Annotated in this window: 45 protein-coding genes and 1 pseudogene (2 of these 46 only partly in view); 14 read left to right on the plus strand and 32 right to left on the minus strand. The window is 66.0% G+C overall.

The features are described 5' to 3' along the window. The 25 genes and pseudogenes from PI990_RS30350 to PI990_RS30470 all read right to left on the minus strand — a co-directional run. Positions 1 to 921 carry the 5' portion of a type VI secretion system ImpA family N-terminal domain-containing protein gene (locus PI990_RS30350; protein ID WP_271659377.1) on the minus strand. Its footprint begins 207 nt before the window's first position, so the window shows 921 of its 1,128 coding nt (coding positions 1-921); it begins with the start codon at positions 919 to 921; its stop codon lies beyond the left edge, outside the window. Positions 922 to 948: 27 nt separating this feature from the next. Beyond that, the gene (gene tssE / locus PI990_RS30355) at positions 949 to 1,380 is read right to left on the minus strand and encodes a type VI secretion system baseplate subunit TssE (RefSeq protein ID WP_184492261.1); all 432 of its coding nucleotides are present in this window, start codon (positions 1,378 to 1,380) and stop codon (positions 949 to 951) included. A gap of 3 nt (positions 1,381 to 1,383) precedes the next feature. Then, entirely contained in the window at positions 1,384 to 1,920 is a 537-nt protein-coding gene (gene tssJ, locus PI990_RS30360; RefSeq protein WP_271659378.1) for a type VI secretion system lipoprotein TssJ, read from the minus strand. Further along, on the minus strand, positions 1,901 to 2,992 hold the full coding sequence (gene tssG / locus PI990_RS30365) for a type VI secretion system baseplate subunit TssG (protein WP_271659379.1): 1,092 nt from the start codon (positions 2,990 to 2,992) through the stop codon (positions 1,901 to 1,903). The genes tssJ and tssG overlap by 20 nt, the downstream gene beginning before the upstream one ends. Continuing rightward, entirely contained in the window at positions 2,956 to 4,719 is a 1,764-nt protein-coding gene (gene tssF, locus PI990_RS30370; RefSeq protein WP_442969359.1) for a type VI secretion system baseplate subunit TssF, read from the minus strand. Before tssF ends, tssG begins: the two co-directional genes overlap by 37 nt. Before the next feature lie 33 nt (positions 4,720 to 4,752). After that, positions 4,753 to 6,334: pseudogene (gene tssA / locus PI990_RS30375) on the minus strand (type VI secretion system protein TssA). Further along, positions 6,331 to 9,672, minus strand: coding sequence for an ImcF-related family protein (locus tag PI990_RS30380; protein ID WP_271659380.1), 3,342 nt, complete (start codon positions 9,670 to 9,672; stop codon positions 6,331 to 6,333). The pseudogene tssA and the gene PI990_RS30380 overlap by 4 nt, the downstream one beginning before the upstream one ends. Positions 9,673 to 9,678: 6 nt before the next feature. Then, positions 9,679 to 10,965, minus strand: a complete 1,287-nt coding sequence (locus tag PI990_RS30385) for a hypothetical protein (RefSeq protein WP_271661389.1) — start codon at positions 10,963 to 10,965, stop codon at positions 9,679 to 9,681. Then, complete coding sequence (locus PI990_RS30390; RefSeq protein ID WP_173176919.1) at positions 10,923 to 11,186, minus strand: PAAR domain-containing protein; 264 nt, start codon at positions 11,184 to 11,186, stop codon at positions 10,923 to 10,925. The genes PI990_RS30385 and PI990_RS30390 overlap by 43 nt, the downstream gene beginning before the upstream one ends. A gap of 944 nt (positions 11,187 to 12,130) precedes the next feature. Further along, positions 12,131 to 12,646 carry a hypothetical protein gene (locus tag PI990_RS30395; RefSeq protein WP_271659381.1) on the minus strand — a complete coding sequence of 172 codons (516 nt, stop codon included), beginning with the start codon at positions 12,644 to 12,646 and terminating at the stop codon, positions 12,131 to 12,133. After that, positions 12,630 to 15,371: an N-acetylmuramidase domain-containing protein gene (locus PI990_RS30400; protein WP_271659382.1), complete on the minus strand. Its 2,742-nt coding sequence runs from the start codon at positions 15,369 to 15,371 to the stop codon at positions 12,630 to 12,632. The genes PI990_RS30395 and PI990_RS30400 overlap by 17 nt, the downstream gene beginning before the upstream one ends. Positions 15,372 to 15,396: 25 nt before the next feature. Further along, positions 15,397 to 17,769, minus strand: a complete 2,373-nt coding sequence (locus PI990_RS30405) for a type VI secretion system Vgr family protein (protein WP_271659383.1) — start codon at positions 17,767 to 17,769, stop codon at positions 15,397 to 15,399. A gap of 2 nt (positions 17,770 to 17,771) precedes the next feature. Further along, on the minus strand, positions 17,772 to 20,444 hold the full coding sequence (gene tssH, locus PI990_RS30410; protein WP_271659384.1) for a type VI secretion system ATPase TssH: 2,673 nt from the start codon (positions 20,442 to 20,444) through the stop codon (positions 17,772 to 17,774). Between the two features lie 103 nt (positions 20,445 to 20,547). Then, positions 20,548 to 21,039 carry an Hcp family type VI secretion system effector gene (locus tag PI990_RS30415; RefSeq protein ID WP_271659385.1) on the minus strand — a complete coding sequence of 164 codons (492 nt, stop codon included), beginning with the start codon at positions 21,037 to 21,039 and terminating at the stop codon, positions 20,548 to 20,550. Positions 21,040 to 21,052: 13 nt separating this feature from the next. Continuing rightward, a complete protein-coding gene (locus tag PI990_RS30420) occupies positions 21,053 to 22,774 on the minus strand; it encodes an OmpA family protein (RefSeq protein WP_271659386.1) in 1,722 nt (573 codons plus the stop codon). A 10-nt stretch (positions 22,775 to 22,784) separates the two neighbouring features. Beyond that, positions 22,785 to 23,465, minus strand: coding sequence for a type VI secretion system protein TssL, short form (tssL, locus tag PI990_RS30425; protein ID WP_271659387.1), 681 nt, complete (start codon positions 23,463 to 23,465; stop codon positions 22,785 to 22,787). Further along, on the minus strand, positions 23,462 to 24,805 hold the full coding sequence (tssK, locus tag PI990_RS30430) for a type VI secretion system baseplate subunit TssK (protein ID WP_271659388.1): 1,344 nt from the start codon (positions 24,803 to 24,805) through the stop codon (positions 23,462 to 23,464). Before tssK ends, tssL begins: the two co-directional genes overlap by 4 nt. A gap of 23 nt (positions 24,806 to 24,828) precedes the next feature. Beyond that, a complete protein-coding gene (gene tssC / locus PI990_RS30435; protein WP_271659389.1) occupies positions 24,829 to 26,364 on the minus strand; it encodes a type VI secretion system contractile sheath large subunit in 1,536 nt (511 codons plus the stop codon). A 29-nt stretch (positions 26,365 to 26,393) separates the two neighbouring features. Further along, a complete protein-coding gene (tssB, locus tag PI990_RS30440; RefSeq protein ID WP_271659390.1) occupies positions 26,394 to 26,897 on the minus strand; it encodes a type VI secretion system contractile sheath small subunit in 504 nt (167 codons plus the stop codon). A gap of 495 nt (positions 26,898 to 27,392) precedes the next feature. Further along, the gene (locus PI990_RS30445; protein WP_271659391.1) at positions 27,393 to 27,794 is read right to left on the minus strand and encodes an ExbD/TolR family protein; all 402 of its coding nucleotides are present in this window, start codon (positions 27,792 to 27,794) and stop codon (positions 27,393 to 27,395) included. Position 27,795: 1 nt separating this feature from the next. After that, the gene (locus PI990_RS30450; RefSeq protein WP_021217907.1) at positions 27,796 to 28,512 is read right to left on the minus strand and encodes a MotA/TolQ/ExbB proton channel family protein; all 717 of its coding nucleotides are present in this window, start codon (positions 28,510 to 28,512) and stop codon (positions 27,796 to 27,798) included. A 45-nt stretch (positions 28,513 to 28,557) separates the two neighbouring features. Continuing rightward, the gene (locus PI990_RS30455) at positions 28,558 to 29,367 is read right to left on the minus strand and encodes an energy transducer TonB (RefSeq protein WP_021217908.1); all 810 of its coding nucleotides are present in this window, start codon (positions 29,365 to 29,367) and stop codon (positions 28,558 to 28,560) included. A 422-nt stretch (positions 29,368 to 29,789) separates the two neighbouring features. Then, entirely contained in the window at positions 29,790 to 30,695 is a 906-nt protein-coding gene (locus PI990_RS30460; protein ID WP_271659392.1) for a TauD/TfdA dioxygenase family protein, read from the minus strand. 78 nt (positions 30,696 to 30,773) lie between these two features. Further along, a complete protein-coding gene (locus tag PI990_RS30465) occupies positions 30,774 to 31,679 on the minus strand; it encodes a TauD/TfdA dioxygenase family protein (protein ID WP_271659393.1) in 906 nt (301 codons plus the stop codon). A gap of 37 nt (positions 31,680 to 31,716) precedes the next feature. Next, the gene (locus PI990_RS30470; RefSeq protein WP_271659394.1) at positions 31,717 to 34,077 is read right to left on the minus strand and encodes a TonB-dependent receptor; all 2,361 of its coding nucleotides are present in this window, start codon (positions 34,075 to 34,077) and stop codon (positions 31,717 to 31,719) included. A gap of 367 nt (positions 34,078 to 34,444) precedes the next feature. Between PI990_RS30470 and PI990_RS30475 the strand changes: the two genes are divergently transcribed. Next, positions 34,445 to 35,374: a LysR family transcriptional regulator gene (locus PI990_RS30475; protein WP_271659395.1), complete on the plus strand. Its 930-nt coding sequence runs from the start codon at positions 34,445 to 34,447 to the stop codon at positions 35,372 to 35,374. Between the two features lie 820 nt (positions 35,375 to 36,194). On the opposite strand, the gene PI990_RS30480 is transcribed toward PI990_RS30475, so the two are convergent. Then, entirely contained in the window at positions 36,195 to 37,244 is a 1,050-nt protein-coding gene (locus PI990_RS30480; protein ID WP_271659396.1) for an ABC transporter substrate-binding protein, read from the minus strand. Positions 37,245 to 37,528: 284 nt separating this feature from the next. On the opposite strand from PI990_RS30480, the gene PI990_RS30485 reads away from it, so the two are divergent. Genes PI990_RS30485 through PI990_RS30495 form a run of 3 tightly spaced genes read left to right on the plus strand, consistent with a single transcriptional unit; the run spans position 37,529 to position 41,614 of the window. After that, complete coding sequence (locus PI990_RS30485) at positions 37,529 to 39,127, plus strand: ABC transporter permease (RefSeq protein ID WP_271659397.1); 1,599 nt, start codon at positions 37,529 to 37,531, stop codon at positions 39,125 to 39,127. After that, positions 39,124 to 39,987, plus strand: coding sequence for an ABC transporter ATP-binding protein (locus PI990_RS30490; RefSeq protein ID WP_271659398.1), 864 nt, complete (start codon positions 39,124 to 39,126; stop codon positions 39,985 to 39,987). The genes PI990_RS30485 and PI990_RS30490 overlap by 4 nt, the downstream gene beginning before the upstream one ends. A gap of 19 nt (positions 39,988 to 40,006) precedes the next feature. Further along, entirely contained in the window at positions 40,007 to 41,614 is a 1,608-nt protein-coding gene (locus PI990_RS30495; RefSeq protein WP_271659399.1) for an arylsulfatase, read from the plus strand. 141 nt (positions 41,615 to 41,755) lie between these two features. On the opposite strand, the gene PI990_RS30500 is transcribed toward PI990_RS30495, so the two are convergent. The 3 genes from PI990_RS30500 to PI990_RS30510 all read right to left on the minus strand — a co-directional run bounded on the left by PI990_RS30500 (position 41,756) and on the right by PI990_RS30510 (position 44,886). Then, positions 41,756 to 42,724, minus strand: a complete 969-nt coding sequence (locus PI990_RS30500) for a GGDEF domain-containing protein (RefSeq protein WP_271659400.1) — start codon at positions 42,722 to 42,724, stop codon at positions 41,756 to 41,758. Between the two features lie 75 nt (positions 42,725 to 42,799). Then, positions 42,800 to 43,825: a DUF2955 domain-containing protein gene (locus PI990_RS30505; RefSeq protein ID WP_442969308.1), complete on the minus strand. Its 1,026-nt coding sequence runs from the start codon at positions 43,823 to 43,825 to the stop codon at positions 42,800 to 42,802. After that, the gene (locus PI990_RS30510; protein ID WP_271659401.1) at positions 43,825 to 44,886 is read right to left on the minus strand and encodes an HlyD family secretion protein; all 1,062 of its coding nucleotides are present in this window, start codon (positions 44,884 to 44,886) and stop codon (positions 43,825 to 43,827) included. The genes PI990_RS30505 and PI990_RS30510 overlap by 1 nt, the downstream gene beginning before the upstream one ends. 168 nt (positions 44,887 to 45,054) lie before the next feature. On the opposite strand from PI990_RS30510, the gene PI990_RS30515 reads away from it, so the two are divergent. Then, a complete protein-coding gene (locus tag PI990_RS30515; protein WP_021217920.1) occupies positions 45,055 to 46,011 on the plus strand; it encodes a LysR family transcriptional regulator in 957 nt (318 codons plus the stop codon). A 96-nt stretch (positions 46,012 to 46,107) separates the two neighbouring features. After that, entirely contained in the window at positions 46,108 to 46,305 is a 198-nt protein-coding gene (locus PI990_RS30520) for a hypothetical protein (protein WP_021217921.1), read from the plus strand. 525 nt (positions 46,306 to 46,830) lie between these two features. On the opposite strand, the gene desA is transcribed toward PI990_RS30520, so the two are convergent. Then, positions 46,831 to 48,018: a delta-9 fatty acid desaturase DesA gene (gene desA, locus PI990_RS30525; protein WP_271659402.1), complete on the minus strand. Its 1,188-nt coding sequence runs from the start codon at positions 48,016 to 48,018 to the stop codon at positions 46,831 to 46,833. A 166-nt stretch (positions 48,019 to 48,184) separates the two neighbouring features. Between desA and dibA the strand changes: the two genes are divergently transcribed. From dibA to PI990_RS30555, 6 genes are all read left to right on the plus strand, one after another. Then, a complete protein-coding gene (gene dibA / locus PI990_RS30530; RefSeq protein WP_271659403.1) occupies positions 48,185 to 50,125 on the plus strand; it encodes a phosphodiesterase DibA in 1,941 nt (646 codons plus the stop codon). A gap of 223 nt (positions 50,126 to 50,348) precedes the next feature. After that, positions 50,349 to 50,531 (plus strand): sulfur starvation response protein OscA, encoded by a 183-nt coding sequence (gene oscA, locus PI990_RS30535; protein ID WP_271659404.1) that lies wholly within the window; start codon positions 50,349 to 50,351, stop codon positions 50,529 to 50,531. Positions 50,532 to 50,670: 139 nt separating this feature from the next. Further along, positions 50,671 to 51,681, plus strand: coding sequence for a sulfate ABC transporter substrate-binding protein (locus tag PI990_RS30540; protein WP_184491841.1), 1,011 nt, complete (start codon positions 50,671 to 50,673; stop codon positions 51,679 to 51,681). 164 nt (positions 51,682 to 51,845) lie between these two features. Beyond that, on the plus strand, positions 51,846 to 52,664 hold the full coding sequence (gene cysT / locus PI990_RS30545; RefSeq protein ID WP_021217926.1) for a sulfate ABC transporter permease subunit CysT: 819 nt from the start codon (positions 51,846 to 51,848) through the stop codon (positions 52,662 to 52,664). A 13-nt stretch (positions 52,665 to 52,677) separates the two neighbouring features. Then, positions 52,678 to 53,550 (plus strand): sulfate ABC transporter permease subunit CysW, encoded by an 873-nt coding sequence (gene cysW / locus PI990_RS30550; RefSeq protein WP_271659405.1) that lies wholly within the window; start codon positions 52,678 to 52,680, stop codon positions 53,548 to 53,550. Between the two features lie 3 nt (positions 53,551 to 53,553). After that, on the plus strand, positions 53,554 to 54,543 hold the full coding sequence (locus PI990_RS30555) for a sulfate/molybdate ABC transporter ATP-binding protein (protein WP_043245278.1): 990 nt from the start codon (positions 53,554 to 53,556) through the stop codon (positions 54,541 to 54,543). 233 nt (positions 54,544 to 54,776) lie between these two features. On the opposite strand, the gene PI990_RS30560 is transcribed toward PI990_RS30555, so the two are convergent. Further along, positions 54,777 to 55,181: a hypothetical protein gene (locus PI990_RS30560; RefSeq protein WP_184491843.1), complete on the minus strand. Its 405-nt coding sequence runs from the start codon at positions 55,179 to 55,181 to the stop codon at positions 54,777 to 54,779. 131 nt (positions 55,182 to 55,312) lie between these two features. Here PI990_RS30560 and PI990_RS30565 point away from each other — a divergent pair, with 131 nt between their 5' ends. Continuing rightward, positions 55,313 to 56,101, plus strand: coding sequence for an MmyB family transcriptional regulator (locus PI990_RS30565; RefSeq protein WP_271659406.1), 789 nt, complete (start codon positions 55,313 to 55,315; stop codon positions 56,099 to 56,101). Between the two features lie 141 nt (positions 56,102 to 56,242). Continuing rightward, entirely contained in the window at positions 56,243 to 56,983 is a 741-nt protein-coding gene (locus tag PI990_RS30570) for a hypothetical protein (RefSeq protein WP_263402480.1), read from the plus strand. A gap of 286 nt (positions 56,984 to 57,269) precedes the next feature. On the opposite strand, the gene PI990_RS30575 is transcribed toward PI990_RS30570, so the two are convergent. After that, positions 57,270 to 57,671 carry the 3' portion of an Mpo1 family 2-hydroxy fatty acid dioxygenase gene (locus PI990_RS30575; RefSeq protein WP_271659407.1) on the minus strand. 123 nt of this gene lie beyond the right edge of the window, so 402 of the gene's 525 nt are visible here — the last part of the coding sequence; its start codon lies off the right edge, out of view; it ends in the stop codon at positions 57,270 to 57,272.

Here is a 57,671-nt window from a genome sequence, read left to right on the forward strand (position 1 = left end):
GCGCAGCTCGTCGCCGGTGGCGTCGGTATGCCCGGTGATGACGATCAACCAGCCCGGTTGTGCCCTGACGTTGGCCAGGGCGTTGATCAGCACCTTGGTCGAGTCGGGCTTCAGCTCCGCGCTGCCGGACGCGAACAGCTGGAGGCTGTCCAGCCGAATCGGCTCGGTGGCGGCACGGGCCTCCCCCTGCAGGCGCTGCCAGTGGCCCCAGCCCACCACACCCGCCAACGCGGATGCGACGAGGCCAAGCAGCACGAGGGCGATACGCAGCCCACGCCCGGCCGGGCGCCGATCCAGGTAGACGACCGACGCCGCCTGCCCCTGCTCCGGCATGGAGATGAACAGGCGCATGGGCATTTCGGGTGCCAAGCCCTGGCGCTCGCGGGTCGTGCGGGGCGGTGGAGGCGCGTCGTCCTGCAAACGCCCGGCCAGTGTGGCGACCTGCTGGTTCAGTGCCCGCATCGCCGTCATCGCGGGGAGGCGCTGTCGCCCCAGAACGTCCTGCACCAGGGCCAGGTCCGCCTCAAGGCCGCGGATCAGCGGGGCGTCCTTCCCGCCGATGTCCAGCCCGCGCAACAGCGGCTGCAACTGGGTGAACAGCCAGGCGAGGATGTCCATCCGCTCCGTCGCATTTCGTGGCCACAAGCGATCCCAGGCACCGGCCAGCAGCTGGCTCAGCAAGGCCATGCCTTCGGCCGCGCCCGGCAACCCGTAGCGCTGGGCCAGCGCCAGGGCGAGGAAGGCGGCTATCTGCAGGTCGCTGCCGTTGTCACGGAGCAACTCCCGGCACCATTGCTCGACACTGCGCCAGTCGATATCCGGGCAGGCGGGGTGGTGCAACTTGGCCAGCTCCTCGTAGAGCGCCGCAAGGTCGCCGTGCTCGCGGGGATGCTCCCCCACACGGCCAACGAGTCCGTTCATGGTGTTCACTCCTGCATCGGGTCCTGTCTAGAGATAGTTCTGCCGCCTGAGGTGGCGGACCAGCACCTTGCCCGTCGGCGCCAGCGTGGTGCCGAAGGTGGCCTGCTCGCCGCTCCCGAGCCGTACATCGAGGCTGTATTCCAGGTGCCCCGGCTGCGTCTGGGGCAACAGGCGGACCTGCAGGTCCGCCAGCCGTGGTTCGTACTTGAGCAGGGTGTGGGTGAGTGCGCCGATCAGCCCGTGGGCGGCGGCCGGGAGCCCCTGGAGCACCTGGCCCATGTCCGGCAGGCCGTAGTCCGGCAGGTGGCTGAGCGAGCCGGCACGGCTGGCGAGGATGCGCTGGAGGTTGTCCAGCACCGAGAGGACGAGCTGGTCTTCCTCGCGCACCTGGTGCAGCTCCAGCTCGCCGGTGAAGTTCTGCAGCAAGGTTTCGTAGAGCGATGGGGCGTGCTCGGTCATCCGTCAGCCCTCGGGCAGCGGGCGCAGGGTCAGGCGGTTGTGGCCCAGCTCGATCACCCGCGGCTGGTCCGGGTCCAGTTCGTCGCGGGTGAGCAGCAGGCGCCAACTGTCGACGGCGGCGTCCGGCTGGCGGAACAGGGCGACCACCGCGACGACCTGGGCGGCCTCGTCCAACGGCACGCTGAGCTGCGCCCCCTCGTCGGGGTTGATCACCAGGCTGCGTTCATCCAGCAGGTCGGCGCCGAGCAGGTCGCGACTGTCATCCAGCAGGCGGTCATAGGACGCGCGCTGCAAGGCCTGGCCATCGCGCAGCGCGTAAACGCGCACCAGCGTCGGCACGGACAGTCCGGACATGTCGTTCGGGTCGGTGTTGATCGCGGCGCGGGCGCTGAAGTCCAGATGCAGGGTTTTCACCTGCTTGTAGAAGATCGACCTGGCGAACGCCGTCGAACCGTCGCCGACGCTCTGATACAGGCCACACCCCCCAAGCATCGCGGCCAGCATGGCGGGCAGCAGGGGCCTAGAAACGGTACGCAACATGCTGTGCCTCTCTGTGTTCGGGATTGTTCCGCAGGCCTCGATAGCGCCCCAGCGGAAGGCTGACCGTGCCCTGCTCGCCCACCCGCCCGCTGCTGCCCAGCCCCAGCAGGCCGGTCATGCCGAGCAGCAGCCCGGCCTGGCCCAGCGCCGGTCGTGGCAGGCAGCGGATCGGCAGGGACAGCTGCAGCCGCGCCGTGCAGCGCCAGCCGAGGTAGACCCGCAGGAGCACCAGCAGGTCGCTGTGCAGGCGCGCACCCGGCAACCAGCCCCGCGCCTCGTCCGGGTCGTCGGTGAACAGCGCGAGGTGCAGCTGGCTATTGGCATCACGCCCCAGCGGCCCCAGCGGCGTGCCCTGGGAAAGGCTCACCGGGAAGCGCGCCGACAGCCGTGCGGGCCGCTCCAGCACCACCTGCTGCGGCCAGTGCGGCGTGACGGTGACGCGGGTGTTGGGTGCCAGCAGCGTGACCAGTGCCGCCACGCCCTCGGCATTGCGGGTGGGCAGGCGCATGACGCTGAGCAGGGCGAGAAAGCGCGAGATCGGGGTCGCGACGTGCCCGGCAGTACCGGGAATGCCCAGGCCGATGAGCCCGAACAGGCACTGGGACGTGGCGTCGGCCCCGCCGGGTTCGAAGGTCGCGGGGTAGGAGTACTTGCGCCAGATGCGATAGAGCTGGGTGAAGACCCGGTGATTGAAGATGTCGAGGAAGGCGGCCAGGGCCTCATGCCCTTCGCGGCGCTGGGCGATGTCGTCCAGATAGGCGGTGGGCAGGGGCGAATCGACGCCGTACAGCCCCAGCAGGCGGGTGCGTACCGTGGCCGGCCCGGGCTGTTCCTCGTCGATCTCGATGGCCTTCAGCTCAGCGGCGGGGAAGCCCATGCCGGGGTCGGGGCGGAAGCGCACCGGGTCGTCCGACGGGCGTTCGGTAGCCCCCAGTGGGGGCTGCCCCGGGAGGGCCTGCTCCAGCAGCTGGCAGAAGCGGTAGAGGTTCGCTTCAGCGACGCGCCCCTCCAGGGCCTGCAGCAGGCCGCTGGCGTTCAGCCGGGAATACGCTGGCTGTGATTCTCGTTCCATCGCAGGCATTTTCCAGTGGGTTGCAGGATCAGCGTGAGCTGGTTGAACAGGTGCACATCGGCATAGAGGGCGAAGAAGCGGCTGAGCATCTCGCCGAACAGGCTGATGTCCCCTTCCCCGGAAAAGCCGTTGGCATCCAGCGTGATTTCGATATCGACCCCGCGCAGCAGGAAGCCCTTCTCGAAGCGCTGGATCAGGTGGTGGCGCACATCGACTATGGCTTCCAGGCGGCGACGGTTCAGCTCGCTCGCGGTCCAGTCGTAAAGGGCAAGGGTGCCGCGCAACACCTCGGCATTGCCCAGCATGGGCAGGAAGTTCGACCCCAGGTGGCTGAGCACGCGCCAGTGGAAGCGGTCGCGGCTGGGCGGATAGCAAGGCAAGGTCGGCGCGCACAGGTTGCGCACCCGCAAGCCGGCCTGGGTGGACTGCACCAGGGTGTCGAGCAGGGTGCTCTGCAATGCCTTGCGCGGCAGTTGGCCATTGGTGCCGGTGAGGCGCAGCGACAGGCTCTCGTCGGCGACCAGCCGATCGACGTCGAAGCCCTCGCCACCGAGGATCAGCCAGGTGTCGTGCAGCCCATTCGCGCCACGCTTGAGGCGGGTATGGAAGTAGCGCTCCGGGGCGTCGTCCCGCAGCATCCCGCCCTTGTGGCGGAAACTGGTGAAGGGGACATAGTCCTCGCGCTCGGCATTCTTCGACGCGGTGACCTGGTCCACCGAATAGATTTCCGTGTGCCCGTCCTGCAGGCGCATGGGGCGCAGCAGGTAGTCGCTCTGCAACGGGTCGAGGCGCAGCGGATCGGCTTCCAGCGCGAACAGGTTGATCACCGGCACCGCGTGCAGGCGGATATGCTCGGTGCGCGGCTGGAAATCATGGGGCCAACCCTCGGCCAGCACCACCTCCAGCTCGAACCAGGGCGCGCCCTCCGGCACCTCGAGCCGCTCCAGGCCATGCAAGGTCACGAACATGAACTTCTCGCGGAAGCTGAAGTACTCCAGCAACAACTGGTAGCCGCTGAAGGCACTGTCGCCCTTGGGCCAGAGCCGATCGGCCTCGCTAAAACCGCTGGCGGAGAAATGCCCGTGCAAGGGCATGCGTTCCGGTGTGCCGGGCAGGCGCACATAGAGGGCATGCACCTGACGGGTCAGGGCCAGGTGCAGCGCGCTGGCCACCGACGCTTCAGCGTTGAGGTACAGCGGCAGCCGGCTCAGGTCCACCTGCGGCCACTCGGTCAGCGCGCCACAGGCAAGGCGCAGGCGCAGCACAGGGCGCCCATCCGGCTCATGGGCCAGGCGCAACGAATCCACCGCCAACGGCTGCAGGGTCAGGTCCTGGGTGGTGGTGTAGCGGCAGCGGGTACGCTGCGGCCCCACCGGTTGCGACAACACTTCGAAGCCGCGCTCGACGCGTTCGCTGCGCTTCATCTGCTGCAGGTCGGGAGTGAGCTCGAGAATCGACAGCGACGGAATGGTCCGCAGGTAGTGGGGCCAGAGCAGGCTGACCAGGCCCTCGGTCAACTCGGGCAGGTCATCGTCGAGCTTCTCGCGCAGGCGCCCCATGAGGAAGGCGAAGCCCTCGAACAGGCGCTCGACATAGGGGTCGCGGGCCCCCGGCCGGTCCAGGTTGAGGTGCGCCGCCCGGTCGGGGAAGGCTTCGGCGAACTCCTGCCCGGCTTCGCGCAGGTAGCGCATTTCCGCGTCGAAATAACGCAGCGTCCGGTTCTCCATATCCACAAGCATGTTTCCTGTCTCGATCAAGGCTCAGTTGCACAGCACCGCCGCGCGGACCGGGTCGATGCTGACCAGCTCGGCCAGCAACGCCTCCTTGCGGCGCCCGAGGGCGGGTTTGTCCACGTCGGTGCGCTGGGATTTCAGGCGCAGCAGCTTGAGCAGGCGCGCCTGCACCTCGAAGGCGAGGTCGGGCTCCCACTCGGCCAGGGCCTGGCGTTGCACCGTGGCTGCCAGCTCCGCCAGCAGGTGAATGGCCAGGTCGGTCTTGCCACACTGCTCGGCGACCCGCGCCATCAGCAAGCGCAGCAACCAGCGCTGGCGACCGCTGTGAGGGCCTGGCCGCGCGCCGAGCCAGGCGATCGCGGCTTCGACGCCTTCACTGTCGGCCTGGGCCAAGGCCTTGCCTTCCAGCTCGAGGATGTCGGCGTCCATCGAGGCCGGAGCAGCGGGTGCGGGCAGCCATTGGGGCGACTGGTTGCCGCTGACATGCTGGGCGATCCAGTTGCGGGTGCCCTCGTCGGCGAACGGCGAGCCGTCGCTCCAGCGCAGGGACTCGAGGCCCGGCAAGCGGTCGAGGAGCATGCCCAGGTCGCGCTTGACGATATCGGCCCAGCCATCCTCGGGCGCCGCCTGCCGGCTCAACGCCTGGCAGAGGTACCACTGCAGGTCGAGCCAGAAGTGGTTCACCCCTTCGGCGTAGATGCGCTCGACCTGGTCGAGCAATTCGCTCCAGCTCTGCTGCAGGTGCAGCCGCTTCAGCTGCGCCCGGTATTCGCTGCGCGGGGGCGCGAGCCGGGGTGTTGCCGCTGCCCTCCGCCGGGGGCAGCTGGTGCACCGTGTCCCAGCGCAGGCTTTTCATCAGCCGGTGCGCCGCCAGCCAGCCCTGGGGTTGCTCGCGCAGGTAACCGGCCAGGCTGCGACCGCTGTCGAGCAGGTCGCGCCCGGACCTGATGGTGGCCATCGGCGCGGCAGCCTGCCGGCCCGCCTCGTGAGCCGCGCTGTTCTGCGGCACCAGCGCATCCACCCCGCCGGACTGCGCCAGGCGGCTCGACAGCGCGGCATAGAGCGCGCCCAGTGCCGGTCGCTGCTCCTCCGGCCAGGCCCGGAGCCCGTGGTCCAGCCAGGCCAGCGCGGCGACGGTGCGCTCCGCCTCGACCTTCACCACTTCGGGATAGCGCGCGAGGCCATCCAGCACCTTGGCGCTGGCCAGCCACTCCAGGGCCATGCGCCGGCTGGTGGCGCGGCTCGGCAGGATGTCGTCGGCGAAGCGCTCCAGCAGCGCGGCCAGCAGGTTGAGCCCATCGGCAAGGCCCGCTTCGCCGTCCCGCTGCATACGTGCCCAGAGGTAATAGGTCGCCACGCGCAGGTCCTTGCAGCGCCGCTTGAGCAGCACCTCAGCCAGCTGTACGACCAGTTCGGTGTCGGCCCCCGAGAGTTTGTTGACCTCATCGCGCATGCGTTGGAAGTCATCGTCATAGCCTGGGTCCTTGCCGACCGCCAGGTCCTTGCCGAGGGGCTGCAGCCAGGGCTCCCACTCCGGCGCCTGGCGGCGCGCCAGGACCAGGGCATCGCGCTGCCCCAGGCAATTGGCGATCAGTGCGGACAGGCTCATGGCAGGTCTCCGTAGTGCGCCAGCGGTAACGCGGCGCCACCGCCGTCGAGGAAAATCTGCGCCGGCAGCTTGAAACCACGCAGCTGCAGGAGCGCCAGGGGGCCGGCGCCCAGGTCGGTGCGCAGGTGCCAGGTCAGCCCCAGTCCATCGGGGGTTTCGAGCAGCAGCCGATAGCGGGTTTCGCTGTCGTCCAGCGGGGTGACCCGGGCCTGCTCCAGCAGGCGGATCAGCCCCCAGGTACCGGGGTAGTCACCCAGCAGCCGTTCGCCACTCTTGGCGTGGGTCCAGCTCAGCCGGGCGCCGGGGTGGTCGGCCATGCCGGGCCAGTCGAAACGCTGCCAGCGCTCCCGCTGGTTGAAGTACGCCAGGCGATTGCCGTCGAGGGTCAGGGTGGTCTGCACCAGGTCGCGCACCGGCTTGGCCCGCAACTCGAAACCGATGCCCATGCCGCCGTCGGTGTAGAGCACATCGGCCAGGGCCGTGAGCTGGTTGATCGCCTCCAGGAAGTCGGGATTGAAGCGCAGCCCCTGGCTGTGGGCGCTTTCGGGCACCCAGCGGTTGCCCTCCTTGCGCAGCACGCCGCCCAGTTGCCGGCTGAGAAACTGGTCGATGCGCCCGGTGTCGGAGCGGATCATCTGCCCGAGCATGGGCAGCGAGGCATCGGCTGCGCTCGCGGCGAAGGGGTAGCGGCCGCCGAAGGCGCCATTCCAGGGCCCGACTATGGCTCGCTGCCACTGGCCGTTGAGCCCGGCGGCAGAGGGCTGCAGGATGCGCTGCCACGCCTGTTCCAGCGGCTGGACGAATACCGCGCGGCCAAAGCCGCTCCACTCGCTGCCGAGGCTGGCGGCGATCAGGCTGCCATAGGAGCGGGTGTCGGTGAGGTCGATGCTGCGGCCCTGGAATACGGTCTGCGCCAGGGCCTGGACCCTGGCTTGGGGGTCCGGGGCGGCACTGACCTGCTGCAGCGTAAGGCGTACCCGGGTCACCCGGGTGAGGAAGGCGTGCAGGCTGAGGCTGTCGTCGCTGCCCGGCTGCTCGGCCGCCTTGCCGAGCAAGGCCAGCAACGGGCCGAAGCTTTCGTCCAGCGGGCTTTTCGGCAGCCCGGCCAATTGGTCGATGACCGGCGCCGGGTCCTGGCCGATGAGGTTCTGCGCTGACTGCAGCAGCGAGTCGCCCAGGGCCTTGGTACGGGTGCCGGCCTGGCCCTGGTAGGACAGGGTGTTGACCAGGGCGATGAGCGGCGACTGGCGCACGTCGGTCATCAACGTGAGCTGGTCGACGGCATCGGCAAGGCTGCCGGCTTCGTGCCAGCGCAAGCTGTTGAGAACGTCCAGCCAGGCCCGGCCGTATTCCTGGAAGTAACGCCCGACGAGGCGCTCGCGCAGCACCTCGGGGGTCAGCTCGGCGGCGATCTGGCTGCGGTCATCGCTGAGCACCCAGTCGATCTCCTCCCGACGCGCCGCGGCGATCTCCTCGATGGCCTTGCGCACCCCGCCCTCCCAAGCCTGGCGGGTGAAGACACCGGGCACTTCAGCGGCAGTGGAGAACAGCAGCTGCGCATCGGTATCACCCACCATCTGCTGCAGACCCAGAGCCGGGTACTGGTTGGCCACGGCGTCGAGCACCTGCTGATAGAGGGTCGACTCGCCATTGCGCTGGCCCAGCTGGCTGACCAGGAGCTGACGGGCCCGGGCGACCAGCCCCAGGTCGGGATTGATGCGCCAGCCGGGATGCGCACCCAGGTGCTCGGCATAGAAGCGCCAGAGGTTGGGGGCCACGTCCTGCCAGGTGCCCGCGTCGATCTCGGCCCGCGTCGGCCCAGCGGCGGCCAGCGCCTTGCCGAGGAATGCCGCATCGACATTCTCCGGGCGCGCCATCATCAGATAGGCCTTGAGCGGCTCGTAGGCATCGCGGGCACGGGCGGCGCGCTCCGGGCTGCCCGGCGCCAGGCTGAGCAGCGCGCGCAGCTGGCGCTCGAAGCCCGCCGCAGCGGGGTCACGGACCAGCCGGTTGTTGGCGGCCTCGTAACGTGGCCAGAGGGCCGCGAGTAGGCCATCGTTCCGGCTCAGGCCGAAACGCTGGTGCCAGGGCACGCCATGCCGTGCGCGATGGTCGAGGCGATCGAGTTCATGAACCAGTGCCTCGAGGGCGAGCAGTTGCTCGTCGCCCTCACGGGGTTGGTCCAGGGTGGCCAGGACGGCCTGCATCTCGGCGATCTGCGCGCGGTTGCCGGCGAAGGACACCAGCATCCCCACTCCGCAGATTGCGGCCAGGCCGAGAAGGGCGGTGCTGGCGGTACGCGACCAGGTCCAGCCATGCGGCCGGCCACCCGTACCTGCATCAGCCAAGATGCCGCGCCAGGTCGGGTGTGGCAGCCACTGGTGCTCCACGCTGCTCGCCGTGCCGGGCAGCGCGAGGCTGAACCACAGCCCGCGCGGCATCACCCCGGGGCTGCGTTGCAAGTGTTCCCAGACCCGCCGCCAGCGGGCGATGCCTTCGTTCCGCAGCCCTTGGGCCAGGCGCAGGAGGAAGTCATGGCGGTTGTCGGCCTGCATCCGGGCAAGGCCTTGCTCGCGCAACGGCTGTAGCAACTGGCCCAGATGGCTTTCCACCTGCGCCGGCGCTGCGCGAGAAGACAGCGTGCAACCCACTGCGGCATCGGTGGCCGGCTGCTCCCACTCGCTGCGGTGAACCTCCCAGAGGTGCAGCGGCGCCTGCCAACGCAACCGCCGCGCCATGTCCCGCAGCTGACGCTGGTAGCGGCCCAGGTAGTCAGGGTCGGCGGCTTGCTGCTCGCTGAGCGCCCAGACGATGCCATCCAGGGGACGCTGCGGACGAAGCCGGCGCCACTGCTCCAGCCACGTGGCAGCGGCGGCATCCTGGGCGGCACCGCCCCACAACAGCACCACGCCCTCACCTTCCAGCCACTGCTTTTCGGCCAGGCCGGGGGCGATGGCGACTACCTCATCAGGCTCGCCGATCACCAGTAGCAGGCGAGTACGGCGGCGCCAGAAGAAGCCGAGGTTGTGGCGCAGATATTGACGAGCTTCCTCCCCATTCACACCAAGAACGTCAGATTTTTGAGGCTCCGATAAGGCCTCGCCGGCATGATCCCGGCGATACAACGAATGTCCAAGATGCCAGCCTGCCACGCGATAACTTACCTCGGCGAGAAGCACCAACAAGGTGACAGCGGCTGCACTCCAAAGCCAGATGCTCTGCGCGGCACTACCAGCAATGATCCCCAGGAGGGAGGGCTTCCACCAGAGCAACAAAAGCAATCCAATGCCTGCGAACACGACAACCCAAAGCAACACTTTCATCCACAGCAATTTCATGAACATCTATCCCTGAAGATCGACAGCAATCGGTCGAATCGCCGTACACCACAGTCCTGGTGAACCTGTGCCATCCCCACAAAGGGTCAGCTGCGGACGGCCTTCCAGTTGAATCGCCTGGGCAGCTGCCGCAATCGCTAGCCAAGGTGCCGCCTTGCCACTGCGCCCAAGGATGGTGTCGAGATTGTGTTGGCCCTTTTGGGGCGTGGCTGGAACACCCAATCGCTCCAATGCCGTCCCAACATCAGCCTGGCGTTGATGATCAATACCCGACAGCCAGACTCCGTCGAGAGACCCAGGCCCAATCTGAGCCCAGTTCAGAGCCTGATGGATGGAGCTAACCAACCCATCGGTCGAGGGCTCACGCTCCTGTTCAGGACGATGCAAGTAGACATGAGGATGAGGGGAGACTCGCGATGGGCCACTACCGAACAGCATGCCCACCACTGCCTCGGTCGACTCTTCAACCACCCCGGGCGCTACTTGAAAAGCAATGATCATCAATAGCGCCTGATCGTTGGCGCGATGATCCAACCACTGATCAATCACTGCTAATCCGTTGCCCTCTGTCGCCTGCAATGCTCGCCGAATACCAGCCCCAGCCCACGCCTGCTTCCAAGCCTCCACAATTACCTTGTCCGATAGGCTGGTATTGACGTCCAGATGCAAAGCCAAGGGAAGGTCAGGCGGGAACGATGCCAAAACCTGAGACATGTCAGCGAAGACCTGCGACAAAAGCCGCTGCAGCACATCTACAGAACGCTCCATCTCACCAATCGGCAAACGGCTATGGCGCACCGCGCTCTCGCCTTGCCAAGACGCTTGTGCACGTAGAGCACTGACCTTGCCTTGCAGGGCCTTCAACTGCTGCGCACGTATGTCCTCAACTTGCTCATCGCGTAGAGCGGTATGCAAGCTGACAACCAGGACCTGCTGCGAACGTCGCCCCTGATTAACCTTGCTCAGTCGATCTTCCTCGCGAGCGGCATCCCATCCATCGGCAGCCCCCTTCTGCAAGGTGAACACCAGGGCCCGAAGCGCACCCAGCCCACACCAAGCCAGGAGAGGTAACCCGAGGGAGTGCCACCAAAAATATCCAGGCTCCTCTGTCATTGAGCTTTCAGCCAGCCAAAGAACCAGGCACACCCCCAGCACATCACAGATCAGCAGCAGCCCGAGCCACACCCAGAGGCGCGGTGGCGCAGGTTGCGGAGCTGGAGCGGGAATCTCATCCAGTCTGACCACCATGATCAGATAGCCTTTACATGCGGGAGAGACGACAAGAGAGAGCAACCACAAGCGCACCGGTGCCCATGGAAGGCCACCGGAAGTCCCGAATCACAGAAGTTCGGATTGCCTTCCACAATCACCGTTGGGCCATGGCCTGGAATCGGGCAGCTCACCGGATCGCCGACTCTGGCGACGCCGATACCATTGCAGATCATCTCAGCGGAGCCCGCCAGAACGGCCCCACCACCGGTGTTTTTATCGCCTAAGCGAATGACTCCACTCATTTTAAATCCTACTTAATCTAATACGCGAAAAGCGACTCACTTCATTACATAGCGTTAACAAGACAGTCTTCAGATAATGTAAGAACGACCACAAGAACTTCCACGCAATGGGGAAATACATCCACCCTAAACCACCAACGTAACTTGGGTCATAAATCGACAGCTCTTCCAAACATATGTAACTGCGACCCCACCCGAAAAGTACGCACCACCTATTTATCTAATGGAAGACACTTCACAACACTAGCGACATCTCTATACCCGCAGCCGGCTACTAGGCAAGCTCTCAAATCCACTCCATCGCGGCAACTGCTTAGCAAAGGATAAGGATGACCGCCACAAAATAACCCCAGAGCGTCCAGTGCAAATTAGACACCTCAAGGCAATCCCTTTTATGCGAAAAACTACTGGAGCAGACCTCATTTCTGAGCTCATCTCACCCTCATTAAACATGTCATGACCGGGCACAACACTCGCATGGTCATCGAGGAATATTTACCGCCCACCGAACTTATAATCTTTGCGAAAAACATATACCTCACTACCTACAATGGATTTTTATAGATATGCAAGAGCTACCCAGCTGAGCTGTACAATTTATAACCGAACCACCAATTCAGTCTCGGCCTGACATATATCTATATCCCCAGATCACCAATTACAGCTTCAGGGAAATTAATTATCGGCATATTTCATTAGCGCTACTTAAAGACACCGCCATAACTTAATCACCAACTCCCATACCCACAAGAAATCACAGCCAACTCATGCCCCCCTTGCCCACCACAACCCCAGTATCAGTGGTGGCATTCATCAAGCACTTACTTCTCCCCCTCATACGCCTGATTGCTTGTATGTCCAGAACCATCACAGCCTTAATAAAAATGCGCACACAACTAATTGAAAAATTGCCCAACCCTCTAACTCTCTGCTCAAAAAATCACTTACCACCTATTCTTTAACATAGCCTTCCCATCTAACCTAACAAGGGAGCCGACTTGCTCTTCCTTAGCACCACTTAAAAGTCTCCTCGTCCCTCCAGAGCCAATTACGACTCCAATCTCATACCTACCTTCAACTAGCCTCCAGCCTTGGAAAACAGTGTAACTAACTCCACGCCGATTGAATGACAAGGAGTAGTCCCCCATTGCATCGTTTGCCACACCTCCACCCCGTGAATAGCCTGAGAAATAAAAACCTCTCCAAGACTCACTATTCAGCTGCTCTGGATACTGCTCTTCAATATCCCCAGGCACACCAAGACGATAAACCAAATATCCTTGATTACGTCCTTCGCATAGAGAGACAAATTTTTCCGCATCAGCGACTTTAAATGAAAGCTGTATAACTTCATCACCCAAACACAATGAGGATGCCTTCACCTTATTAAAGGCCCCAAGCCCTACAAACAAAGCCAAAATCACAACCAATTTATAAAAAGCACTACTTATGATATTCATTATAATATCGCTCAATATTACTGGAATAATCAGGATTTATTAGCCGCCACCCAGCTCCATTATGCCCCTCAGCAATCAAATCAAAATTCTTCTCTCTAAGCCCACGAAGTAACGTGGAGTTTTTTTTGGCAAAACTCAGAAAAGCCTTTATATGCTCAGCGTCACCAAGAGACATCGCCATAGTGAAATCCTTGACACTTTCATATCCGGCACTCCTATAGTTGAACCCCATTATCTGAAATTTTCCCCACGAACAGGACTGTAACGCAGCATCCTGATCCAATTCATAGGCGCCAATAAGCCTGCTGTACTGGGCCCTTCCTGATGGCCCATAAACATCCCTATCAGACAGCACCGCCCCCGTGCCCACCTCTATGTACTGGCCATCAATTCTTCTTGCACGCTTATAAGGCGACCCATATATATCTACCCCAGCCATCTCAACAGACACATCTTTGGCAATTCTTTTAAACCAATGCCTTTCGAATAAAATGGACGGGATTATCTCGCCATCCACTACAACAAACGAAGACTTCGAGGACTCCTGCTTGGCGATAGCATAAATTAACCCCGGCTCACAGCCTAAGTCTTCTGCAGCTAATCTTATATCTCCATCGTTAATATCATGCCCCTTGTAAATCCCTAAGAAATCCAACTCAACGCTGCGCCCATTCAAGTTAATAATTGGATGTCTTTTTTCGCTCAAAAGCCCAATGATACTTATAGGATTTAAATGCCAAACCTGCCCATCGGTCGGCAGGGCCAAATTCGGTGCGACCGCGTGCCACCAACTCAAACTCTCAATCCGCTCTTTCTCCGCCAACCAGTTGATATGCGGAGCTAAACTTCGATGACCATAGAGATCATCCAGAACATCCCACTTACCCGGTCTCCAGTACCAGTCGCTTTCGCTATATATCGCCAGACGGGAAACGGATTGCGCTTGTGCCGGCAAGCGCAGGGCCTGCTGCAGCTGTTCGGCACTCATCACTTCACCAGGGTTAGGCCCTCGACCGATTAGATCGAACAGACGGTTTCGAATCGGGCCCCGATCTGAGAGATCGGCCAGTTGTGCGGCACGAGCACGATCTTTCTCACTGGGCAAAATGCCCTGCACTTTCAATGCGTAGGCTTGGCAGCTTTCCAGACTGTCGCCATTGAGAATTGCTGCATAGCCACTCCAATCCCAGGGGCTATGCCACTGAGCATTGTTGTCTTCGACCCGCACCCATCCCTTGAGCAGTAAGCCCTCGACGTCGTGCAGAAGGTCATCGAGACGATACCAAGTGCAACCGTCTTCACCGTTTCGCGCGGGAATGCGAAGGGTCTTCTCGGCCCCCAAACCATCGAGCTGCTGCTTCGGCAAGTGCAGTTCAGCAGCGCTGGTCGGCGTATCTACTCCAACGCTGGGGGGGCCAGCGACACTGAAGTACTCCTGATGCGGGACCACTGAGGTGCCTTGGGGTAGCGTCAGCCAAGTCCTTGAGCTGGCTGGCAGGTGTTTTGCCCAAGCACGACTAACGTCCATGAAGGCTTCTACATCTTCATGACTGAAGACCTCCAGGTGCAGCTGCTGTTGGGGTACTACATCCTCTAGATCCTGATAGTTACCAAGATGACCAATAAGCTCGCCCGCACGAATAGGAACCGGCTTATCCAGAACCAGTATCCGGTCCAGAGCATCAGGCTCACGCTCGCTCATCAGTGATGCGTAATGAAGATACTGGTTTACCCGCTCGAGCTTGCGAAACTGCCCCTCTCCACTGATGGTCACTTCGGTACCTTGCGGCAACTTGAAAAGCACTTCGAAGTTGCCGTTTGGCTCGGCACGAACGTTGAGCGTGCTGTTGTCCTGATTCAGCTGGACTCGATAGCTACCGGATGCATTCGGCCGAAGGTTGCTGAAGGCTACATAGCCACGCAGGCTCCCATCAGGATTCTGCAACGCCACAGGACCTGGGCTATCGATCCATTCGCGGAAATCCCCCTGGCCATTGATGGTCACGGCGGTCCCGTGTGGCAGCAGACCGATCACCTTGCCTCGGGTCGCTTGGTTCCTGACCCGTAGTCCTACAACACCGGGGCTACCCGCATGGGTATCGCGGACATTGGGATTAACCTGATAGCGGGCAGCCAAGGGCCAAAAGCCAGGGCGCGATAACTCCGGCGACTCGGCATACGGCTCCCAGTCCTGCAAGTGCATGTACAGGCTGAAAAATGTCAGGCTGGGCGGGGTATCGTCTACGCCGGAGATTTCCGGAGCCTGTAACCGGTGCCGCACCAAGACGAAGTTTCGCGAGAAAACTCGCTCTACTGGCTCGCCATCGAGATGGTAGGTAGTGCACGGCGACTGGGTATCTATGCGATATGCCACAACTTCGCCGTCGGCAAGGCAGCGCACATATGCCTGGTCCATCGTCCCGGCGGTACCCACATCGAAATGCACACCGAGGTGCCAGTAGCCGTTACGCCCTAATGGGTAATAGCCTCGTTCGGCCTTAGCTTGCTGTATCAGTTGCTGTAGCGCGTTCGCGCGGGAGCCAAAAGGGTGGCACCAATTCTGGACAGACGCCAGGTGAGCGCTGGAGGGGTCGGCCATCCAATGGCCGAGCAATGGCCTACATGTTGCCTGAGGCTCCGACTGGCGCCCGTCAGACCGAAGCTGCTCGTCCAACCATGTACTGGTTGTATCCATGATCTGTTGAACCAAGCTCCTGGTATCCATAGCGACTCCTTAATCAATGAGGGCGTTAACCGGAAAATGCAGCGTCGTCCTGATGCACCATTGCGGGCTCCACCAATGGCGGCATGACCGGCATCGCGGCTGGCTGCGAGGCGCCCCCTTGTCGGTTCACTCGTGCCTTGATAATGAACTCGCCGCTACCCAACTCGACTTCGCCCGGCGCCAGAGTGAGATAGCTACCCCCGCCGTTGAGAACGATCTTCTTCTTGGCGGTAATACGGATTTCATCCTCGGTGCTGGTGATCTCCAGGCCATGGCGTGCCATCAGCTCCAGGCGGTCGTTCTGCGCCTGGATCTGCACCGCGCCCTGGTTGGCGATGAGCTTCAGGCCGAGCTTGCGCACGAACAGGCTGACGCCCTCCCCCACCCCGATGAACAGCCGCCGCACCACACTCAAGGCGGCATCCCTGCCCGCGTTGGCGATGAGGTTCCGTTCCGCGGCCAGTTGCAGGTGGTGACCGCTGCTGAGGGCGATGCCCTTGGGCGCACTGAGCAGCAGGACGGATGACTTGATCTGCTCCAGGTCCTGCCTGAGCAGGTCGAGCTGCGCCTGCACATCGGCCGGCTCGGCATGGGCAAGCTGTGCGTGCTCGGAAAGCGTCTGCATCTCCTCACCGGCGCGTTGCAGCCGGGCGAGTGTGTCCTGCATGGCCAGCACCTGCCCCTGGGCGCGAGCCTGCTCATCGGCACTGATGTACAGCCCCCTACCCGCCCGTACGGCACCCCAGCCGTCGGTGCGCAGCTCGAAGCCTTCGCCGCGTTTCTGTCGCTGCCCGTCCACCAGGTGGCCGAGGTTGAGCTGGCTCTTGCCGCTGTGCTCGGTGCTGAGCTTGATGTGTTCCCGGCCACGGGTGTCGTCCAGGCGCAGCTTGTTGTTGGCAGGGGTGCGCAGGACGTTGCGCTTGTAGTTCTTCAGGGTGACCAGGTCGGGGTGCCGGCTGTCGTGCAGGGCGAAGGCGATGAAGCCACGGTCCGGGTCGCCATGCTCGAAGGCGATGCCGACCTCGGTGCCCTGGACCAGCGGCAGGTGCAGGCCGTAGGTGTCCCCGGCGTAGGGCCGCGCCAGGCGCAGCCACATGCTCTCCTGGCCGGCGGGCCAGGTGTCCTGGTCGAAGAGGAAGTTGACCTTGTAGCGGCCCTCCAGGTCGATGTGACTGTAGAGGTCGTCGGCCTGCGCGCTGGTGACGCGGGCCGGGAGGGTGCCGGCGATCACGGGCCTGGGCAGCAGCGGCGAACGGAAGCAGACGCTGTCGCTGTAGGGGATGGCGTCGAAGCGCGCCTCGAAGCTGCGGTCACGGGCGGCGGCGGTGACCAGGCGGGTGATCACGGCGCCGGGTGCGAAAGCGGCGGGCGCACCGCCCTCGACCTTGAGCACCTGGCCTGGCGCCAGGGCGGCGCTGCTGGTGGTACCGGCAAGGCGGGTCTGGCCGTTGAGGTAGCGCTCGTGGGCGAGGCGCGCATAGAAGTAGCCGCTTTCGCTCTGCAGGTCTTCGTCCTGGGCGTGAGGGTCGTCCAGCTCGATGTAGGGCTCGCCGTAGTGGTAGGCCTCGCCATAGGTGGTCGGGTCGCCGCGGGTCTGGTCGAGCTCGCCATCGAGGTAGGCAGCCGCATCACGCGGGGTGTAGGCCCGGATGCGCAGGCTGCTTTCCACCACGCCGTGGCTCGATTGCAGGTCCCAGGCGGAATCCTGCCCGCTGCTGCTGGTGCCGGATTGCGGGCGATAGGGCAGCTGCACGCCGAACCGGTAGTTGCGCTGGTCGTCGTGGAATTCGACGACGTCGATGTTCAGGCGCTCGTCGGCGGTGAAGCGGTACCAGATGCCCACCTCGGCTAACAGGCGCTGGATGAAGGCCAGGTCGCTTTCGCCGTATTGCATGACCTGTTCGCGCTTGGGGTAGTCGCGCTTGAGGTCGAAGAAGAAGTCCTGCCCGGCCCAGCGGTGGCGGTCGCTGCGCAGGATCTGCTCGACGATCTCGGGCACCGAGAGGTGCTGGTAGATGCGGTACTGCCGGCCACGCCCGAGCAGTGCCAGGCGGGGTTGCAGGGTGAGTTCGTAGCGGGCCTCGTCATTGGAGCCGGAAAGCCTGCGGAACCCCGTGACCACGCCGTGCAGGGTGCGCAGCGGCTGGGCCGGCGGGATGCTCATGCCCGCGAAGGGCACCGTCACGGGCGGCGGCAGGAGGCTGAAGCTGGCGCCCTGCCCCAGGAGTCGCTCGGCGGGCAGGTCAGGTTGGGTGGAGGTGAATTCCACCCGGTAGGCGAAGGGCTCGCTGAGCGCTTCCTCGCCCCGGAAGGCGAGGACGTCGAGCACGGCGTCGAGGTCGCGAACCCGCAGCCGGTGGCGGCTGTGATCGAAGAAGGTGCGGATTTCAGCGAGCATGCTCAAGCCTCCTCAGGTGACGGGTGCGGGTGTTCATGCGGGTCGGTGAAGTGCAGGGTGATGCCCTGCTCCTCGCTGTAGCCGAGGGTGACGCCGTGGCTGTGCTGCCGGGTGGCCTGGCGCTGCAGGAGCTGCTGGCTGAGTACCGGCAGGATCTGCTGGTCGAGGAGGCTGTCGATGTTGCGGGCGCCGGTGTCCGGTAGCAGGCAGGCGGCAGCCAGGGCATCGCTCAAGGCATCGTCGATGCGGCAGTCCAGCCCGTAGTGGCGGTGCAGGCGGCGGGCCACCTGGGCGAGCTTGAGCCCGACGATGCGCTTGAGCGAGTCGGCCAGCAGTGGGCGATAGATCAGGGTCTGGAAGCGCGCCAGCAATGCCGGCTGGAAGTGCTCACGCAGGGTCGGACGCAGCAGTTCCTGGAGCATGCCGTCAGTGGCTTCCGGCTGCTCCTGCAGGTAGGCCTGCAAGAGGTCGCCACCCAGGTTGGAGGTCATGAGGATGACGGTGTTGCGAAAGTCGATTTCGCGCCCTTCGCCATCGCGCATGAAGCCACGGTCGAAGACCTGGTAGAACAGGTTGAGCACGTCGCGATGGGCCTTTTCCACCTCGTCCAGCAGCACCACGCTGTAGGGGCGCTGGCGCACCGCTTCGGTGAGCACGCCCCCCTGGCCGTAGCCGACATAGCCCGGCGGCGAGCCCTTGAGCTGGCTGACGGTGTGGGCCTCCTGGTACTCGGAGAGGTTGAGGGTGATCAGCGACTTCTCACCGCCGAACAGGCTGTCGGCCAGTGCCAGTGCGGTTTCGGTCTTGCCTACGCCACTGCTGCCGACCAGCAGGAACACGCCCTGGGGCGCCTGGTCGCGGGTGAGCCCGGTGCGGGCCGCCCGCAAGCGCTGGGCCAGGGCGCCAAGGGCATGCGGCTGGCCGATGACCCGCTGGCCGAGATTCCGTTCGAGATCCAGCAGGCTGGCCTGTTCGTCCTTGAGCAGGCTGCCGAGGGGCACGCCCGTCCAGTCGGCGACGACCTCGGCGACATTGCGCGCGGTGACATCGAGGGACAGCAGAGGGCGCTCGCCCTGCGCCTCTTCCAGCTGCTGTTGCAGTGCAGCACAACGCCCCGCCTGCAACGGCTCCTCCTGCCGGGCATCGAGAAGCTGCCGGCTGAGTTCGAGTTCACGGCGGTACTGCTGCTCCAGCTCGCGGTGTTGCAGCAGCAGATTCGTGCGCTGTTCGGCGAGGGCGTCGAGCCGCTCGATGGGTGCCTGGGCACCGAGCCGGCCATCGGCCTCCAGCGCCTGGCACTCCAGCTCCAGCGCCGCCTGCCGGGCTTCGAGGCGCACCAGCGCCTGGGGCTCGCAGTCGAGGCTCATCCTGACCCGGGCACTGGCGGTATCCAGCAGGTCGACGGCCTTGTCGGGCAACTGGCGGCCCGAGAGGTAGCGGCGTGACAGGCTGACGGCGGCCTGCACCGCGGCGTCTTCGATGTGCACGCCGTGGTGGCTGGCGTAGCGGGCTTTGAGGCCACGCAGCATGAGGCAGGCGCTGGTGTCGTCCGGCTCATCGATCTTGACCATCTGAAAGCGTCGCTCCAGTGCGGCGTCCCGCTCGAAATACTGCTTGTACTCACTCCAGGTGGTGGCGGCGATTGTGCGCAGCTCGCCACGGGCGAGTGCGGGTTTGAGCAGGTTGGCGGCGTCGGCACCGCCGGCCTGGTTGCCGGCGCCGATGAGGGTGTGGGCTTCGTCGATGAACAGCAGGATCGGATACTCCGCATGCTGGACCGCATCGATGATCTGCTTGAGGCGCTGCTCGAACTCGCCCTTGACCCCCGCACCGGCCTGCAACAGGCCGAGGTCGAGGGTGCGCACGCTGACCGGCTTGAGGCTGTCGGGCACCTTGCCGTTGGCGATGCGCAGGGCCAGGCCTTCGACCAGTGCGGTCTTGCCGACGCCGGGCTCGCCCACGAGGATCGGGTTGTTCTTGCGCCGCCGACTGAGGATGTCGATGACCTGGCGGATCTCATCGTCGCGGCCGAACACAGGGTCGATATGCCCCTGCCTGGCCTGCGCGGTCAGGTCCTGGGTGAACCTGTCGAGCAATGCCTGCCGGGCGTCGCTGCCACCGCGGGTTGCGTGCGGCCCGGCGAGCCTGGCGGCTGCGGCCACCGGCTCGACCGCGTCGAGGTCGCCTTTAGGCTGCGCGTCCGGGCGCTCCTCGGAGTGCTGGTCGAGCAACGGCAGCAAGCGCTGCAACTGCGCTTCACCGAGGCTGAGCAATGGCCAGGCGGCCTCGCAGCCGAGCAAGCGGGGGGTTTCCTGCAGCGCACCGAGCAGGTGCAGCGAGCGCAGCCGATCGTTGTCATCGCCCAGGGATGCGCGCAACCAGGCATCCCTGATCAGCCGCCGAAGCTCTTCGCTGAGCTGCGGCTTGTCACGAACGCTGCGGGGCAGGCCGTCGAGGTGGTCGATCAGCCCCTGCCAGAGCGCATCGAGGTCCCACTCATAGCGCCGCGCGATCAGCGTGAGGTCGCCCTCCCCTTGCTCCAGCAACTTGAGCAGCCAGTGCTCGGGGGTGATCTGCCCGTGGCCGCGGCTCTGGCACAGCGAGGCGGCAGCGCCGAGTGCCCGGGCGCAGTAAGGGTTGAGGCGACGAAGCAGGCTGGCGGAGTTCTGGGCCATGGAGGTGCGTCCTTGTACGAAAGTCGTGGCGCTTGCGCGCCCGGTTTGGGTCGTGCCGGGTCGGGCACCCGCGAACGGCTGCCCGACCCGGCCCTACCCGACGTCAGGCGCTCTGACGTTCGTTCCAGGAGTCGGCATGGATGATGTTGCCGTCCTTGTAGGTCCAGGTGATCTTTTCGTAGCGCAGCTCAACCTGCTCGATGTGGTTGTGCTTCTCCTTGGAGGGGTCCTTCACGTCGTGCATCTTCGGCGCGACCTTCACCACCTTGACGTTCTCCAGCTTGGTGATGAAGTACTCGACTTCCTGGCCGGCGTCGTCGATGCGGTACCACTTGAACTCGGCGCTCTTGAGGGTCTGCCCGGTGGTCACCGCCTTGTACAGGTACGGACTGGAGGCATCGATTTCCTTGGTGAACAGGAACGGGGTGTGGACTCGGGTGCCGGTCAGCTTGCCGGTGTTGTTGTCGGTGGGGATGTAGAGGCTGTGGTCCTGGGCGACCACCTCGATGCTGCCTTCGCGCTTCTGTACGTCCACCGAGCCCTTGATGTCCGCACCACCATCGTCCTGCAGCCAGAGATAAACGGGAATTGCCATGTGAAGCTCCTTCTCAGAGGTTGGCAGCCGCCCGGTGCGGCTGCTCCTGGCCGCCCGATGCGGTGGCGGATAGCGCACAGGCCCCCACCTCCGGCACCAGGCGGATATCGACGCGCCGGTTCAAGGCACGCCCGATTTCGGTGTCATTGCTGGCGATCGGCCGACTGGCGCCGAAGCCCTGCACGGCGAAACAGCTGTCGGGGATATCGCCCATGCGCTGCATCCAGTCGCGCACGGCTGCGGCGCGGGCACTGGACAGCTGCAGGTTCTGCTCGGCGCTGCCGGTGGCGTCGGTGTGCCCGGCGATGACGATCAGCCAGCCGGGCTGGGCCTTGATGCCCACCAGCGCATTGATCAGCAGCCGGGTGGAGTCGGGCTTGAGGGTGGCGCTGCCCACGGCGAACAGTGACAGGCTATCCAGCCTCACGGGCTCGGGTACCTTGAACTCCGCCACGGGCAACTGTTGCGGCAGTCGGTAACCGCGGATCACGGCATGCAGTTCACGCCTCAGGCGCTCGCCCTGGTACAGGCCGAAGCCGAGCCAGATCGGCTCCCCCCTGCGGTAATAGCCATCCAGGCGAGCCGCATCGGCACGCAGTACCGCCATGGCCTCTTCACGCAACGCGAACTCGGGCTGGTTACGGTCCTGGGCAAGGGGAATGGCCAGGTAGCGCTGCAGGTCATCGCCGACCTGGCGCGCCAACCGCTGGTTGTGCCAGGCAGAGCCCATCAGGGCCAGCAGCGCTGCTGCAGTGAACACCCAGAGCGCCACGCTGGCTGCCCGCCAAAGCGGCGTAGTGCGCGCCTGCAACGACAGCAGCGGCAGCAGTGCGTCCGGCAGCGGCAGCAGCAGGCTCTTGGCGGGAGCGGGCTCGCCCGTCTCACGCAAGGCGGTGCGTTCGTGGACCCATTGCTGCCAGAGGTTGTCGGCGACACGACCGGGCAGCTCCGGAACCAGGGTGACCGCGCAGGCCAGGGGGGTGATAGCCGGGTCGTTGGAACCACGCCCGGCAAGGGGCGCAAGCACCTGCTGGCGCAGCCAGCCCGCCACGCTTTCCAGCACCACGGCGGTCTGCAGGCGATGCGCCGCACGCTCGAGGTCGCCAGCAGCCGCCTGCCAGTGGACGAAACGCGAGGATGCCCCCGCGAGCATGACCTCGGGCTGCCCGGCACCGGTCGCCCAGCAGAACCAGGGCTCGCCTTCCTGGCGGCCCTGCAGGTAGGTGACCTGGAGCACCGGCAGGCTGGCGCCATGGCGGCGCGCCTGCATCAACTGGTGGCGGAGGGTTCGCAGCTGCCCGTCCAGTTGCGCGGGGTCGGCGTGCCTGCCCGGGTTGATGACCATGAGGACGCCGAGCTGCGTGCTCCAATGCGGCCGGCGATCGAGGATGCTGCGGACCATCCCCGGCAGCCGCTCCAGGTTATCCACAGGCAGGTAGAAGGCCTGGCGCGTCATGCGTGGCAGCGACCTGCCGGCATCCGCCGGCTCGAACATCCCCGGCAGGCCGTCGCCGCAAACCAGCATGACCGGCTGGCGGAAGCTCGCCGCCGGCAGCCGCAGGTCGCTGCCGCCATCGAGCCGACGCCCGGCCCGGCGCCAGAGGACCAGGAGCACGCCCGCGCCGGCCAGCAGCGCAGCCGCGCGCCACCACCACGACAGGGGAAAGACCCACAGCAATGCCAGTGCCAGCAGGGCGGCCCATGCCTGGAGGCCGCGGGTCAGTGTCACGCCCATCGGCCGCCCCTCATGTCGGCACCGGCAGCAGCGCGGCGACCAGGCCGCCGAGCAATTGGTCCAGCGCCCACCAGGTGCCACCGACCAGCAGGACGGCGACGACGACCTGCACCAGCGGGCTGCGCAGCCAATGCAAGGCCGCTGCCGCGCGCCCTCCCGGAGTGCCGGAAACCAGCGTGTCGCGCATGACCAGCGGCTCGGTGCGTGCCGCCAGCGCCCTGATCAGCGCTTCCCGCTCCGGGTCCTGCAGGTCGCGGTAGCGCCCCTTGAACCCCAGCAGGAGGACACGCTGGTAGACGGTCAGGACCTCGGTAGCCGCCGCGGGATCACGCAGCGCCTCGCGCATGTCCTCGTAGAGGAAGTGGCCCGCCTGATGGCGGTTGAAGAACTTCACCTGCAGGGGATTGCTGGCCCAGTCGGCGTGGTCGTCGTCCCGGGTGCAGCCGAGCACCGTTTCGTCCAGCAGCGCGCACTGGGCGTAGCTGATGCAGTCGATGCTCCGCTGGTTCATGCCGGCGTCTTCCAGCGCCTGGCGCAGGGTCTCCACCTGTTCGGAACAGTGCCGCCACAGGGCCCGCCCGCCTTGTGGCGTCTTGCCCTCGCGCAGGGCCACGACCAGCAGGTAGCTGTCCTGCAGCAGGGCGTCGATATCGGGCGCCGCGGATGACCTTCTCGCGCTGTTCGGCTTCATGTGCGCAGCACCGCGAAGAGTTCGAGCCGCGCGTCGATCAGCGCGGCCGGGACGTAGAAGGCGCACACCCCCGCGGCGAGCATGGCGCGCCCCTTGGGATGGGTGAGGTCCAGCGCGAAGTACTGGTTTTCCAGGCGCAGCGGGATGGCGGCGGGCACGTGGTTGAGCGGCTGCAGCGGTACGCCGTCGAGGGCGGCGTTGACCAGGTGGTCGACGTCGTCCGGGGTGCCGACCTTGCACAGCCGCGGGAACTGGTCCTGCAGTTGCGCGACCGACAGGCGCGAACGTACGGAGAGGTAGAAGTCGGCGCCGTCCGGCTCGCGCAGGCGGGGATCACCGAGCGAGACCTGCCAGCGGTTGGCGGCGGTTTCCTGCAGCTCCAGCGCGATGACCCGCGACGGCAGGCTGGCTTCGAGCAGGGAGGAGATCATGCCGATCAGCGGTGGGAGCACCGCCTCCAGTTGCTCGTGACGGTAGGGCGGCACCCGTTCGATATCGTGCTCCAGCGAGAAGGTCGACAGGCTGCCCGCGAGCTTGGCCAGCTCCAGGTAGACCAGCTCGGGATGACGCGCGGGATGGGCGCGGAGGTCGGCCAGCACAGGCTGCCAGGTGTTGAGGGCATTGAGCAGCCAGAACAGCGAGACGTCGGCCACCGCGAAGTCGGCCATGCGCTGGTTGCTTTCACGGCGCATGCCCATCAGCCGCTGGCGCTTGGCGGCCAACTGGGTGAACAGGTTGTCCAGTTGCGCCAGCAGGCCGGCATGGGCACCGAAGCTCAGCAGGGGCGGCACGTAGCCTGGATCGACGGCCCAGACGCCCTGGGCGTCGCGCACCAGCCGCACGACCGGACAGGTGAGGTAGTCGCCGTTGTCATCACCGGCCAGGCGCAGGCTGAGCTGGTGCTCCATCACGCTGATGGATTGGCTTTCGTCGCCATAGAGATCCTGCACAGCTCGCCAGACCTGGCGGTAACGGGTGGGCCGGTCCTCGCGATGGTCGTCGAGCACGCAGTTGTTGCCGTTGCCCTGCTCCAGGGGCAGCGCCAGCAGCAGGGTCGCGCTCTGCTGGCCGGCGGGCAGCTCCAGCGCCTGCGGCAAGGGGTCAGAGCGGTCCGTGTCGATCAGCGTGCCATCCGGCATGCGCAGGTGCAGCCGGGTGGCCTTGAGCTTCCCGAGCTTCAGCGCATCCAGATCGAAGGCAACCGCGAGCACGCCCCAGGGGTGAACCAGAGCGAGCCGGGCGATGCATTCGTTGGTTCGCGCCTCCCAGCGCGCCTGCTGCTGGAACTGCTGCGGCGACAGAAGCGTCCCCGCAGCCCACAGGGGGCGGTCGATGTTCATGACGTCGTTTCCCTATGGCCGCTTCAGGCCTTGGCCTTGGGCATCTGCGAGACCAGGGACAGGTTGACGTCCATGCCTTCCACCTGGAAGTGCGGCACGGCGTACAACTTGACGCGGAAGAAGCCGGGGTTGTCGTCGATGTCCTCGACTATCACCTTCCCCTCGCGCAGCGGGTGCGAAGCCTGCAGGTCATCGCTCGGGTCGGTCATCTCGGTGACCAGGCCGCCGATCCACTTGTTGAGCTCCAGCTCCAGCAAGCGGCGGTCCTTGGTGGTGCCGATGTTTTCCCGCTGGATCAGCTTCAGGTAATGGGCGATGCGCGACAGCAGGAAGATGTACGGCAGGCGCGCGTTGATGCGGCTGTTGGCGGTGGCGTCGGCGGTGTCGTACAGCGCCGGCTTCTGCGCCGAGTTGGCGGAGAAGAAGCAGGCATAGTCGCGGTTCTTGTAGTACGACAGGGGGATGAAGCCGAGGTTGGCGAACTCGAACTCACGCGTCTCCGGGATCATCACCTCCGACGGGATCTTCACCTGGTTGCCGGTGCCCAGGTCATAGAGGTGGATCGGCAGGTCGGTCACCGCGCCACCCGACTGCGGGCCACGGATCTGCACGCACCAGCCGTTGCTGATGAAGCTCTTCACCATGTTGGCAGCGAAGGCGAACGAGGCGTTGGTCCACAGGTACCGGTTGTGATCAGGGCCCTTCACCTTTTCCACGTAGTTGAAGTTGCGTACGGGGATGGTGTCCGGGCCATAGGGCAGGCGCCCGAGGACGCGCGGCAGGGTGAGGCCGATATAGCGGGAGTCGTCGCTGTCGCGGAAGGACTTCCACTTGATGTATTCGGCCCGGTCGAAGTAGTTGCCGATGTCCTTGATGGCGGCGACTTCTTCCATCGACTCCTTGCCGAAGAAGGCCGGCCCGACGGCACCGATGAAGGGCATGTGCGCCGCTGCGGCGACCTTGGAGAGATTGCGCAGCAGGGCGATGTCCTGCGGGCCGGAGTCGAACTCGTAGTTGGAGATGGCCGCCGCGATCGGCTCACCGCCGGGGGTGTCGTATTCCTGGGTGTAGGTGTGGATGTAGAGGCCGCTCTGGGCGATTTCCGGCGCGTCCTCGAAGTCCTGCACCAGGTGGTCCTTGCTGATATCGAGCAGTTCGATGCGGACGTTCTGGCGGAAGTCGGTCTGGTCGATCAACGACTTGACGCCGCGCCAGGTGGATTCGACGCGCTGGAAATCCTCGTGATGCATGACCGCATCGAGCTGGCGGCTGATCTGCGCATCGAGGGAGGCGATGTGTTCGTCGAGCAGCGTCTTGTCCAGGCGCTCGACCTTCTGCGAGGACTGCTTGAGCAGATCGAGAAAGACGCTGACCGCCGCCGTGACGCGCTCGTCAGCCGAGGCTTCGGATAGCGCCTCGTTGTTCTGGAATGCGTCCAGGCCACTCAGCTCGCTGATGGGGCTGAGGTTGATCTTGCTGAACAGCGCCGCATAGACGCCCTGGTTTTCCTCGAATGCAGCAGCACCTCGAGGGGCCGTGGAGGTGTGTTCTACGGACATGGGGACCTTCCTGTGGTTATGCGGTGGCGTTAAGAGGCGTCTTGCGGAGCGAGCGCGGCGAGCTCCGTGCGCAATTCGTCGCTGAGGGCGTCGTCCTTGAGGATGCGTTCCAGCTCCTGGCGGAACGTGGCGTTGTCGAGGAGGTTCGACTTGAGGTCGCGCAGCAGATTGCGCATGGCGAGCAGCGCGCGCAGTTGGGGAATCTGGCGAGCCACCTGCTCGGGCTCGAAGTCCTTCATGCGCTGGAAGGCCAGCTCGACCGAGGTTTCCGAGTCGTCATCGGCCAGGGTGTTTTCCACCGCCAGCTTCAGGCGGGGGGCGAAGTCGGCGAGCACGCTGTCGAAGTTGTTGCGGTTGATGTTGACCTTGCTCCGCTCCGACAGCGGGCGCGCTTCACGACCGTTGCTGTAGTCGCCCAGCAGCAGCAGCTTGAGCGGCAGCTCCACCTTCTTCTGTGCGCCGCCGGTGTGCAGGTCGAGCTTGATGTTGACCCGTGCCTTGGGTACTTCGTTTTGGAAACTGTTCGATGCCATGACTACTCCAGGTGTTTCCCCGGGGGGAGTTCAGATGAGCGCTGTCGAGCAGGAATTCGTGGCCAAGGCCAGGCGGTTTTGCGGGCCGTCGGTTCGATCGAAGGGGGTGAATTCCATTTCGTACTCGTTGCTTGCTTGCAGGGGGAGCAACGGCAGAAGCGGCTGCTTCGGATGCACGTTGCTTCGGGGGCGTCGCCATGCTGGCGGGCCGGCGGTTATCTAGGCCGATAACCACAAGGCGGCGAAAGAGGAAAAGTCCGAGAGGGGCCGTGAACGGTCTGAAGCCGGCGGGGAGTGCTGTAGGAACTCAACCGTTATCGATTGGGCAGATGGGGACCGCAGCGGGCTGCCGCCCCCATAGGCACACAAAAAACCCGGAGCTGCTGCATGCAGTCCGGGCCAGCCCAGGCGGGCGTTGCAGGCTTTCGTGAGGCACGAAGGCCGTGGGATAAAAAGGCCACCTCCCCCCTGCCTGAAGGGAGGCGGCCAAAGCGCTCAGCGGGCGGTGATCACCGCCAGCTTGGTGATCCCGGCGCGCTCGATGGAGGCCATGGCCTTGGCCACCGCGCCGTAGTCAACCTTGTCGTCCGCCTGCAGCTGCACGCGCAGCTCCGAGTCCTTGGCCTTGGCGGCCTCCAGATTGCTTTGCAGCAGGTCGGGCTGGATCTCGTCCTTGTTGATGAACAGCTTGCCTTCACCGTCGATGCTCACCACCAGCGGGTCCTTCTGGTCCGGCGGGGCGACCGCTTCGGTCTTCGGCAGGTTGATCGGGATGGCGTTGGTGAGCAGGGGCGCGGTGACGATGAACACCACCAGCAGCACCAGCATCACGTCCACCAGCGGGGTGACGTTGATCTCGGAAAGAACCTCGTCGCTGTCCTGTGTGGAGAAGGCCATGTCAGGACGCCTCCTTCACTTTCTGCGCGGCGCCGTGCTTGCCGGCGCTCGGGGAGACGATGACCTTGAAGGCGCTCTTCTGGGCCAGGCTGTAGAAGTCGTGGGCGAAGTCGTCGAGGTCCGCGGCGGTGAGCTTGAGGCTGCGCAGGAAGTAGTTGTAGACCAGCACCGCGGGCACCGCGACGGCGATGCCGACGCCGGTGGCGACCAGGGCCGCGCCGATGGGGCCGGCCACGGTTTCCAGGCTGGCGGAGCCGGCCAGGCTGATGCCCTTGAGCGCTTCCATGATCCCCCACACGGTGCCGAACAGGCCGATGAAGGGCGAGGTGGAGCCGATGGAGGCGACCACCGCCAGGCCGGATTCCAGGGAGCGGCGCTCACGCTGGATCTGCTGGCGCAGGGCGCGTTCGAGGCGGTCCTGGTGGTTGATCGCCTGGCTCAGGTCGCCCGGCTGGCTGCCGTCGATCACCTGGATCGCGGCGAAGCCGGCCTGGGCCACGTGGGCGGCGGCGCCGTTGTTGCCCTGCACCAGGTCAGCGGCGCTGTCGAGGCTGGTGGCGCTCCAGAACAGCTTCTGGAACTTGCGGTCCTGGTGCTTGAGGCGGGCGAACTGGATGGCCTTGACCAGGGCCAGGCCCCAGGTGATGACCGAGAAGCCGATCAGCAGCCAGATGACCACGTGTTCGACCGATGCGAAGGGGTTGGTAAGCAAGTCCATGGGGCAATCCTCTGTGTTGCGCTAACGCGTGAATTCGGTCTGTGTTCAGTTCAATTTGAAGTCGATCGGGACGCTGACCCAGCCATCCAGCGCCTGGTCGCCGCGCTTGGAGGGCACGAAGGTCCAACGCTTGACGGCCTTGACCGCCGCTTCGTCCAGCAGGTCGCGCCCACTGGTTTTCTGGATCTGGATCTCGCTGGGCAAGCCGCTGGCCAGTACATGCACCCGCAGCAGCACCGTGCCTTCCCAACCGCGCCGCTGGGCGAAGGAGGGGTATTCCGGCGCCGGGTTGCGCAGGTAGCCGGCGTTGGCCGACGGCGGCGTGACCGGTGCCGGCGCGGGCGGAGCCGGGGGCGCGGGCGGGGCTTCGGCCTTGGGCGGTGCGGGCGGCGGCGGCTCGACCGGTTTCGGCGCGGGCTTGGGCACCGGCTTCGGGGGTTGCGGCTTGGGCTTGGGCACCGGTTTGGGCGGCGGCGGCTTGACGGCCAGTTCCTCCACCACCGGCGGTGGCGGCTCGATCACGGGCGGCGGCGGCTCCGGCGGTGGAGGTTCCACCACGGGCGGTGCCGGGGTGGTGAATTCGATGGTCATGGGCGGAATCTGCGGCGGCACTTCCGGCAGCGGCGGCGTGGACTTCTGGCTCGCCCAGTAGAGAACGCCGGTGTGCAGCACCAGGGCGAACACGCCGAGCAGCACCGCTTCGCGGCGCCCCAGTACACGCGAGCCCGGGCGCTGGAAGCGCCCGAGCCCCAGGGCATGCCGCAACGGCACACCGAGGTCGAGCACCTCACCGGGGCTGCGTACTTCACGCCACAGCACGTTGCCTGCGCTGTCGGCTTTGAGGACATTGCCCATCGGCAAGACTCCTGGATAAAAAAGTCCGGCCTGTGCACCGGACATTGAACGGGTTGCAGCCTCCGGGGCTGCATGAGGGCCGTCCCAGAGCGGTCGGCCACGGAGAGATGATTGGTTTTTGGACTTATCTCTTAAAGTAATTTTTAACGATTCATTAATTACTTTAAGGAATATAAATTTCTAACTGATTGATAAATAAGAATTTATAAATCGTGATGCTTGGAAGGCATTGAAAATATGCCTGCAAGGCATTGAAAGCGGCGGGATGGAGGCGGTGCTGCGCACAAACCCTTAGGTTGGCGCCGAGCGTAGCGAGGCCCAACACAGCGGCGTCGATTTCTTCGCGAGTGAATGCGCGCCCACGGGGTGGGGCTGGCGTGGCGGGAGGGTGAGCCCCGATGGCGGGCCATCGGGGCGGGGGATCAGAAGGGGCGGCTGCCGCTGAGGCTGATGCGCTTCATGCGGCGCTTTTCGGTGGCGGGGAAGCCGTTGCGGGCGTGGAGGACGGCCTGGTTGTCCCACCAGACGATGTCACCCGGCTGCCAGGCATGGGCGTAGTGGAAGCGCGGGTTCTCCAGGTGCTCGCGCAGCCGGCCGATCAGCGCCTTGCCGTATTCCGGGTCGGCGCCGGGGATTTCCACTTCGGTGTGCACGCCGAGGAACAGCAGGCGCTTGCCGCTTTCCGGGTGGGTGCGCACCAGCGGGTGCTCGGTGCCCTGGATGGCAGGGATGTCCGGGGTGCGGTAGGTGACGAAGCCGCCGTTGTAGCCACCGCTCTTGAGGCGGATGAAGGGGTTGTAGTTGATCAGCCGCAGCGGGTCGATCTCGCGGCGGGTGGCCTCATCCAGCGCGCTGTAGGCCAGGGCCAGGTTGGTGAAGCGGGTCTCGCCGCCCTTGGAGGGCACTTCCAGCGCGTAGAGGAAGGAGCCGGAGGACGGCGTCGGCGTCCAGTGGTGGTCGACGTGGGCGGGAATGGCGGTGTTGCCCAGCTCGCCATCCTCGGTGTTGGCCACCTTGACGATCTCCGGCGCCTTGCCGTCGGCACCGGAGGACAGCACCGGGATGTCCGCCGGCGGCTGGAACACCGCGCCGAAGTGGGTGGCGAAGGCCAGGTACTGGGCGTCGCCCAGGTGCTGGTCGCGGAACACCAGGATGTGGTGCTCACGCTGGGCCTGCTTGAGGGCCAGCACCTGCTCGGGGGTGATGCGGGTGGCGTCGAAGCCGCTGACCACCGCGCCCAGGGGCGCCGCCAGCGGGGTGATGGTGAAGGGCTGCTCGGGGTGGAGCGATGGGGCGGGCTCGTCGTGGCGCTGGGCGGCCAGGGTCATGGTGGTTCTCCTGATTCGGGGTGTTCGGTCAACGGGGCGCGGCGGGTGGCCGCGCCCCGGGCATTCGCAACCGGGCCTTCAGCCCTTCCGCGTGGTGCGGCTGAGCTGGCCATCGATGCCCACCGGCACTTCGCCGGCCAGGGTCACGCGGCGCACGATGCGCGGTTGGGTGTCGTAGTCGTCCACGGCGTAGTGCTGGGTGGAGCGGTTGTCCCAGATGGCCACGTCGCCCTGCTGCCAGCGCCAGCGCACGGTGTTTTCCAGGCGCGTCACGTGGCTTTGCAGCACGGCGAAGATGTGCGCCGAATCGGCCTGGGAGAGGCCCTTGATGCGTTTGACGAAGTGCCCCAGCAGCAGGCTGCGCTCGCCGCTGATGGGGTGCACGCGCACCACCGGGTGCTCGGTCTCGTAGACGGTGGAGGCGAACACCTTGCGGTATTCCTCGAGCTTCTCCACGGACACGCTGGGGCGCACGCCGGCGTAGTCGTACTCGTTGCTGTGCACGGCCCAGAGCGTGTCGGCCAGCGCGCGCAACGGCTCGGGCAGGTCGGCGTAGGCGCTGGCGGTGTTGGCCCAGACGGTGTCGCCGCCGGCAGCCGGGGCCACCACGCTGCGCAGGATCGAGGCCTTGGGGTAGGCGTCGACGAAGGTCACGTCGGTGTGCCAGGAGTTGGCCCGCTGGCCTTCGGCGCCGTCGAGCTGGAGCAGGTAGCGGGTGCCTTCGCGCACCGGCACTGTGGGGTGGGCGATGGGGTCGCCGAGAAGCTTGGCGAAGGCTTCCTGGCCCTGGTCGTCGAGGTGGGCCTGGCCGCGGAAGAACACGACCTTGTGCTGGACCAGGGCGGCCTGGATGGCCTCGACCGTGGCGGCGTCCAGGTCGCCGGAGAGGGTCACGCCGCGGATTTCGGCGCCGATGCGCCCGGCGATGGGGTGGATGTCCAGCTGGGTCTCGGGCTGCTGGGTGGCCAGTGCTGCGTTGCTCATGGTGCGGTCCTCGCGTTGGGGTGGGTGCTGCTGGGGGTCAGAAGTCGTAGCGCAGGGAGACGCCGGCGGTGCGCGGAGCGCCCACCGAGGCCGTGTAGGCGCCGTTCAGGTAGGCGAAGGCGCTGAGGTAGTAGTCGGTGTCGGTGGCGTTGCGCACCCAGATGGAGGCGTCCACCTGGCCGTCGCCCAGGTCACGGCGCACGCCGGCCGAGAGGTTGACCAGGCCGTAGCCGTCGATCTTCGAGAGGTCGGAGTTGTCCAGGGTGCCTTCGGCCTCGGAGCGGTACGAATAGCTGGCGGTGAGGTAGGGCTCGATGCGGTTCTCCAGCTGCCATTTGTATTCGCCGCTGAGGTTGGCGATCCATTTCGAGGCGCCGACCACGCGCTCGCCGGTGAGGTCGCAGGTGGCCGGGGCGCCGGGGGCGGTGCTCACCTCGCCGGGGCACGGGGCGTCCTTGAAGCTGAGGTAGGTGACGTCGTTGTAGGAGCCATTGAAGTTCAGGGTCAGGCCGCGCACGGGCAGCGCGGTGGCTTCGAACTCCAGGCCGCGCGAGCGCACGCTGCCGGCGTTGGCCAGCACCTGCACGACGTTGGTGGAGCCCGACGCCTGGTACAGGGTGGTGGCCTGGTAGCCGTGGATGCCGGTCCAGAACAGGTTGGCGTTGAGCAGCAGGCGACGGTCGAGCAGCGTGCTCTTGAAGCCCAGTTCGGCGTCGTTGGCGCGCTCCGGCCCGACCAGCAGCGAGTCGGCGCCGGCCACCGGGGCCGAGCCCACCGCCAGGTTCACCCCGCCGGATTTCTCGCCATGGGCCAGGGAGGCGTAGCCCAGCAAATCCTCGTCGAACTTGTAGGCCAGGCTCAGCAGGAAGGACGGCGCGGCGTTGTGCAGGCTGAGGTCGCCCGAGTCATAGGCGCCCAGTTGCGCTGCGCGGATGGCGGCGGCCTGGCCGGTGACGGCAGCGCCGCCCACGGGGGCGAAGCGCTTGATGTTGGCGTCCTTCTCTTCGTAGGTGCCGCGCAGGCCGGCGGTGAAGTCGAGGCGGTCGGTGAGGTGCCAGGTGCCCTGGGCGAACAGCGCGTAGCTGTCGGTCTCGATCTTGCCGTTGGCCTTGGTACTGACGTTGTTGATGGCGCCCAGATTGGCGCCGAGCAGGAACAGGTCGGCCTGGGAGCCGTAGTCGGTGAAGGTCTTGTTGCCCAGGTTCTGGTTGAACACATAGGCGCCGAGCACGTAGTCGAAGGCGCCGCCGGTGGGCGATGCCAGGCGGATCTCCTGGGAGAACTGGCGGTCGTGCACCTCCACACCGGTGTTGAGCAGCGCCGGCACGTTGAGGCTCTCGTCGTTGGCCGGGGTGAAGTGCCAGTAGCGGTAGGCGCTGATGGAGGTGAGCGTGTAGCCGCCGGCGAGGTTCCAGTTGGCCTCCACCGAGCTACCGCCCTGGTGCACGCTGACGCTCTGGCGGCCGTCGATGTTGACCTTCTTGTCGTCCGGGTCACGCACCGGTGATGCACCCACCAGGGCCGCGCGCTGCCAGTAACGCGCCGGCGCGCCGTAGACGACCATGGTGCCGGTGCTGGAATCCTCCTCGTTGTAGTCGTTGATCCAACGCAGGCTGAAGTCCTCGTTGGGCTCGAAGAGGAACTGCCCACGCACGCCCTGGCGCTCGCCGCCGTTGAGGTCATCGCCGTTGTGGATGTTCTTGATGAAGCCGTCGTCGCGGGTGCGGTAGGCCGACAGGCGCGCGGCGAGGGTTTCGGTGAGGGCGCCGTTGACCGTGCCCTTGGCCTGGAAGTAGCCGTCCTGGCCACCGGAGACCTCCACCGTGCGCTCGGGGCTGAAGGTGGGTGCGCGGGTGCTGATGTTGAGCACGCCGGCGGTGGTGTTCTTGCCGAACAGGGTGCCCTGGGGGCCACGCAGCAGTTCCAGCTGCTCGATGTCCAGCAGGTCAAACACCGCCATGCCCGGGCGGCCGAGGTAGACGTTGTCCAGGTAGACCCCGGCGCTGCCTTCGAGGCCATCGCTGGCCGGGTTGTTGCCGATGCCGCGCACCGCGACGCTGGACTGGCGCGCGTGGATGAAGGCGACGTTGACGCTGGGCAGCACCTGCTGGAGGTCCTGCACCTTGTACACGCGCTGGGTTTCCAGGGTGGCGCCGCTGAGGGTGGTGATGGGCGTGGGCACGTCCTGCACGTCTTCCTCGCGGCGGCGGGCGGTGACGGTGACCTTCTGCAGGGCGACATCCTTGTCCACGTGCTGCTCGGTGCCGTTGTCGGCGGCCCAGGCGCTCCCCGCGCCCAGGGCCAGCAGCAGGGTCAGTGCATAGTCCACGGCGGCCAGGCGCTGCAGGGCGAGCGGCCTGGCGAGGGACGAGGGAAAAGCGGTACGGCGGTGGCTCATGGGGCGGTCCTTGTTCGGGGCCCGGCTTTTTCCGGGCAGAGCGGGCCCGCATCGCACGCAGGGCGACGGTCGGGGCGGCGTGGGTTCGGGGGAGCGTCAGGTGGCGCGCAGGGCCACCGGGCTTAGGGTTCGGCTGTCAGCGACAGCGGCGCATGAGCGGCGCGAGGAGCCGGGTCATGGCGGAGACGGGAAGTCGGGCTGGCGTGGTCATCGGGTATCCCCCTTCGGGCTGGGCCATATACTTATTCCTTTTTAATCTTATTTATCTAAACAAGCTTCGTTGACGGAATAAGAGCCTGCATTTAAAACCAGCACCCATACGCGGGCAAATGCCTTCGACCTATATTTTCGATGCCGGTAAAGCATGATGGATCTGCGCCAACTCCGTTACTTCATCGCCCTGGTGGAACACCGCAGTTTCGTCCGTGCGGCCGATGCCATGGGCATCACCCAGCCGGCGTTCAGCCGCAGCATCCAGGGCCTGGAGCAGGCCTTCGGCTGCCAGCTGGTGGACCGGGGCAACAAGGACCTGCGCCCCACGCCGGAAGGCCAGGTGGTGCTGCAGCACGCCCTGCGCCTGGTGCAGGGCGCGAGCAACCTGACCCGCGAAATCAACCAGATGACCAAGCTCGATGCCGGCGAGCTGCACTTCGGCTGCGGGCCGGCACCGGCGGCCAAGCTGGTGCCCGACGCCCTGGCCGCCTTCATCAGCCGGCACCCGCGCATCACCACCCGCTTCGAGGTGAACAACTGGGAAACCCTGGGACGCCTGCTGGCCCGGGACGAGATCGAGTTCTTCATCGCCGACATCCGTCAGTTCGAGATCGACCCGAACTTCCAGACCCGCGAACTGACCCCGCGCAACGGCCGCTTCTTCTGCCGCCGGGGGCACCCGCTGCTGGCCAAGGAAAGCCTCTCCACCAACGACATGTTCGACTACCCGCTGGCCGCCACCCGGCTGCCGGCGGGCATCCGCAAGCTGCTGGCAGGCTTCAGCGGCAAGGCGGATTTCGACCTCAACCTGGAATGCGAGCACGTGCCGGCGCTGGTGCAGGTGGTGCGCCAGACCGACGCCGTGGGCGTGGGCATGCTGGAGACCCTGGCACCGTTGCTGGAAAGCGGTGAGCTGGCGCTGCTGAGCTTCCGCAACCTGCCGGAGAACCTGGAAAGCCTCTCCGCCCGTTGCGGCATCGTCACCCGCACCGGCTACCGACTCTCCCCCGCCGCGCGGGCGCTGATCGAGCTCATCGTCGAGCTGGACGGAATCGAAGCGGAAGAAGCGCGGCGCAGCGCCTAAGTCCGCCCGCCGGACCTCGGTCCATCAAGGGATGTGGGTGGACCACGCTTTATCGGTCCACCACGGGGGCTGTCGGACACTCCGCTGGTGGACGTAAAGAGCGACGTCCCCCCCTACGCAGCGGTCGGGCTTTTCGTGGGAGCGAATTCATTCGCGAATAGGGCCGGCACCGTTGTGTTGGGCCTCGCTGCGCTCGGCGCCAACCTACGAGGCACGGAGTTGCCGGAAGCTCCGCAGGTGGACGTGAAGAGCGACGTCCACCCCGCAGCGGTCGAGGTTTTCGTGGGAGCGAATTCATTGGCTCTGTGTGCGTTAGCTGTTGTGGTTTTAATGCAAGCGCTCAAGCACCGTGCTTTCCGGGCGCCCAAGGATTCGTGCCACCTCCACCGCATGGGTTTCGCTTCGCTCTACGCCATCCTACGAACGTGCGCTGGGTTACTGCGCACATCAATGTGAGGGTTCGAGCGAAGAAAGTTGGAGCAGCCGCCAACGCCCCTCCAGGAGGCCGAACGCAGTCGTTGCGCCGGGGGACGAGCGGCATGGATGCCGCGAGAGGCGCGCCAGGCCATGGATGGCCCATCGCGCCGGCCCCCAGAGCAACGATGGAGTGAGGGAACCCCGGCGAAGCCGGGGCCGGATGATGGGGCAAGCCCTTTTGGTTCCTTTTAAGGCGATTGTTAAAAGGGACTCGCCCGGGTGGGCGAAACCAGAAGTACCAACAAAACTCGGCAATCAGCTGGACAAAAATCTTCTAGAAACACTTAACGCAGACAGAGCCAATTCATTCGCGAACAGGGCCGGCACCCTGTATTGGGCGGCCTTAACGCGAGGCCTGTACCGGCTCTTTCAAGGCGGCGTCGAGGAAGCGCGGTTCGTTCCAGTCGGCCACCTTGAACGGCTTGCGGATCAGCCGTTGTTCGGCGGCGAAGTCGACGCCCTTCTGCAGACGGGCGAGGAAGTCGGCATCCAGCTGCGGGTCGAAGATAGTGTTGAAGCTTTCATCCTTGAGGTCGGTGCCGAGGATGCCCACCGGGTAGCTGGCCAGGCTGGACACCAGTTCGACGTAGGCCTGCTTGTTCTCATCGTCGCGCAGCCATTGCACCGCCTGCTGCTGGGCCTTGATCAGCCGTGCCGTCACTTCCGGGTAGTCGCGGACGAAGGCGCCGGTGCCCACCAGCACCGCCTGGGTGCTGCCGGCACCGCCCAGGTCGCGGGTGCTCAGGGGCAGTTCGGCGAGGCCCTTGTCGCGCAGGGCGATCAGCCCGGCCAGGCCCCAGGAGGCGTCCACCTGCTTGGCCGCCAGGGCCGCGTTGGCGGCGTTGAAGTCGAGGTTGATCACCTTGAAGTCGCGTTCGGAGAGGCCGCGGCTGGCCAGGGCGTTGGCGAAGGACAGCTGGTTGGCGGTGCCGCGGAACACCGCGACGCGCTTGCCCTTGAGGTCTTCCAGGGTCTTGATGCCCGAGCCGGGCACCACGCCCAGGTAGCTTTTCACCCCGCGCGCGGTGGCGCTGAGCAGCCGGGTATCCAGGCCGCTGGCCTTGCCGATGATGGCGGCCAGGTCGCCCAGGTAGGCGAAGTCCACCTGGCCGTTGGCGAGGGCCTCGTTGACCACCGGGCCCGCGCCCTTGAAGAACAGCCACTGGACCTTGATGCCGTCCTTGGCGAACTCCTGTTCGAGGATGTTCCGGCTGCGCAGCACGTCCACCACGCCCCCGCCGCTGTGCTGGCTGCCGGCACTGAGGTCGGGCACGGCGATGCGGATTTCCTTCGGCGCCTCGGCGGCCTGGGCCAGCAGCGGGGCGGCACCGAGCACGCCCGCCAGCACGGTTGGGGCGAACAGCCCGAGGACGCTGTTGATCAGGGTTTTCATGGGAGGCGCTCCTGCGCTGGGGGTCATGTGGCGGCTAGATAGGCACAGGGGCTATCGGCAATAAAATAATAAAAATTCATTTTTTGATAACCCGAATGCATAAATCAGGCGAGCCGCGCCCTGTGGGCCGCTATGCAGGGAATGCATAAAAAATATTCAACAAAGGCATTTGCCGCTGCCCCGGCCCTCCCCCACAAATGACGCTCTTATCCATAAATAAATGGATATCCGAATTTTATATTCCATACGGAAATAACATTAGAGCCCAAGCGCCGGGAGACCCGATGAGCAAGATCCAGACGCTGCCCGCCCTCCAGCCGGCCCCCCGCTTCACGTTGCCGACCCCGAGCCTGCACGGCTTCGCCTGGGCCCTGCCCTGGCTGCTGCCCCTCGGCCTGTTCCTGCTCTGGTGGGTGGCCTCGGAGCGGCTGTGGATGTCCGAGCAGATCCTCCCGGCACCGGCGGTGGTCTGGCAGAGCGCCCTGGAGTTCGGCTCCGGCGAGCTCTGGGGCCACCTGTGGATAAGTCTGCAGCGCCTGCTCTGGGGGCTGCTCGCCGGTGTCACCGGTGGCGTGCTGCTGGGCAGCTGGCTGGGGCTTTCGCGGCGGGCCGAGGCGCTGGTCTACCCGACCTTCGTGGCCCTGGCGCAGATTCCCACCCTGGCCTGGATCCCGCTGTTCATGCTGTTCTTCGGCATCGGCGAAACCCTCAAGCTGGTGGTGCTGATCAAGGCGGTGGTGGTGCCGGTAACCCTGCACGTGCTGGTGGGCGTGCGTGATGCCCAACCGCGCCTGCGCGAAGCCGCCGCGGTGCTGCGCCTGCCGCCGCACCTGCTGTTCTGGCGCCTGGTGCTGCCCGGCGCCCTGCCCGCCTTCATGGCCGGGCTGCGCCTGGCCCTGGCCACCGGCTGGACCTCGCTGCTGGCGGTGGAGCTGCTGGCCTCCAGCGAGGGCATCGGCTACCTGATGGTCTGGGGCCGCCAGCTGTTCATGCTCGACCTGGTGTTCGTCTGCATCCTGGTGATCGGCCTGGTGGGCGCGCTGATGGATCGCGGCATCAACCGTCTCGACGCCCTGCTGCTGTTCTGGCCCCACCCGGCCACCGGCCAGCAACCCCGGGGCCCGCGGCTGCAGGGCTGGCAACGTGTGCAGGCCGGGCTGCTGCCCCTGGCCATCGTCGCCCTGTGGCAGGCCACCGCCGGCTTCGGCTGGGTCGACGCCAATATCCTCGCCTCGCCGCTGGACGTGCTGCGCAACCTGCAGCAGGGCCTGGCCGACGGCAGCCTGCCCACGGCCATGGGCGCCAGCCTGAAACGGGCCCTGCTCGGGCTGCTGATCGGCGGCGCCTCCGGCCTGCTGCTGGGCTTGCTGCTGGGGCTTTCCACCCTGGCCGAGCGCCTGGCCGGGCCGAGTCTTTCGGCCCTGCGCCAGGTGGCGATCTTCGCCTGGGTGCCGCTGCTCACCGCCTGGTTCGGCCTGGGCGAGGCCGCCAAGCTGGCCTTCGTCAGCCTGGCGGCCTTCTTCCCCCTGTTCATCGCCACCCAGCGCGGCGTCGCCGGGCTTTCGCCGCAACTGGGCGAGGCCGCGCAGGTGCTGCGCCTGGGCCTGGGCAAGCGCCTGCGCCTGCTGGTGCTGCCGGGTGCCGCGCCGGCCATCTTCGCCGGCCTGCGCCTGTCGCTGATCTATGCCTGGCTGGGCACCATCGGCGCCGAATACTTCATGCCCTCGGACGGCGGCATCGCCAGCTACATGCTCGGCGCGCAGCAGCTGTTCCGCATGGACCAGGTGATGGCAGCCATGCTGCTGGTGGGCCTGGTCGGCGCCCTGCTGGGCACCCTCGGACAACGCATCGAAACCCGCGCCACGCGCTGGAGAACCGCATGAACGCCTTCAACCGCAGTGCCGCCGAAGCGGCCAACCAGCCCGTTTCCGCGCCGCCCACCCTGAGCTTCGCCGGGGTCGGCAAGGTGTTCCAGGTGGACGGCCAGCCCTTCCAGGCCATCGAGGACTTCAGCCTGGATGTCGAGGAGGGCGAGTTCATCGCCATCGTCGGCTCCAGCGGCTGCGGCAAGTCCACCCTGCTGCGCCTGCTGGTGGGGCTGGATACCGACTTCAGCGGCCGCATCGAAGTGGACGGCAAGCCGGTGCGCGGCATCGGCGGCGAACGCGGCATCGTGTTCCAGGAGCACCGCCTGTTCCCCTGGCTGACGGTCAGCCAGAACATCGGCCTGGGCCTGGTCAACGAACCCATCGAGCAGGGCGAGCGCGCCCGGCGCATCCACCAGTTCGTGCAGCTGGTGGGGTTGAGCGGCTTCGAGAGCGCCTACCCGCACCAACTGTCCGGCGGCATGGCCCAGCGCGTGGCCATCGCCCGGGGGCTGGTGGCGAGCCCGCGCATCCTGCTGCTGGACGAGCCCTTCGGCGCCCTCGACGCCCTCACCCGCCAGCAGATGCAGGACGAGCTGCTGGCCATCCGCAAACGCCAGCGCATCACCACCATCCTGGTCACCCACGACGCCGAGGAAGCCATCTACCTGGCCGACCGCGTGGTGGTGATGGCGCCACGCCCGGGGCGCATCAAGCAGGTGGTGGACATCGACCTGCCGCGCCCGCGCCAGCGCACCGGCCACGACTTCCACCGGGTGCGCGAAGCCCTGCTGCACCAGCTGACCGGCGAGGGTGACTACCAGCCGCCGGTGCCGCCGCGCGTCGCCGACCTGCCCCTCGAATTCATCGCCCTGTAGACCCTTTGGAGAACGCTGGATGAGCAAACGCCCCAACTTCCTGGTGATAGTCGCCGACGACCTGGGCTTCTCCGACCTCGGTGCCTTCGGCGGCGAGATCGCCACGCCGAACCTGGACCGCCTGGCCTTCGACGGCCTGCGCCTGACCGACTTCCACACCGCGCCCACCTGCTCGCCAACCCGCTCGATGCTGCTCACCGGCACCGACCACCATATCGCCGGCATCGGCACCATGGCCGAGGCGCTGACCCCGGAGCTGATCGGCAAGCCGGGCTACGAGGGTTACCTCAACGACCGCGTGGTGGCGCTGCCGGAACTGCTGCGCGAGGCCGGCTACCAGACGCTGATGTCCGGCAAGTGGCACCTGGGCCTGACCGCCGAGCGCGCGCCCCATGCGCGGGGCTTCGAGCGCTCCTTTTCGCTGCTGCCGGGTGCGGCCAACCACTACGGCTACGAGCCGCCCTACGACGCCAGCACGCCGGGCATCCTCAAGGCGACGCCGGCGCTGTACGTCGAGGATGACCGCTTCATCGACCAGCTGCCGGAGGGCTTCTATTCCTCCGATGCCTTCGGCGACAAGCTGATCCAGTACCTCAAGGAACGCGACCAGAGCCGGCCCTTCTTCGCCTACCTGCCCTTCTCCGCCCCGCACTGGCCGCTGCAGGCACCCGCCGAGGTTGTGGATAACTACCGCGGCCGCTACGACGCCGGCCCCGAGGCCCTGCGCCTGGAACGCCTGGAGAGGCTCAAGGCCCTGGACCTGGTGGCGCAGGATGTGGAGGCGCACCCGGTGCGCGCCATCAGCGCCGAGTGGGAGGCACTGAGCGACGAGGAACGCCAGGTGTCGGCGCGAACCATGGAGGTCTACGCGGCCATGGTGGAGCGCATGGACTGGAACATCGGCCGGGTGCTGGACTACCTGCGCCAGCAGGGGCTGGAGGACGACACCTTCATCCTCTTCATGTCCGACAACGGTGCCGAGGGCGCGCTGCTGGAGGCCTTCCCCAAGTTCGGCCCGAACCTGAAGAGCTTCCTCGACCAGCACTACGACAACAGCCTGGAGAACATCGGCCGCGCCAACTCCTATGTCTGGTACGGGCCGCGCTGGGCCCAGGCGGCCACCGCGCCGTCGCGCCTGTACAAGGCCTTCACCACCGAGGGCGGCATCCGCGTGCCGGCCCTGGTGCGTTATCCACAGCTGCAGCGGCAGAAGCAGGTCAGCCCGGTGTTTTCCACGGTGATGGACATCACCCCCACGGTGCTGGACCTGGCTGGCGTGCGCCACCCGGGCACCCGCTGGCAAGGCCGCGAGGTGGCGCCGGTGCGTGGGCGCTCCTGGCTGGGCTACCTCTCGGGCGAGACGCCCCAGGTGCATGACGAGAAAACGGTCACCGGCTGGGAGCTGTTCGGCATGCGCGCCATCCGCCAGGGTCACCTCAAGGCCGTATACCTCCCCGCGCCGGTGGGCCCGGAAACCTGGCAGCTCTATGACCTGGAAAAGGACCCGGGGGAAATCCACGACCTGGCCCAGGAACGGCCGGAAGCCCTGGCCGGGCTGATCGAGGCGTGGCAGCGCTATGTGGACGAGACCGGGGTGATCCTCAGCGAATCGCCGTTCCAGCCATAGGGTTGGGAGCGGCGCAGAGCCAGGATCGTAGGGTGGACCACGCTTTATCGGTCCACCAAGGGCGTTCACCCAGAGCACCGCCGGTGGACGTAAAGAGCGACGTCCACCCTACGAATGCAGCCCGGTGCGGTGGGCTGAAGGCTACACCGGGACGATGCGGTTCTTGCCGCTGCGCTTGGCGGTGTACATGGCTTCGTCGGCGCGGGCGTAGAGGTGTTCCAGGGTGTCGCCGGGGCGCAGGGTGGTCAGGCCCTGGCTAAGGGTGACGCTGAAGATCTGGCCGGCGGCACTGAACGACAGGCGCTGCACTTCGCGCTCCAGGCGCTCGGCGACCTGCAGGGCCTGGGCCGGGTCGCAGCCGGGGAATACGGCGGCGAATTCCTCGCCGCCAATGCGCCCGAAATGGTCGACCCGGCGCAGGGCGCCGGCGCCGCACTGGGCGATGCGCTGCAGCACCAGGTCTCCCACCTGGTGGCCGTAGGTGTCGTTGATCTTCTTGAAGTCATCGATATCCAGCAGCAGGAAGGCCAGGGGCCGTTCGTAGCGCTCGGCCACATCGAATTCGCGCTGGGCGCATTCGAAGAAGTGCCGGCGGTTGCTGGTGCCGGTCAGCACGTCGGTGGTGGCCAGGCGTTGCAGCTCGGCCTCCAGGGTCTTCTTCTCGGTGATGTCCTCGGCGATGCCCACCACCAGGGTGCTCTGCCCGGCCTGGCCCTGGCGGCTGACGAAGCATTTGTCGCTGAGCCAGCGCACCTGGCCGTCACCACGGATGATGCGGTACTCGCGCACTTCCACCGCGCCCTTGGTGAGCACCTCGGCAAAGCTGCGCGCGGCGTACTCGACGTCGTCGGGGTAGATGCAGTTGCGCCACTCGTTGAAGTCCACCATCAGCAGCTCGGCCGGGCGGCCGAACATGCGCTCGTAGTGGGGGCTGACGTAGATGATTTTCTGCGCGTCCCAGTCGAACGCCCAGAGCACGGCGTTGACGCTGCCCAGCAGGCTGTTGAACAGCAGTTCGCGTTCGCGCAGGCGTTCCACCTCGCCACGGCTGTGCAGCAGTGCCAGGGTCAGCTTTTCCAGCTCGCTGGGGGTTTCCTCGAAGTTTTCCATCCGGCCCATAGCCTGCCTTCGCGTATTCGGGTCACGTTACGCCCGCAACGAAGCGGCGGGCATGGGTGGCCGCGGTCAGGCATGACTCTGGTGACGAATGGCTGCAAAACGGTTGAACAGGCGGTGCAGAACGAACACCGCAAGCAGGGTGATGAAGACCGCAACGCAAACCGAACTGAGCCGATAGGCCAGGCTGAACATCATGTCGTGACTCGGCGTCAGGTATTGACCGAAAACAATCGCCAAAGTTGTCAGCGCGCCGAAGCCGATTCCCTGCGCCCCCTCCAATACGTGCACTCGGGCACAGAAAAAGGCGGCTATCCAGTACAGCGAGGCGACGAGCGGTAGCACGTCGTAGTGGTCGTAGAGCAGCAGTTGCAGCACCAGCCCGATGAGGCAGCCGAGCATGGTGCCGAGGGCGCGGATGCGCCCGGCGAAGCGGATGCCGTTCCAATGCATGGGGAACAGCACCAGGATCGAGGCGATCTGCGCGGACAGCGAATCCTTCAGGTCGAAGGTCTGGAAGAGGATGAACGACAGGGTGGCGATGCAGGCACCGAGCAGCGCTTCGTGGCGCTGGCTGGGCAGGTCCCTGGGAGCGGCGGCGCGGGGCTCGCGGGGTTCGGCGTCGGGGAAGAGGAAGAACATCAGCCAGGCGATCAGCACCGTGAGGCAGGCGGCCACCAGATTGCTGGCCACCAGGTCGTAGAGGTGGGTTTCGGGGTAGCTGGCGAAGTGCAGCTGCATGGAGAGGAACACGCAGCCCAGGGCGCCGAACATGAACAGCGGGCCGCGCGCCATGAGGCTGAAGCGCCAGAGGAAGGCGGCGAAGACCAGGGGCACGATGAGCATCGGGCGGTCGCCGAACAGCCCGTAGATGACCAGCGTCTCCAGGCTCACCAGCACCGCCTGGGCGAGGAACTGGCGGATCACATGGGCGTTGATGGTGGGCACCAGGCCCAGCAGCAGCATGGGGTAGACGCAGAAGAACGAGCCGTTATCCCAGCCCATCAGCTTGCACACGAACAGGCCGAGGGTGCCGCCGCAGGCCAGGCGCAGGCACTGGCGCAGGCCATTCTCGCTGAGGGCCGGGCGCGTCATCAGTAGATGTAGTGCAGCAGGCTGATGAGGTGGATCTGCACCCGGCCGAAGAAGGTGGCCAGGGGCGATTCGTGGGGGTAGAGCTGCACCGTGGCCTTGGCGCCGCTGGGCAGGGGCGCTTCCGGGGGCGCCTCCAGCAGCACGTGCAGGCGCTGGCGCTGGGCGTCGCGCACCCAGCGATCGGAAGTGGCGGGGGCGGCGAGGTCGCCGTTGGCGTCCAGCTGGCCTTCCTTGACGCCGGCGTCGATGGCGCTGACCCGCGCGGCGAAGATGCGCCCGGGCAGGGCGTCGAACACCACGCTGGCGCCATCGCCCAGGCCCACGTAGCGCAGGGCCTTCTCGCGGAAGTCGGCGCTGACGTCGGCCTCATCGGCCACCAGCGCGGCCACCGGGCTGCCGGCGGCGACGAAGGCACCCGGGGACAGCTGCAGGTTGCTCAGGGTGCCGGCGCGCTCGGCGCGGACTTCGCTGTACTGCAGCTGCAGGCGGGCCTGGTCGAGGGCGTTGCGGGCCTGGCGCAGGCGCAGGTTGTCGTCGCCCGCCGCACCGCGCTCGGCCGTCAACTGGTGAATGCGCGCGGTGGCGGCCACCACCTTGGCGCTGGCGGCGGCGCGCTGCGATTGGGTCTGTTCGAACAGCTGGCGGGAGACGTGCTGGCTGGCCACCAGCTTGCCGAGGCGCTCGGTCTCGCGCGCCAGCTCCTGGGCCGAGGCGTCGGCGGCGAGCTTGTCGGCACGGGCGGCGGCGAGGCTGGCATCGAGCTCGGCGTTGTCCTGGGCGGCCTGCTCCAGGGCCAGCTCGGCGGCGTTGACGGCAAGGCGGAAGGGCTCGGGGTCGAGGCGGAACAGCAGCTGCCCGGCCTGCACATGGGCGTTGTTGCCGACGACGATGTCCAGCACCTGGCCGCTGACCCGGGGCGCCAGGCGCAGCACCGGGCGCGTCAGCTGGGCTTGGGGGGTGATGGGCATCCACAGATCGGCCGCGAGGAAGTAGACGAACAGCAGCACGAAGGCCGCAATGGCGCTCCGCACCCGGCGGGCGAACCTTTGATCGGGGGTCATGGATACCTCGGAAGTACAGGGCGGACCGGTGTTGCCGCGGTGCCCGCGAACGGGGCGATGGGCGGTGATCCGGTAAAACGGCAAACAGCTCAGGGCTGGCAGTATATTTACCGGCGTTTCCTGGATAATCAGCGCCCTTCGAGAATCAGCCTTGCGCGAGGAGTAACAATGGACACCCTGAACAGCATGCGTGTGTTCGTTCGCGTCATCGAGACCGGCAGCTTCACCGCAGCGGCGCAGGCGCTGGACCTCTCCACCGCGCAGGTCTCGCGGCTGGTTTCCGAACTGGAGCAGCAGCTGCAGGCACGCCTGCTGCACCGCACCACCCGGCGCCTGGCGCTGACCGAGGTGGGCGAGCGCTACCTGCAGCGCAGCCGCTCCATCCTCAACGAAGTGGACCAGGCCGCCGCCGAGGCGCGTGGCGCACACCTCAAGCCCAGCGGCCGGCTGCGGGTGCACACCATGACCGGGCTCGGCCTGCAGCACCTCACCGGCCTGGTGGCGCGCTACACCGAGCTGTACCCGGAGGTGGTGGTCGACCTGACCCTGTCGCAGCGCAACCCCGACCCGCTGGAGGACGGCCAGGACGTGGTGCTGACCTTCGCCCGCGAGCTGCCGGATTCGCAGATGGTGGCGCAGTCCCTGGGGCAGATGTACAGCGTGGTCTGCGCATCACCGGGCTACCTGGAGAAGCACGGCGTACCCAAGGGCCCGGCGGACCTGCGCCATCACCGCTACCTGCGCCTGCTGGACCCGCTCTACCAGGACAACTGGGTGCTGCAGGGCACGGATGGCGAGTTCGACGTGCTGCCGGCGGAGGCCTTCCAGGTCAACGTCGCCGAATCCCTGGCCCGCGCCGCCCAGGCGGGCATGGGCTTCTGCCTGCTGCCCTCCTTCGTCGCCTGCCAGCCGCTGCGCGACGGCACGCTGTTGCGCCTGCTGCCGGAGCACCGACTGCGCGAGCGCAACATCTATGCGATTTACCCGTCACGGCGCTTTCTCGACGCCAAGATCAGGACCTGGGTGGACTTCCTCAAGGCCGAGCTGCCGCCGCTGTTCGCCCAGGACGACGCCGTGCTGGACGACCCGCGCCACTGGGCCGTGCGCACACAATTGTTGCGCTAGAAGCAATTGTGATTCACCTGGGCCGTGGTTTTTCGCCGCCGGCCCCCCGCCTAAGATGGCCTCGGTCTCCAGATGCATCCCGCCGAGGATCACACTATGCAACGCAATCTCTTTGTTACTGCCGCTTTCACCGCTTTCGCCCTGTCCTTCACCCAGTTCTCCTTCGCCGAAGAGTCGTCCGCCTTTGTTGCGCGAAATGCGCAGTATGAGCAGCGCGCCCAGGACGCCGCCCAGCAACAGGCCATCGCCAAGCAAGGCACCGAGCGCAAGGCCGAGTCCGGCCAGGACAGCTGATCGACCCGCTCCACCTCCTCCTTACCTCCTGACGTCGATGTGATTGCTCCTTTCGACGTCTTGTTCCAGCCGCCCTCCCCCGGGCGGTTTTTTTTGGCCGCGTTTCAGAACCAGGCGTGTGTGGGCGGTGCAGGGGGAGTGGGAGGGTAGGAGCGAATTCATTCGCGATGGAGTGTCCAGCCACACGCAGCAGGGGGACGGCGGTAAGTCTTTCGCGGCTGAAGCCGCTTCTACAGATGGCACGGGCCCAACCCCGCAGCGGTGGACCGGTGAAGCGGGGTCCACCCTACATCGCCTGGCAGCTCGTGCCCGCACGGACTTCCCCGCTGGGTAGGGTGGATAGCGCTCTTCTATCCACCAAGCGGACTCGCCCCACACACCAACACCTCGCCCCTCTCCCGGAGAAGCGAATTCATTCGCGAAGGGGCGGGCACGCATCGTTGGCCCTCGCGGGCTCGGCACCAACCTGCGGACACGCCCATGAAAAAGGCCGGCAATGGCCGGCCTTCTTCGGGGTCGTTGCGATCAGGCCATGGCGGCCGGGCGCAGCGAGTAGGTCTTGAGCTGCTCGGCGAAGTCGCGCAGGGACTGGATGCCGCTGGCCTCGGCCTCGTGCACCCACTGCTTCATGGCTTCGAGCATGTCGTGGCCGTTGGCGCTGGTCTTGACCCAGATGTGCTGCAGGGCGAGGCGCTTCTCGTAGATCACCTTCAGCGCCTGGCTCTGCTCCAGCATGGCGGCGATGCGCGCATGGTGGCGTTCGTCCAGCAGGCTGGTCTCGCGGGACAGCAGGCGCTTGGCGCGGCGGAACAGGTGGCGCACCGACTCGTCGGCCTTGGCCAGCTCCTGTTTCACCAGGGGCGCGATCACCAACTTGCGGTACTGCGCCATGATCTGGAACCGGTTGTTGAGGATGGCCATGGCGGTGTCCATGTCCAGGCTGCCCTTGCCTTCCACGCGGTGGGCGATGGGCGCCACGCGCTGCACCTTGGCCAGGCGCAGGAAGCTGAACAGCTTGATCCAGGCCCAGCCCAGGTCGAATTCCCACTTCTTCACCGACAGCTTGGCCGAGTTCGGGTAGGTGTGGTGGTTGTTGTGCAGCTCTTCGCCACCGATGAGGATGCCCCAGGGCACCAGGTTGGTGGCGGCGTCGCGGCATTCGAAGTTGCGGTAGCCGACGGCGTGGCCGAGGCCGTTGATGACGCCGGCGGCCCAGACCGGGATCCACATCATCTGCACCGCCCAGATGGTGATGCCGGCAACGCCGAACAGGGCGAGGTCGATGGCCGCCATCAGGAACACGCCACCCAGGGGGTAGCGGGAGTAGACATTGCGTTCGAGCCAGTCATCCGGGCAGTTCTTGCCGTAGATGCGCAGGGTCTCTTCGTTTTCGGCTTCCTCGCGGTACAGCTCCGCGCCGCGGCGCAGGACGGTACCCAGGCCCTTGATCACCGGGCTGTGCGGGTCGTCGACGGTTTCGCACTTGGCGTGGTGCTTACGGTGGATCGCGGTCCATTCGCGGGTGTTCATCGCGGTGGTCAGCCACAGCCAGAAGCGGAAGAAGTGCTTCAGCGCCGGGTGCAGTTCCAGGGAGCGATGGGCGGAATAGCGGTGCAGGTAGACCGTGACGCCGACGATGGTGATATGCGTCATCACCAGGGTGGCTGCCACCAGTTGCCACAGCGACAGATCGAGAAAACCGTTGTACCACATGGAGTGCGTAGCCTCGGGGGAAGGAAGGGCGAGGTTGTCGGACAAACACCGGCATTATCCCCATGAATTGTGAGAAAACCATCCTGTTCTTTAGATAAGAAAGAGATGAATCTCCATTCATCTATAATGCGAAACCGATCACATCTGGCATGGCCTCGACTCACCTATGAAACCCAAGCTCAGCGCCGTGAAACTGGTGCTGCCCTACTTCCTCCTCGCCAGCGCCTGGATACTCTTCAGCGACCATCTGCTGCCCTTGCTGAGCCCCGATGGCAGCCGCCTGGCGCTGCTGCAGTCGGCCAAGGGGCTGCTCTTCGTGGCGGTCACCAGCGGCCTGCTGTACCTGCTGGTGTGCCTGCACATGCGCCGCCTGCGCGCCTACCTGCAGGCCCGCCGCGAACAGGAGAGCAGCCTGCGCCAGGCCGCCGCGGTGTTCGACGCCACCCAGGAAGGGGTGCTGGTCACCGATGCCGAGCAGCGCATCGTCCACGTCAACCGTGCCTTCGCCCGCATCACCGGCTTCGAGGAGAGCGAGGTGCTGGGGCAGACCCCGGTGCTGTTCAAGTCCGGCCGCCACGACGAGGCCTTCTACCAGTCGATGTGGAACGCCCTGAAGAACCGCCATGCCTGGAGCGGCGAGGTGTGGAACCGCCGGCACAATGGCGAGGTGTACCCGCTGTGGCAGAACATCCGCGCCATCCACGACGAAGACGGCCTGCTCACCCATTACGTGGCGGTGTTCTCCGACGTCAGCGCCATCAAGCGCTCGCAGAACGAGCTGGACTACCTGGCCCACCACGACCCGCTGACCAACCTGCCCAACCGCCTGCTATTCACCGAGCGCGTCGAGCACGCCCTGGAGCGCGCCCGCCGGGAAGGCAGCGAGGGCACGGTGATCCTGCTGGACCTCGACCACTTCAAGCACATCAACGAAAGCCTCGGCCACAACCACGGCGACCTGCTGCTCAAGGCCGTGGGCGAGCGCCTGGCCACCCTGATGACCGGCGGCATGACCCTGGCACGCCTGGGCGGCGACGAGTTCGGCCTGCTCTGCGAGGGCTCCAGCCCGGAACAGGCGGCGGACCTCGCCGGGCGCATCCAGCAGTGCCTGGCCGCGCCCTTCCACCTGGCCGAGCAGAACCTGTTCATCAGCGCCAGCCTGGGCATCAGCCTGTTCCCGGGGGATGCCGAGAACGTCGAGCAGGTGCTGCGCAACACCGACTCGGCGCTGTTCAAGGCCAAGAGCGTGGGCCGCGAGACCTTTGCCTTCTATAGCCAGGAGCTGACCGAGCAGGCGCGCCAGCGCGTCGAGCTGGTCACCGCGCTGCGCCAGGGCCTGGAGCAGGACGAGCTGCGCCTGGTGTTCCAGCCCATCCACGACCTGGCCGATGGCCGCCTGATCGGCGTCGAGACCCTGGTGCGCTGGCAGCACCCGCAGCGCGGCCTGGTGCCGCCGGCGGAGTTCCTGCCGGTGGCCGAGGAAAGCGGCCTGATCGGCGCCATCGACGCCTGGGTGCTGGAGCGTGCCTGCCGGCAGATGCGCGACTGGACCGAGCGCGGCCTGCAGCTGTCGTTCATCGCGGTGAACGTGTCCTGCCGCCTGTTCAGCCGTGGCGAACTGGACACCCGCGTCGCCCGCGTGCTCGCCGACACCGGCCTGGAACCGGGGCGCCTGGAGCTGGAGATCACCGAGAGCGCGGTGATGGAGGACCCGGACACCGCCCTGGAGCTGCTCGACCGCCTGTGCAAGCTCGGCGTGCGCCTGGCCATCGACGATTTCGGCACCGGCTATTCGTCCCTGCAGCGCCTCAAGCGCCTGCCGGTGCACAAGCTGAAGATCGACCAAAGCTTCGTGCAGAACCTTCCCGACGACCGCGACGACATCGCCATCGCCAAGGCCGTTACCGCGCTGGGCCACAGCCTGGGCCTGGAGGTGCTGGCCGAAGGCATCGAGCACCAGCGCCAGGCCGACTTCCTCCGTGGCCTGGGTTGCGACCATGGCCAGGGCTACCTGTTCAGCCGCCCGCAGCCGGCCCAGCAGCTCGAGGAAGCCTGGCAGCTTTCCCCCTCGGGCGGCGCCACCCCGCAACAGATCAGCCTGCTCTGACCCCTTCTCTCCGGTGGGCCAACGCCCGCCGCGCGTCACTCCGCCCGGAGCGGGCGGACCTCTGGCCAGCAGGGCGCCGAGCGATTCGGCTCAATCTAACCATTGGTTATATAAAAATTCTTAAACAGTATTTTTAAGAATATTCATGCCCTGATTAAGATGCGCCCAAGCCACGCGAACCCCCTGTTCACCGACGCGGGCATCCCATCCAAGGAGCATGACCATGAGCGCAACACTCCGCAGCTTCGAAGGCCAGGACGAAGCCAGCATCCTGCGTGAAATCCAGAGTGCCCTGCACGGCCTGCGTTTCGGTGCCGTCGAGATCACCGTGCACAACGGCCAGGTGGTGCAGATCGAGCGCAAGGAAAAATTCCGCCTGCAACCGCCCGCCGGCAAGAACAGCTGACCCGAACACCCGACCGAGTCGCCGGAGGGGTCAACCCGATACGCGAACCGAGTCGACTGCGACGTGTGCCGTGAACGCCCGCCGCGCCTGAAACAACCTAGCCAACAGCATAAAAACTCAGAATTCAGGAGCTTCATCCATGTCGATTCGCCGCTTCGCCCTGGCCACCCTGGCCAGCGCCCTGCTCACCACCCTGGTCGCCGGCCCGGTCGCCGCCGCCACCGAACTGCTCAACGTCTCCTACGACCCGACCCGCGAGCTGTACCAGGAGTACAACGCCGCCTTCATCAAGCACTGGAAGGCCCAGGGCGGTGAAGACCTCAAGGTCCAGCAATCCCACGGCGGTTCCGGCAAGCAGGCCCGCGCGGTGATCGACGGCCTCAAGGCCGACGTGGTGACCCTGGCCCTGGCCGGCGACATCGACGAGCTGCAGAAACTCGGCAAGCTGATCCCCGAAAACTGGCAGACCCGCCTGCCGCAGAACAGCACCCCCTACACCTCGACCATCGTGTTCCTGGTGCGCAAGGGCAACCCCAAGGGCATCAAGGACTGGGGCGACCTGACCAAGGCCGGCGTGGAAGTCATCACCCCGAACCCGAAGACCTCCGGCGGCGCCCGCTGGAACTTCCTGGCCGCCTGGGCCTGGGCCAAGAAGCAGTACGGCAGCGACGCCAAGGCACAGGAATACGTACAGGCGCTGTACAAGCAGGTTCCGGTTCTCGACACTGGCGCCCGCGGTTCGACCATCACCTTCGTCAACAACAACATTGGCGACGTGCTGCTGGCCTGGGAAAATGAGGCCTTCCTGGCACTCAAGGAACAGGGCGGCGAGAACTTCGAAATCGTTGCGCCGAGCCTGTCGATCCTCGCCGAGCCGCCGGTTTCGGTGGTCGACAAGAACGTCGACAAGAAGGGCACCCGCAAGGTCGCCGAAGCCTACCTGCAGTACCTGTACAGCGAGGAAGGCCAGCGCATCGCCGCGAAGAACTTCTACCGCCCCCGTGACGAGAAGGTCGCCGCCGAGTTCGCCAAGCAGTTCCCGAAACTGGACCTGGTGACCGTCGACAAGGACTTCAACGGCTGGAAGGAAGCGCAACCGAAGTTCTTCAACGACGGCGGCATCTTCGACCAGATCTACCAGGCGCAATAAGCCGAAGCTGCAAGCTGCAAGCTGCAAGCTGCAAGCTGCAAGAAAATGGGTGGGGCGCAGGCCCCGCCCGGACAAGGGGAAGCGCGAGCTTCCCTTTGCCGTGCCCGGGCCGGTGATATTCCGGTGGCGGGCTTGAGCGTTCCAACGCAGAAAAAGGACAGATGATGTCTCGACGTATCTCCCCGGTCATACCCGGCTTCGGGCTGACTCTGGGGTACACCCTGGTGTATCTCAGCCTGTTGGTGCTGATTCCCCTGGGCGCCATGTTCCTCAAGACCTTCGACCTCACCTGGGTGCAGTTCTGGAACATCATCAGCGCACCCCGCGTACTCGCCGCACTCAAGCTCAGCTTCGGCACCGCGCTCGCCGCCGCCGTGCTCAACGGCCTGATCGGCACGCTGCTGGCGTGGGTCCTGGTGCGCTACGACTTCCCCGGCCGCAAGATCATCGACGCGATGATCGACTTGCCCTTCGCCCTGCCCACCGCCGTGGCCGGTATCGCGCTCACCGCGCTGTACGCGCCGGCCGGCCTGGTGGGCCAGTTCGCCACCGACCTGGGCTTCAAGATCGCCTACACCCCGCTGGGCATCACCCTGGCGCTGACCTTCGTCACCCTGCCCTTCGTGGTGCGCACGGTGCAGCCGGTGCTGGCCGACATCCCCCGCGAGGTGGAAGAGGCCGCCGCCTGCCTGGGCGCCAAGCCGCTGCAGGTGTTCCGCCACATCCTCCTGCCGGCGCTGCTGCCCGCCTGGCTGACCGGCTTCGCCCTGGCCTTCGCCCGCGGCGTGGGCGAGTACGGCTCGGTGATCTTCATCGCCGGCAACATGCCGATGAAGACCGAGATCCTGCCGCTGCTGATCATGGTCAAGCTGGACCAGTACGACTACACCGGCGCCACCGCCATCGGCGTGCTGATGCTGGTGGTCTCCTTCATCCTGCTGCTGCTGATCAACCTGCTGCAGCGCCGCATCGAAACCCCTTGAGGAGGCCCACGTCATGAGTAGTGCAACCCTGACCGCCGCCACCTCCGCCAACGCAGCCCGCCGTGGCAACCTGTGGGGCCGGCGCGCGCTGATCGCCGGCGCCTGGCTGGTGTTCGGCATCTTCCTGCTGCTGCCGCTGTACATCGTGCTCAGCGAAGCGCTGAAGCAGGGCTTCGGCACCTTCTTCACCGCCATCTTCGAGCCCGATGCCCTCGCCGCGCTGAAGCTGACGGTGATAGCCGTGGCCATCTCGGTGCCGCTGAACCTGGTGTTCGGCGTCGCCGCCGCCTGGTGCGTGAGCAAGTTCGAGTTCCGCGGCAAGAGCATCCTGGTCACCCTGATCGACCTGCCCTTCTCGGTCTCGCCGGTGATCGCCGGCCTGATCTACTTGCTGCTGTTCGGCGCCCAGGGCTACTTCGGCGAGTGGCTGTCGGACCGGGATATCCAGATCGTCTTCGCCCTGCCCGGCATCGTCCTGGCCACCGTCTTCGTCACCGTGCCCTTCGTCGCCCGTGAGCTGATCCCGCTGATGCAGGAACAGGGCACCCAGGAGGAAGAGGCCGCGCGCCTGCTCGGCGCCAACGGCTGGCAGATGTTCTGGCACGTGACCCTGCCCAACATCAAATGGGGCCTGATCTACGGCGTGGTGCTGTGCACCGCGCGCGCCATGGGCGAGTTCGGCGCGGTGTCGGTGGTTTCCGGCCACATCCGTGGCGTCACCAACACCCTGCCGCTGCACGTCGAGATTCTCTACAACGAGTACAACCACGTCGCTGCCTTCAGCGTCGCCAGCCTGCTGCTGATCCTCGCGCTGGTCATCCTGCTGCTCAAGCAGTGGAGCGAGGCCCGTTTGTCCCGTCTTAAATCCAGCGCTGATGAGGAGTGAGTCATGAGCATCGAAATCCGTAACGTCAGCAAGAACTTCAACGCCTTCAAGGCGCTCAACGACATCAACCTGGATATCCACAGCGGCGAGCTGGTGGCCCTGCTCGGCCCGTCCGGCTGCGGCAAGACCACCCTGCTGCGCATCATCGCCGGCCTGGAGACCCCGGACGCCGGCAACATCGTGTTCCACGGCGAGGACGTATCCCAGCACGACGTACGCGATCGCAACGTCGGCTTCGTGTTCCAGCACTACGCCCTGTTCCGCCACATGAGCGTGTTCGACAACGTCGCCTTCGGCCTGCGCATGAAGCCCAAGGGCGAACGCCCCAGCGAACCGGAGATCGCCGAGAAGGTCCACGAGCTGCTCAACATGGTGCAGCTGGACTGGCTTTCCGACCGCTACCCGGAGCAGCTCTCCGGCGGCCAGCGCCAGCGCATCGCCCTGGCCCGCGCCCTGGCGGTGAAGCCGAAGATCCTGCTGCTGGACGAACCCTTCGGCGCCCTCGACGCCAAGGTGCGCAAGGAGCTGCGCCGCTGGCTGGCGCGCCTGCACGAGGAGATCAACCTGACCTCCGTGTTCGTCACCCACGACCAGGAAGAAGCCATGGAAGTGGCCGACCGCATCGTGGTCATGAACAAGGGCGTGATCGAGCAGATCGGCTCCCCGGGCGAGGTCTACGAGAAGCCGGCGAGCCCCTTCGTTTACCACTTCCTCGGCGACTCCAACCGCCTGCAGCTGGGCGATGACCGCCATGTGCTGTTCCGCCCCCACGAAGTCTCGCTGTCCAAGGAGGCGGAGGAAGAACACCAGGCCGCCGAAGTGCGCGACATCCGCCCCCTCGGCGCCATCACCCGGGTGACCCTGAAGGTGGACGGCCAGGACGAGCTGATCGAAGCCGAAGTGGTCAAGGACCACGACAGCCTGGTCGGCCTCGCCCGTGGCGAAACCCTGTACTTCAAGCCCAAGGCCTGGCAGCCCGTCGCACACGGCTGATCGCCGTAACGCAACGACAAAGCCCCTCATCCGAGGGGCTTTTTCATGGGCGCAGATGTAGGTTGGGCCGAAGCATGAGGCCCAACGCAACGGACCCGACCCCGGCACCGTTGGGCCTCGCAAGCTCGGCGCCAACCTACGGCCCCGCCCTGCCAGCCCGACACATCTCCACCCGGCCAGACCCCGCCCTTTCGTGGGAGCGAATTCATTCGCGAAAAAGCAGGGTGCCCGAGTTATCCACAGACCGCTTCGGCGGAGCGCTTGAGCCCGAAGAACTGCAGTTCGGCGAACAGCACCACCGCCAGCGCCTGGGCGATCACGAAGGCCTGGCCCAGCAGGGTCGGCTGCACCCAGCCGCTGACCAGCAGCAGGAGGCTGTCCACCACCCAAACGGCGTTGACCGCGATCACCGCCCACACTGCGCGGCGGTCCAGGGTTTCGCGGCGGGCCAGCCACAGCAGCACGGCGCACCAGGGCAGCATCGACAGGCCGGCACCGGTGAGCAGCGCGGCGGGCAGCGCCAGCAGGGACGACAGCGGGCCGGCGCCCAGGGTCATCAACAGGCCGGCGGCACCGCTGACCAGGGCATCGAGTTGCAGGACGCGGCGCAGCAGGGGGGACGGTTGCACGGTGGTCATGGCGAATCTCCTCGGTGGGGGCGGCCCGGCGGTTGCCGGTGCCTGGGTCGCAGGATTCGCCGATCGGGGAAGCGCGTCGATTACCTGCCAGGTAATGGCCGGGATTCCCCCGCTCGACTATCGTCGCTGCCATGAACGCACCCACCCATCCCGTCGGCGCCCTGTTGCGCCAATGGCGCCAGCGGCGCCGCCTCAGCCAGCTCGACCTCGCTTGCGACGCGGAGATTTCCACCCGCCACCTGAGCTTCGTCGAAACCGGGCGTGCCCAGCCCAGCCGCGAGATGCTCCTGCACCTGGCCGAGCAGCTGGACATTCCCCTGCGCGAACGCAACCGCCTGCTGGCCGCCGCCGGCTATGCGCCGCTGTTCCCCCAGCGCACCCTGGACGACCCGGCCCTGGCCGGTGCGCGCCAGGCCATCGAGCAGCTGCTCAAGGCCCACGAGCCGAACCCGGCGCTGGCCATCGACCGCCAGTGGAACCTGCTGGCGGCCAACGGCGCGGTGATGGCGCTGATCGCCGGCGCGTCCCCTGCCCTGCTCGCCCCGCCGCTCAACGTGCTGCGCCTGACCCTGCACCCTGAAGGCCTGGCACCGCGCATCGTCAACTTCGGCCAGTGGCGCGCCCACCTGCTGGAGCGGCTGCTGCACGACATCGAGGTGAGCGGCGATGGGGAGCTGCAGGCCCTCTACGACGAACTCGCCGCCTACCCGGCACCGCCCGTGACCGACGCCCTGCCCGCCGACGGCGTGCTGGTGCCCCTGCAGCTGGATACGCCCCTGGGGGTGATCAGCTTCATCAGCACCATCACGGTGTTCGGCACCCCGGTGGACGTGACCCTGTCCGAGCTGGCCCTGGAGACCCTGTTCCCCGCCGACCCGGAGAGCGCCGAGCGGCTGCGGCGGATCCTCCGAATGGGATGATTTGTCGCCCGGCGGTCATAAATCACTCTTTCGGGTAATACCCTCCAGCCCCCGGCGCAGTAGGCTGGGCGCGCACCGATTGGTGCCCACACACCTCATCGCTTTGTCTGCTCACAACAACAACAAAAGGAGCACGCCGGGATGCTTTCAGACGCTCTAGCACGCGCTTTTATCGGATTGCTGCTCAGCCTGGTCGGGGCCGGGATGGCCCTCGCCGCCGAGCTCGCGCCCATCGACCAGGTACAGATTCACGCCTGCCGCGCCACCAGCAGCCTGCTGCTGTATCGCGGCGAAGGTTTCCAGGAAACCCACAAGACCCGCTTCGACGCCGACATCAAGGCGCTGGAGGCCGCGTTCCAGAGCGTGCCGCAGCCCAGCGACGGGTTCCGGCAGAAGTACCGCGCCCTTGTTACCCAGTTGCAGCAGGGTGTTTCCTACGGCCACAACGAGGATGACGTGCCCTGGCGCTTCCCCCAGGAACTGGCCAAATCCCTGCGTGAACTGCTCATCGCCGCCCGCTCCACCCCCGGCAACACCGCCGATGGCGAGCTGCCGGCCAAGGTGGAATACCTGGCGGTGCAGTACCTCAGCCGCGCCTACATCGGCACCTTCGAGATCGCCCGGGAAAGCAACGACACCTACATCGGCCAGGACGAACGCACCCTGCTGCCGGCCATCGATGCGCAGCTGCAGCCGATGGACAAGAACGACCCGGCGGTGGGCAAGCTGAAGACCCGCTGGAGCTTCCTCAAGACCGCCCTCAGCGATATGAACAGCCAGAGCAACACCCTGGTCAGCGCCTCCGGCCGGCCCTATGCACCCATGATGGTCGACCGCCACGCACGCTCGATGAGTGCGCAGTTGCTGACCAAGGGTGGCTGAGGGAAAGGGGTAGCGCGGGTTATCCACAGGGCGGAGCCAGGCTCAACACCGTAGCGGTGGACCGGTGAAGCGGGGTCCACCCTACAATCGTGCCCGCACGAGCTACCCCGCTGGGTAGGGTGGATAACGCTCTTTTATCCACCAGGCGGACTCGCCCCATACACCGAAGCCTCACCCCTCTCCCGTGAGCGAATTCATTCGCGATGGAGCGGCCGGCCACTCGCAGTCGAGAGCCGGCGGTGAGCCTTTCGCGGCTGAAGCCGCTCCCACAGGGGCGCGCATCACCTCAGGCGGTGGCTTTCTTCTCGCGGATGCAGGTCGGGCCGGCGCGGTGTTCGATGGCCTGCTCCACTTCCTTGCGCATGCCGAGCATGAAGGCCAGTTCGGCGACGACGAACAGCGGGCCGACCACCAGGCCCATGAGGTCGTCGACGAAGGCGGGCTTGCGGCCTTCGTAGTAGTGGCCGACAAACTGGATCACCCAGCCCACCACGAACAGGCCGAGGCCGGCGCTGAGCCACAGGGCGGTGGATTGCACCGCCAGCGCGGTGCCGACCCAGAGGCTGAGCCAGAGCAGCGCGGTCATCACCAGGCCGAAGCGCAGGTCGAGGCGAAAGTAGAAGACGGCAGAGGCCAGCGCCACCAGGGCTGCAGGAGATATCCACAGGCCGGCGACAACCATGCCCGG

The organism is Pseudomonas sp. TUM22785, assembly GCF_028198105.1.
GTDB classification, from domain to species: domain Bacteria; phylum Pseudomonadota; class Gammaproteobacteria; order Pseudomonadales; family Pseudomonadaceae; genus Metapseudomonas; species Metapseudomonas solani.

Coding starts and splice junctions, on each gene's coding strand:
- tssE (WP_184492261.1), bottom strand. CDS start 1,380: ATGACCGAGCACGCCCCATCGCTCTACGAAACCTTGCTGCAGAACTTC.
- tssJ (WP_271659378.1), bottom strand. CDS start 1,920: ATGTTGCGTACCGTTTCTAGGCCCCTGCTGCCCGCCATGCTGGCCGCG.
- tssG (WP_271659379.1), bottom strand. CDS start 2,992: ATGGAACGAGAATCACAGCCAGCGTATTCCCGGCTGAACGCCAGCGGC.
- tssF (WP_442969359.1), bottom strand. CDS start 4,719: ATGGAGAACCGGACGCTGCGTTATTTCGACGCGGAAATGCGCTACCTG.
- PI990_RS30380 (WP_271659380.1), bottom strand. CDS start 9,672: ATGAAATTGCTGTGGATGAAAGTGTTGCTTTGGGTTGTCGTGTTCGCA.
- PI990_RS30390 (WP_173176919.1), bottom strand. CDS start 11,186: ATGAGTGGAGTCATTCGCTTAGGCGATAAAAACACCGGTGGTGGGGCC.
- PI990_RS30395 (WP_271659381.1), bottom strand. CDS start 12,646: ATGAATATCATAAGTAGTGCTTTTTATAAATTGGTTGTGATTTTGGCT.
- PI990_RS30400 (WP_271659382.1), bottom strand. CDS start 15,371: ATGGATACCAGGAGCTTGGTTCAACAGATCATGGATACAACCAGTACA.
- PI990_RS30405 (WP_271659383.1), bottom strand. CDS start 17,769: ATGCTCGCTGAAATCCGCACCTTCTTCGATCACAGCCGCCACCGGCTG.
- tssH (WP_271659384.1), bottom strand. CDS start 20,444: ATGGCCCAGAACTCCGCCAGCCTGCTTCGTCGCCTCAACCCTTACTGC.
- PI990_RS30415 (WP_271659385.1), bottom strand. CDS start 21,039: ATGGCAATTCCCGTTTATCTCTGGCTGCAGGACGATGGTGGTGCGGAC.
- PI990_RS30420 (WP_271659386.1), bottom strand. CDS start 22,774: ATGGGCGTGACACTGACCCGCGGCCTCCAGGCATGGGCCGCCCTGCTG.
- tssL (WP_271659387.1), bottom strand. CDS start 23,465: ATGAAGCCGAACAGCGCGAGAAGGTCATCCGCGGCGCCCGATATCGAC.
- tssK (WP_271659388.1), bottom strand. CDS start 24,805: ATGAACATCGACCGCCCCCTGTGGGCTGCGGGGACGCTTCTGTCGCCG.
- tssC (WP_271659389.1), bottom strand. CDS start 26,364: ATGTCCGTAGAACACACCTCCACGGCCCCTCGAGGTGCTGCTGCATTC.
- tssB (WP_271659390.1), bottom strand. CDS start 26,897: ATGGCATCGAACAGTTTCCAAAACGAAGTACCCAAGGCACGGGTCAAC.
- PI990_RS30445 (WP_271659391.1), bottom strand. CDS start 27,794: ATGGCCTTCTCCACACAGGACAGCGACGAGGTTCTTTCCGAGATCAAC.
- PI990_RS30450 (WP_021217907.1), bottom strand. CDS start 28,512: ATGGACTTGCTTACCAACCCCTTCGCATCGGTCGAACACGTGGTCATC.
- PI990_RS30455 (WP_021217908.1), bottom strand. CDS start 29,367: ATGGGCAATGTCCTCAAAGCCGACAGCGCAGGCAACGTGCTGTGGCGT.
- PI990_RS30460 (WP_271659392.1), bottom strand. CDS start 30,695: ATGACCCTGGCCGCCCAGCGCCACGACGAGCCCGCCCCATCGCTCCAC.
- PI990_RS30465 (WP_271659393.1), bottom strand. CDS start 31,679: ATGAGCAACGCAGCACTGGCCACCCAGCAGCCCGAGACCCAGCTGGAC.
- PI990_RS30470 (WP_271659394.1), bottom strand. CDS start 34,077: ATGAGCCACCGCCGTACCGCTTTTCCCTCGTCCCTCGCCAGGCCGCTC.
- PI990_RS30475 (WP_271659395.1), top strand. CDS start 34,445: ATGGATCTGCGCCAACTCCGTTACTTCATCGCCCTGGTGGAACACCGC.
- PI990_RS30480 (WP_271659396.1), bottom strand. CDS start 37,244: ATGAAAACCCTGATCAACAGCGTCCTCGGGCTGTTCGCCCCAACCGTG.
- PI990_RS30485 (WP_271659397.1), top strand. CDS start 37,529: ATGAGCAAGATCCAGACGCTGCCCGCCCTCCAGCCGGCCCCCCGCTTC.
- PI990_RS30490 (WP_271659398.1), top strand. CDS start 39,124: ATGAACGCCTTCAACCGCAGTGCCGCCGAAGCGGCCAACCAGCCCGTT.
- PI990_RS30495 (WP_271659399.1), top strand. CDS start 40,007: ATGAGCAAACGCCCCAACTTCCTGGTGATAGTCGCCGACGACCTGGGC.
- PI990_RS30500 (WP_271659400.1), bottom strand. CDS start 42,724: ATGGAAAACTTCGAGGAAACCCCCAGCGAGCTGGAAAAGCTGACCCTG.
- PI990_RS30505 (WP_442969308.1), bottom strand. CDS start 43,825: ATGACGCGCCCGGCCCTCAGCGAGAATGGCCTGCGCCAGTGCCTGCGC.
- PI990_RS30510 (WP_271659401.1), bottom strand. CDS start 44,886: ATGACCCCCGATCAAAGGTTCGCCCGCCGGGTGCGGAGCGCCATTGCG.
- PI990_RS30515 (WP_021217920.1), top strand. CDS start 45,055: ATGGACACCCTGAACAGCATGCGTGTGTTCGTTCGCGTCATCGAGACC.
- PI990_RS30520 (WP_021217921.1), top strand. CDS start 46,108: ATGCAACGCAATCTCTTTGTTACTGCCGCTTTCACCGCTTTCGCCCTG.
- desA (WP_271659402.1), bottom strand. CDS start 48,018: ATGTGGTACAACGGTTTTCTCGATCTGTCGCTGTGGCAACTGGTGGCA.
- dibA (WP_271659403.1), top strand. CDS start 48,185: ATGAAACCCAAGCTCAGCGCCGTGAAACTGGTGCTGCCCTACTTCCTC.
- oscA (WP_271659404.1), top strand. CDS start 50,349: ATGAGCGCAACACTCCGCAGCTTCGAAGGCCAGGACGAAGCCAGCATC.
- PI990_RS30540 (WP_184491841.1), top strand. CDS start 50,671: ATGTCGATTCGCCGCTTCGCCCTGGCCACCCTGGCCAGCGCCCTGCTC.
- cysT (WP_021217926.1), top strand. CDS start 51,846: ATGTCTCGACGTATCTCCCCGGTCATACCCGGCTTCGGGCTGACTCTG.
- cysW (WP_271659405.1), top strand. CDS start 52,678: ATGAGTAGTGCAACCCTGACCGCCGCCACCTCCGCCAACGCAGCCCGC.
- PI990_RS30555 (WP_043245278.1), top strand. CDS start 53,554: ATGAGCATCGAAATCCGTAACGTCAGCAAGAACTTCAACGCCTTCAAG.
- PI990_RS30560 (WP_184491843.1), bottom strand. CDS start 55,181: ATGACCACCGTGCAACCGTCCCCCCTGCTGCGCCGCGTCCTGCAACTC.
- PI990_RS30565 (WP_271659406.1), top strand. CDS start 55,313: ATGAACGCACCCACCCATCCCGTCGGCGCCCTGTTGCGCCAATGGCGC.
- PI990_RS30570 (WP_263402480.1), top strand. CDS start 56,243: ATGCTTTCAGACGCTCTAGCACGCGCTTTTATCGGATTGCTGCTCAGC.